62 protein-coding genes, 1 tRNA gene and 1 other RNA gene (2 of these 64 only partly in view) are annotated in these 55,404 nt (G+C 47.7%); 18 read left to right on the top strand and 46 right to left on the bottom strand.

The features are described from left to right. On the bottom strand, positions 1-193 hold the 5' portion of the coding sequence (locus tag A1sIA79_RS01495) for a MarR family winged helix-turn-helix transcriptional regulator (RefSeq protein ID WP_095674482.1). The gene continues 290 nt to the left of window position 1, outside the view; 193 of the gene's 483 nt are visible here — the first part of the coding sequence; its start codon is at positions 191-193; the stop codon falls past the left edge of the window. A 63-nt stretch (positions 194-256) separates the two neighbouring features. On the opposite strand from A1sIA79_RS01495, the gene A1sIA79_RS01490 reads away from it, so the two are divergent. Both A1sIA79_RS01490 and tgt read left to right on the top strand, forming a co-directional pair. Then, positions 257-2,221: a M13 family metallopeptidase gene (locus tag A1sIA79_RS01490; RefSeq protein ID WP_190277071.1), complete on the top strand. Its 1,965-nt coding sequence runs from the start codon at positions 257-259 to the stop codon at positions 2,219-2,221. A 31-nt stretch (positions 2,222-2,252) separates the two neighbouring features. Then, positions 2,253-3,503 carry a tRNA guanosine(34) transglycosylase Tgt gene (gene tgt / locus A1sIA79_RS01485; RefSeq protein ID WP_095674481.1) on the top strand — a complete coding sequence of 417 codons (1,251 nt, stop codon included), beginning with the start codon at positions 2,253-2,255 and terminating at the stop codon, positions 3,501-3,503. Positions 3,504-3,509: 6 nt separating this feature from the next. Here the strand turns inward: tgt and A1sIA79_RS01480 are convergent, their stop codons facing one another. Next, entirely contained in the window at positions 3,510-6,119 is a 2,610-nt protein-coding gene (locus A1sIA79_RS01480; RefSeq protein WP_150122971.1) for a helix-turn-helix transcriptional regulator, read from the bottom strand. Between the two features lie 89 nt (positions 6,120-6,208). Continuing rightward, complete coding sequence (gene gabT, locus A1sIA79_RS01475; protein ID WP_095674479.1) at positions 6,209-7,549, bottom strand: 4-aminobutyrate--2-oxoglutarate transaminase; 1,341 nt, start codon at positions 7,547-7,549, stop codon at positions 6,209-6,211. 71 nt (positions 7,550-7,620) lie between these two features. Here gabT and A1sIA79_RS01470 point away from each other — a divergent pair, with 71 nt between their 5' ends. Beyond that, positions 7,621-9,057 carry an aminotransferase class I/II-fold pyridoxal phosphate-dependent enzyme gene (locus A1sIA79_RS01470; RefSeq protein ID WP_095674478.1) on the top strand — a complete coding sequence of 479 codons (1,437 nt, stop codon included), beginning with the start codon at positions 7,621-7,623 and terminating at the stop codon, positions 9,055-9,057. On the opposite strand, the gene A1sIA79_RS01465 is transcribed toward A1sIA79_RS01470, so the two are convergent. Beyond that, positions 9,054-9,809, bottom strand: a complete 756-nt coding sequence (locus tag A1sIA79_RS01465; RefSeq protein ID WP_095674477.1) for an SDR family oxidoreductase — start codon at positions 9,807-9,809, stop codon at positions 9,054-9,056. The genes A1sIA79_RS01470 and A1sIA79_RS01465 overlap by 4 nt on opposite strands. Positions 9,810-9,843: 34 nt before the next feature. Between A1sIA79_RS01465 and A1sIA79_RS01460 the strand changes: the two genes are divergently transcribed. Then, entirely contained in the window at positions 9,844-10,320 is a 477-nt protein-coding gene (locus A1sIA79_RS01460) for a GNAT family N-acetyltransferase (protein WP_223298173.1), read from the top strand. Here A1sIA79_RS01460 and A1sIA79_RS01455 read toward each other — a convergent pair. Further along, a complete protein-coding gene (locus tag A1sIA79_RS01455; protein ID WP_095674476.1) occupies positions 10,313-10,594 on the bottom strand; it encodes a PGPGW domain-containing protein in 282 nt (93 codons plus the stop codon). The two genes, A1sIA79_RS01460 and A1sIA79_RS01455, sit on opposite strands and share 8 nt — an antisense overlap. Before the next feature lie 98 nt (positions 10,595-10,692). Between A1sIA79_RS01455 and A1sIA79_RS01450 the strand changes: the two genes are divergently transcribed. After that, the gene (locus A1sIA79_RS01450; RefSeq protein WP_095674475.1) at positions 10,693-11,715 is read left to right on the top strand and encodes a Gfo/Idh/MocA family protein; all 1,023 of its coding nucleotides are present in this window, start codon (positions 10,693-10,695) and stop codon (positions 11,713-11,715) included. Positions 11,716-11,803: 88 nt separating this feature from the next. Further along, positions 11,804-12,688, top strand: coding sequence for an amidohydrolase family protein (locus A1sIA79_RS01445; RefSeq protein ID WP_095674474.1), 885 nt, complete (start codon positions 11,804-11,806; stop codon positions 12,686-12,688). A gap of 1 nt (position 12,689) precedes the next feature. Here A1sIA79_RS01445 and A1sIA79_RS01440 read toward each other — a convergent pair whose 3' ends face one another. Beyond that, positions 12,690-13,925 carry a cytochrome P450 gene (locus A1sIA79_RS01440; protein ID WP_095674473.1) on the bottom strand — a complete coding sequence of 412 codons (1,236 nt, stop codon included), beginning with the start codon at positions 13,923-13,925 and terminating at the stop codon, positions 12,690-12,692. A 21-nt stretch (positions 13,926-13,946) separates the two neighbouring features. After that, positions 13,947-15,173 (bottom strand): cytochrome P450, encoded by a 1,227-nt coding sequence (locus A1sIA79_RS01435; RefSeq protein ID WP_190277070.1) that lies wholly within the window; start codon positions 15,171-15,173, stop codon positions 13,947-13,949. A gap of 99 nt (positions 15,174-15,272) precedes the next feature. Between A1sIA79_RS01435 and A1sIA79_RS01430 the strand changes: the two genes are divergently transcribed. From A1sIA79_RS01430 to A1sIA79_RS01420, 3 genes are all read left to right on the top strand, one after another. Next, on the top strand, positions 15,273-16,103 hold the full coding sequence (locus tag A1sIA79_RS01430; protein ID WP_095674471.1) for an EamA family transporter: 831 nt from the start codon (positions 15,273-15,275) through the stop codon (positions 16,101-16,103). A gap of 105 nt (positions 16,104-16,208) precedes the next feature. Then, the gene (locus tag A1sIA79_RS01425) at positions 16,209-16,943 is read left to right on the top strand and encodes an SDR family NAD(P)-dependent oxidoreductase (RefSeq protein WP_095674470.1); all 735 of its coding nucleotides are present in this window, start codon (positions 16,209-16,211) and stop codon (positions 16,941-16,943) included. 38 nt (positions 16,944-16,981) lie between these two features. Continuing rightward, the gene (locus A1sIA79_RS01420) at positions 16,982-17,437 is read left to right on the top strand and encodes a VOC family protein (protein ID WP_095674469.1); all 456 of its coding nucleotides are present in this window, start codon (positions 16,982-16,984) and stop codon (positions 17,435-17,437) included. A gap of 36 nt (positions 17,438-17,473) precedes the next feature. Here A1sIA79_RS01420 and A1sIA79_RS01415 read toward each other — a convergent pair whose 3' ends face one another. The 5 genes from A1sIA79_RS01415 to A1sIA79_RS01390 all read right to left on the bottom strand — a co-directional run bounded on the left by A1sIA79_RS01415 (position 17,474) and on the right by A1sIA79_RS01390 (position 20,706). Then, positions 17,474-17,770, bottom strand: coding sequence for an L-rhamnose mutarotase (locus A1sIA79_RS01415; RefSeq protein WP_223298362.1), 297 nt, complete (start codon positions 17,768-17,770; stop codon positions 17,474-17,476). 469 nt (positions 17,771-18,239) lie between these two features. Further along, positions 18,240-18,689 carry a hypothetical protein gene (locus tag A1sIA79_RS01410; RefSeq protein WP_095674467.1) on the bottom strand — a complete coding sequence of 150 codons (450 nt, stop codon included), beginning with the start codon at positions 18,687-18,689 and terminating at the stop codon, positions 18,240-18,242. Between the two features lie 8 nt (positions 18,690-18,697). Continuing rightward, positions 18,698-19,366, bottom strand: coding sequence for a hypothetical protein (locus A1sIA79_RS01405; RefSeq protein WP_095674466.1), 669 nt, complete (start codon positions 19,364-19,366; stop codon positions 18,698-18,700). Between the two features lie 558 nt (positions 19,367-19,924). Continuing rightward, positions 19,925-20,470, bottom strand: a complete 546-nt coding sequence (locus A1sIA79_RS01395) for a hypothetical protein (RefSeq protein ID WP_095674465.1) — start codon at positions 20,468-20,470, stop codon at positions 19,925-19,927. A gap of 2 nt (positions 20,471-20,472) precedes the next feature. Continuing rightward, a complete protein-coding gene (locus tag A1sIA79_RS01390) occupies positions 20,473-20,706 on the bottom strand; it encodes a helix-turn-helix transcriptional regulator (protein ID WP_095674464.1) in 234 nt (77 codons plus the stop codon). 60 nt (positions 20,707-20,766) lie between these two features. Here A1sIA79_RS01390 and A1sIA79_RS01385 point away from each other — a divergent pair, with 60 nt between their 5' ends. Next, positions 20,767-21,975: an MFS transporter gene (locus tag A1sIA79_RS01385; protein WP_095674463.1), complete on the top strand. Its 1,209-nt coding sequence runs from the start codon at positions 20,767-20,769 to the stop codon at positions 21,973-21,975. A 137-nt stretch (positions 21,976-22,112) separates the two neighbouring features. On the opposite strand, the gene A1sIA79_RS01380 is transcribed toward A1sIA79_RS01385, so the two are convergent. The 13 genes from A1sIA79_RS01380 to A1sIA79_RS01320 form a co-directional block, all read right to left on the bottom strand. After that, positions 22,113-22,754, bottom strand: a complete 642-nt coding sequence (locus A1sIA79_RS01380; RefSeq protein WP_095674462.1) for a DUF305 domain-containing protein — start codon at positions 22,752-22,754, stop codon at positions 22,113-22,115. A gap of 31 nt (positions 22,755-22,785) precedes the next feature. Next, positions 22,786-22,992 (bottom strand): heavy-metal-associated domain-containing protein, encoded by a 207-nt coding sequence (locus tag A1sIA79_RS01375; RefSeq protein WP_095674461.1) that lies wholly within the window; start codon positions 22,990-22,992, stop codon positions 22,786-22,788. Positions 22,993-23,074: 82 nt separating this feature from the next. Continuing rightward, positions 23,075-23,896, bottom strand: a complete 822-nt coding sequence (locus A1sIA79_RS01370; RefSeq protein ID WP_095674460.1) for a WD40/YVTN/BNR-like repeat-containing protein — start codon at positions 23,894-23,896, stop codon at positions 23,075-23,077. A gap of 31 nt (positions 23,897-23,927) precedes the next feature. Beyond that, entirely contained in the window at positions 23,928-25,127 is a 1,200-nt protein-coding gene (locus tag A1sIA79_RS01365; protein WP_223298361.1) for a C40 family peptidase, read from the bottom strand. Positions 25,128-25,138: 11 nt separating this feature from the next. Beyond that, positions 25,139-26,137, bottom strand: coding sequence for a C40 family peptidase (locus A1sIA79_RS01360; RefSeq protein ID WP_095674458.1), 999 nt, complete (start codon positions 26,135-26,137; stop codon positions 25,139-25,141). A gap of 16 nt (positions 26,138-26,153) precedes the next feature. Then, positions 26,154-26,696, bottom strand: a complete 543-nt coding sequence (locus A1sIA79_RS01355; protein ID WP_095674457.1) for a DUF305 domain-containing protein — start codon at positions 26,694-26,696, stop codon at positions 26,154-26,156. A gap of 70 nt (positions 26,697-26,766) precedes the next feature. Then, a complete protein-coding gene (locus tag A1sIA79_RS01350; protein ID WP_095674456.1) occupies positions 26,767-27,162 on the bottom strand; it encodes a hypothetical protein in 396 nt (131 codons plus the stop codon). A gap of 326 nt (positions 27,163-27,488) precedes the next feature. Beyond that, positions 27,489-27,854: RNase P RNA component class A (gene rnpB / locus A1sIA79_RS01345), an RNA gene on the bottom strand. Between the two features lie 23 nt (positions 27,855-27,877). Continuing rightward, complete coding sequence (locus A1sIA79_RS01340; protein WP_095674455.1) at positions 27,878-28,309, bottom strand: CBS domain-containing protein; 432 nt, start codon at positions 28,307-28,309, stop codon at positions 27,878-27,880. Positions 28,310-28,379: 70 nt separating this feature from the next. Next, complete coding sequence (locus tag A1sIA79_RS01335; protein ID WP_223298360.1) at positions 28,380-29,270, bottom strand: TerC family protein; 891 nt, start codon at positions 29,268-29,270, stop codon at positions 28,380-28,382. Then, entirely contained in the window at positions 29,267-30,349 is a 1,083-nt protein-coding gene (locus A1sIA79_RS01330) for a bifunctional RNase H/acid phosphatase (RefSeq protein ID WP_095674454.1), read from the bottom strand. Before A1sIA79_RS01330 ends, A1sIA79_RS01335 begins: the two co-directional genes overlap by 4 nt. Next, on the bottom strand, positions 30,349-31,077 hold the full coding sequence (locus A1sIA79_RS01325; RefSeq protein ID WP_095674453.1) for a zinc ribbon domain-containing protein: 729 nt from the start codon (positions 31,075-31,077) through the stop codon (positions 30,349-30,351). Before A1sIA79_RS01325 ends, A1sIA79_RS01330 begins: the two co-directional genes overlap by 1 nt. Before the next feature lie 76 nt (positions 31,078-31,153). Continuing rightward, positions 31,154-31,522 carry a copper resistance CopC family protein gene (locus A1sIA79_RS01320; RefSeq protein WP_190277069.1) on the bottom strand — a complete coding sequence of 123 codons (369 nt, stop codon included), beginning with the start codon at positions 31,520-31,522 and terminating at the stop codon, positions 31,154-31,156. A 22-nt stretch (positions 31,523-31,544) separates the two neighbouring features. Between A1sIA79_RS01320 and A1sIA79_RS01315 the strand changes: the two genes are divergently transcribed. After that, positions 31,545-32,030: a TspO/MBR family protein gene (locus A1sIA79_RS01315; RefSeq protein ID WP_095674451.1), complete on the top strand. Its 486-nt coding sequence runs from the start codon at positions 31,545-31,547 to the stop codon at positions 32,028-32,030. A gap of 66 nt (positions 32,031-32,096) precedes the next feature. Here the strand turns inward: A1sIA79_RS01315 and A1sIA79_RS01310 are convergent. From A1sIA79_RS01310 to A1sIA79_RS01300, 3 genes are all read right to left on the bottom strand, one after another. Then, positions 32,097-32,168: transfer RNA gene (locus A1sIA79_RS01310), tRNA-Val, on the bottom strand. Between the two features lie 70 nt (positions 32,169-32,238). Beyond that, positions 32,239-32,697 carry a peroxiredoxin gene (locus A1sIA79_RS01305; protein ID WP_095674450.1) on the bottom strand — a complete coding sequence of 153 codons (459 nt, stop codon included), beginning with the start codon at positions 32,695-32,697 and terminating at the stop codon, positions 32,239-32,241. A 9-nt stretch (positions 32,698-32,706) separates the two neighbouring features. Further along, positions 32,707-33,087: a DUF3052 domain-containing protein gene (locus A1sIA79_RS01300; protein ID WP_095675455.1), complete on the bottom strand. Its 381-nt coding sequence runs from the start codon at positions 33,085-33,087 to the stop codon at positions 32,707-32,709. A gap of 111 nt (positions 33,088-33,198) precedes the next feature. Between A1sIA79_RS01300 and aceE the strand changes: the two genes are divergently transcribed. Continuing rightward, positions 33,199-35,919 carry a pyruvate dehydrogenase (acetyl-transferring), homodimeric type gene (gene aceE / locus A1sIA79_RS01295; RefSeq protein WP_095674449.1) on the top strand — a complete coding sequence of 907 codons (2,721 nt, stop codon included), beginning with the start codon at positions 33,199-33,201 and terminating at the stop codon, positions 35,917-35,919. Between the two features lies 1 nt (position 35,920). On the opposite strand, the gene A1sIA79_RS01290 is transcribed toward aceE, so the two are convergent. The 3 genes from A1sIA79_RS01290 to A1sIA79_RS01280 are packed head-to-tail and all read right to left on the bottom strand — an operon-like array spanning position 35,921 to position 39,233. Then, positions 35,921-37,126, bottom strand: coding sequence for an MFS transporter (locus A1sIA79_RS01290; protein WP_095674448.1), 1,206 nt, complete (start codon positions 37,124-37,126; stop codon positions 35,921-35,923). Beyond that, positions 37,126-37,986 (bottom strand): co-chaperone YbbN, encoded by an 861-nt coding sequence (locus A1sIA79_RS01285; protein ID WP_095674447.1) that lies wholly within the window; start codon positions 37,984-37,986, stop codon positions 37,126-37,128. Before A1sIA79_RS01285 ends, A1sIA79_RS01290 begins: the two co-directional genes overlap by 1 nt. Next, positions 37,986-39,233 (bottom strand): DUF4032 domain-containing protein, encoded by a 1,248-nt coding sequence (locus A1sIA79_RS01280; RefSeq protein WP_095674446.1) that lies wholly within the window; start codon positions 39,231-39,233, stop codon positions 37,986-37,988. Before A1sIA79_RS01280 ends, A1sIA79_RS01285 begins: the two co-directional genes overlap by 1 nt. A 34-nt stretch (positions 39,234-39,267) precedes the next feature. On the opposite strand from A1sIA79_RS01280, the gene A1sIA79_RS01275 reads away from it, so the two are divergent. Next, positions 39,268-40,383, top strand: a complete 1,116-nt coding sequence (locus tag A1sIA79_RS01275; protein WP_095674445.1) for an AI-2E family transporter — start codon at positions 39,268-39,270, stop codon at positions 40,381-40,383. On the opposite strand, the gene A1sIA79_RS01270 is transcribed toward A1sIA79_RS01275, so the two are convergent. Together A1sIA79_RS01270 and A1sIA79_RS01265 are read right to left on the bottom strand one after the other, a co-directional pair. Further along, positions 40,380-41,090, bottom strand: a complete 711-nt coding sequence (locus tag A1sIA79_RS01270) for an alpha/beta hydrolase (RefSeq protein WP_095674444.1) — start codon at positions 41,088-41,090, stop codon at positions 40,380-40,382. The genes A1sIA79_RS01275 and A1sIA79_RS01270 overlap by 4 nt on opposite strands. A gap of 20 nt (positions 41,091-41,110) precedes the next feature. Further along, positions 41,111-41,428, bottom strand: coding sequence for a hypothetical protein (locus A1sIA79_RS01265; protein WP_095674443.1), 318 nt, complete (start codon positions 41,426-41,428; stop codon positions 41,111-41,113). A gap of 47 nt (positions 41,429-41,475) precedes the next feature. Here A1sIA79_RS01265 and A1sIA79_RS01260 point away from each other — a divergent pair, with 47 nt between their 5' ends. From A1sIA79_RS01260 to A1sIA79_RS01245, 4 genes are read left to right on the top strand one after another with little or no spacing between them, the layout of a single operon-like run. Further along, positions 41,476-42,330 carry an ABC transporter ATP-binding protein gene (locus A1sIA79_RS01260; protein ID WP_095674442.1) on the top strand — a complete coding sequence of 285 codons (855 nt, stop codon included), beginning with the start codon at positions 41,476-41,478 and terminating at the stop codon, positions 42,328-42,330. Continuing rightward, positions 42,323-43,114: an ABC transporter permease gene (locus tag A1sIA79_RS01255; RefSeq protein ID WP_095674441.1), complete on the top strand. Its 792-nt coding sequence runs from the start codon at positions 42,323-42,325 to the stop codon at positions 43,112-43,114. Before A1sIA79_RS01260 ends, A1sIA79_RS01255 begins: the two co-directional genes overlap by 8 nt. Further along, positions 43,057-43,824: a hypothetical protein gene (locus A1sIA79_RS01250; RefSeq protein ID WP_223298359.1), complete on the top strand. Its 768-nt coding sequence runs from the start codon at positions 43,057-43,059 to the stop codon at positions 43,822-43,824. The genes A1sIA79_RS01255 and A1sIA79_RS01250 overlap by 58 nt, the downstream gene beginning before the upstream one ends. Beyond that, on the top strand, positions 43,825-44,151 hold the full coding sequence (locus A1sIA79_RS01245) for a hypothetical protein (protein WP_095674440.1): 327 nt from the start codon (positions 43,825-43,827) through the stop codon (positions 44,149-44,151). Here A1sIA79_RS01245 and A1sIA79_RS01240 read toward each other — a convergent pair. Next, on the bottom strand, positions 44,148-44,720 hold the full coding sequence (locus tag A1sIA79_RS01240) for a cob(I)yrinic acid a,c-diamide adenosyltransferase (protein ID WP_095674439.1): 573 nt from the start codon (positions 44,718-44,720) through the stop codon (positions 44,148-44,150). The genes A1sIA79_RS01245 and A1sIA79_RS01240 overlap by 4 nt on opposite strands. A 28-nt stretch (positions 44,721-44,748) precedes the next feature. On the opposite strand from A1sIA79_RS01240, the gene murA reads away from it, so the two are divergent. Further along, positions 44,749-46,014, top strand: a complete 1,266-nt coding sequence (murA, locus tag A1sIA79_RS01235) for a UDP-N-acetylglucosamine 1-carboxyvinyltransferase (protein ID WP_095674438.1) — start codon at positions 44,749-44,751, stop codon at positions 46,012-46,014. Between the two features lie 4 nt (positions 46,015-46,018). Here the strand turns inward: murA and A1sIA79_RS01230 are convergent, their stop codons facing one another. The 12 genes from A1sIA79_RS01230 to A1sIA79_RS01175 all read right to left on the bottom strand — a co-directional run. Beyond that, positions 46,019-46,270 carry a F0F1 ATP synthase subunit epsilon gene (locus A1sIA79_RS01230; RefSeq protein WP_095674437.1) on the bottom strand — a complete coding sequence of 84 codons (252 nt, stop codon included), beginning with the start codon at positions 46,268-46,270 and terminating at the stop codon, positions 46,019-46,021. A 14-nt stretch (positions 46,271-46,284) separates the two neighbouring features. Further along, positions 46,285-47,703: a F0F1 ATP synthase subunit beta gene (gene atpD, locus A1sIA79_RS01225; RefSeq protein ID WP_095674436.1), complete on the bottom strand. Its 1,419-nt coding sequence runs from the start codon at positions 47,701-47,703 to the stop codon at positions 46,285-46,287. Beyond that, positions 47,703-48,617, bottom strand: a complete 915-nt coding sequence (locus A1sIA79_RS01220) for a F0F1 ATP synthase subunit gamma (protein ID WP_095674435.1) — start codon at positions 48,615-48,617, stop codon at positions 47,703-47,705. The genes atpD and A1sIA79_RS01220 overlap by 1 nt, the downstream gene beginning before the upstream one ends. Positions 48,618-48,620: 3 nt before the next feature. Beyond that, complete coding sequence (gene atpA, locus A1sIA79_RS01215; protein ID WP_095674434.1) at positions 48,621-50,261, bottom strand: F0F1 ATP synthase subunit alpha; 1,641 nt, start codon at positions 50,259-50,261, stop codon at positions 48,621-48,623. 17 nt (positions 50,262-50,278) lie between these two features. Then, positions 50,279-51,112, bottom strand: coding sequence for a F0F1 ATP synthase subunit delta (locus A1sIA79_RS01210; RefSeq protein WP_095674433.1), 834 nt, complete (start codon positions 51,110-51,112; stop codon positions 50,279-50,281). A gap of 6 nt (positions 51,113-51,118) precedes the next feature. Beyond that, the gene (locus A1sIA79_RS01205; protein WP_095674432.1) at positions 51,119-51,652 is read right to left on the bottom strand and encodes a F0F1 ATP synthase subunit B; all 534 of its coding nucleotides are present in this window, start codon (positions 51,650-51,652) and stop codon (positions 51,119-51,121) included. Positions 51,653-51,677: 25 nt separating this feature from the next. After that, positions 51,678-51,881: an ATP synthase F0 subunit C gene (gene atpE, locus A1sIA79_RS01200; RefSeq protein ID WP_017954667.1), complete on the bottom strand. Its 204-nt coding sequence runs from the start codon at positions 51,879-51,881 to the stop codon at positions 51,678-51,680. 41 nt (positions 51,882-51,922) lie between these two features. Then, positions 51,923-52,714: a F0F1 ATP synthase subunit A gene (gene atpB, locus A1sIA79_RS01195; protein WP_095674431.1), complete on the bottom strand. Its 792-nt coding sequence runs from the start codon at positions 52,712-52,714 to the stop codon at positions 51,923-51,925. A gap of 129 nt (positions 52,715-52,843) precedes the next feature. Then, on the bottom strand, positions 52,844-53,047 hold the full coding sequence (locus A1sIA79_RS01190) for a hypothetical protein (protein ID WP_095674430.1): 204 nt from the start codon (positions 53,045-53,047) through the stop codon (positions 52,844-52,846). Further along, complete coding sequence (locus tag A1sIA79_RS01185) at positions 53,028-53,456, bottom strand: Cg1360 family ATP-synthase-associated protein (RefSeq protein ID WP_095674429.1); 429 nt, start codon at positions 53,454-53,456, stop codon at positions 53,028-53,030. The genes A1sIA79_RS01190 and A1sIA79_RS01185 overlap by 20 nt, the downstream gene beginning before the upstream one ends. Then, a complete protein-coding gene (locus A1sIA79_RS01180) occupies positions 53,437-54,528 on the bottom strand; it encodes an MraY family glycosyltransferase (RefSeq protein WP_095674428.1) in 1,092 nt (363 codons plus the stop codon). Before A1sIA79_RS01180 ends, A1sIA79_RS01185 begins: the two co-directional genes overlap by 20 nt. A gap of 13 nt (positions 54,529-54,541) precedes the next feature. Then, positions 54,542-55,404 carry the 3' portion of a serine hydroxymethyltransferase gene (locus tag A1sIA79_RS01175; RefSeq protein WP_095674427.1) on the bottom strand. 400 nt of this gene lie beyond the right edge of the window, so the window shows 863 of its 1,263 coding nt (coding positions 401-1,263); the start codon falls outside the window, past its right edge; the stop codon is at positions 54,542-54,544.

The following is a 55,404-nucleotide window of genomic DNA, read 5'->3' as shown; positions in this document are numbered from 1 at the left end:
TCATTCGCATCCTGCGCTCCGGGGCATCACTGAGTTGGGCCAAGACTTCATAGTCGGCCATCGATAACTCATGGCTAGCAAGATCTAAATCGAGTGCTTCAAGTAACCGGCGGCTAGCGATGATGTATCGGCGCCAAGCCTTCATTTCGGCAGCATTAAGCCAGCGCGGTGTTGTAGCGTTTTGCCCTGCCATAGCGGCAATAGTACGCTCTTTAGTGACAAAGTTGAACTTTCAACTACTTTTACACACGATGAAATGGAACTCATGAGCCCGGTGAAATCTGGAATCGAAACTTCTGCCCTCGACCCACAGGTGCGTCCACAAGATGACCTCTTCCGTCACTACAACGGAAAGTGGATTACCGAGTATCAGATGCCGGATGACCGATCTAGTGATGGCATCTTTCGCAAATTACATGATGCCGCCGAGGCCCAGGTTCGACAGATCATCGAGAGCGCAACTGGCACAGGTGAGGCGCAGAAAATTGGCGACCTCTACAAATCTTTTATGGATACCGATGCCATTAAAGCCCGCGGTATCGCGCCCATCGTCGAAGATTTAGCCGCCATCGATGGCATCACCAACTTGCACGAATTTATCTCAGTCATGGCCAGACTTGAAATGCGTGGCATTGGCGGAATCTTTGGCGCAGCCATCTATCCCGATGCGATGGATTCTGATACCAATATTCTCTATCTCGGCCAGGGCGGGCTATCGCTACCCGATGAGTCTTATTACCGGGAAGATCAATTTGCTGAGATTCGAAGCGCCTTTGTGGAGCATGCGGCCAAGATGTGCGCACTTGTGGGAATTGCAGATGGCGCCACTGTGGGTGCACAAATCCTGGCACTGGAGACAAAAATAGCTAGTCATCACTGGGATCAAGTAAAAGATCGCGATGCAACTCTGACCTATAACAAATACAGCCGCGCCGAGCTAGAAAGCCTTGCCCCACACTTCTTATTCGACCTCTGGGCCGAGCACGCCAAAGTGCCAGCGAAAGCTTTTGAATCCCTGGTCGTTTGTGAACCATCCTTCTTTGAATCCGTCTCTGCCCTACTTGGTGACTTTTCTGGCGAGCGCGATTCGTGGGTGGCCTGGCTCAAACTCAATCTGGTATCGGCCAGCGCCGCATTTCTCACCGATGACATCGTGCAGCAGAACTTTGAGTTCTATGCCAAGACCCTTTCTGGCACGCCACAGATTCGCGATCGTTGGAAGCGCGCCGTCTCTGTCACTCAAGGCGCACTCGGTGAAGCCATCGGCAAGGTCTATGTCGAACAGCACTTCTCGGAAAAGGCAAAGAGTGAGATGAAGGTATTAGTTGATTATCTGCTTGAGGCTTATCGGCTAAGCATTATTGACCTGCCCTGGATGTCAGCGGCAACGAAGGAAAAGGCGCTGGAGAAGCTGACTAAGTTCACCCCCAAGATTGGTTATCCCGATAAGTGGCGCGACTACTCCACCTTAGAAATTTCTGCCAGTGATCTGATTGGCAACTTATGGCGAATCGCCGAGTTCGATCATGCCTACGCCATCGCCAAGATTGGCGCACCGGTTGATCGCGATGAATGGCATATGACCCCGCAGACTGTGAACGCTTATTACAACCCACTTGCCAATGAGATTGTCTTTCCGGCGGCAATCTTGCAGCCACCCTTCTTTGATTTAGCAGCCGACATCGCAGCTAACTACGGCGGCATTGGCGCAGTTATTGGCCACGAAATAGGCCATGGCTTTGATGATCAAGGCTCCAAATATGATGGTGATGGAAATATGGTCGATTGGTGGAGCGATGAAGATCGCAGCAAATTTGAAGAGCTCACCGCCGCACTCGTCAAACAATTCGATGCCTTATCCCCTGAAAGCACCCCCGATATCCACGTCAATGGCGCCTTTACTTTAGGTGAAAATATTGGTGATCTCGGTGGCCTGGCGATTGCATATAAGGCATGGAAATTAGCTCTGGGCGGTGCGCAAAGTCCAGTCATTGACGGACTCACTGGTGAACAACGATTCTTCTTGTCATATGCCCACTCCTGGCGCAATAAGAACCGCCCGGAAGAAGTCCGTCGCCGGATTGCAACTGACCCACACTCCCCGGATGAATTTCGTTGTAATCAGATCGTGCGCAATGTGCCCGAGTTCTATCAAGCATTCGGTGTCAGTCAGAGCGATGAACTCTGGCTGGCAGAGCACGAGCGTGTGCGAATTTGGTAGCTCTGCCACACTTACCTAATGGTGGCCCCCAATGAATAAACCCACAAACGGTTTCGCTTTTGAGATCAACCACGCCGCCGACTCTGGTTTAGCGCGCGTCGGAACAATCACCACCCCGCATGGGCAGATTCAGACCCCCGCCTTTATTCCGGTTGGCACCAAAGCAACGGTGAAAACAGTTCTGCCAGAGGCGATGGAGAACCTCGGGGCGCAAGCCCTGCTGGCAAATGCTTATCACCTCTATCTACAACCGGGCCCTGATGTTCTAGATGAGGCCGGCGGCCTTGGTTCATTTATGAATTGGGATAAGCCAACTTTTACCGATAGCGGTGGCTTTCAAGTGCTCTCACTCGGTGTGGGATTTAAAAAGGTCTTAGCGATGGATGCGCAGACTTTCCGCTCTGATCAAGTGATTGCAAAGAATAAAGAACGACTGGCCCATGTTGATGATGAGGGCGTTACCTTTAAGAGCCACCTCGATGGCTCGATGCACCGCTTTACCGCCGAAATCTCTATGCAGATTCAACATAAGTTGGGCGCCGACGTTATGTTCGCATTCGATGAGTGCACCACTTTGCATAACACTCGCCCCTATCAAGAGCTGGCCATGTCTCGCACCTATGACTGGGCTATTCGCTGCCTGGATGAACATAAGAAATTAACCGATGCCCGCACAGCAAAGCCATATCAAGCACTCTTTGGCGTCATTCAAGGGGCCCAGTATGAAGACTTGCGCAAGAAAGCGGCCGGTGATCTGGGGACCATGAGTTCATCTGGAATTGAATTCGATGGCTTTGGAATTGGTGGGGCGCTAGATAAAGATTCACTGGGCACAATTGTGAGCTGGGTGAATTCAACGCTGCCGCAGGAGAAACCGAAACATCTTCTTGGCATCGGCGCCCCGGAAGACTTATTTGTTGGAGTGGAGAACGGAATCGATACCTTTGACTGCGTGCTGGCATCGCGCATTGCCCGCACCAGTGCGGTCTATACGATGGAAGGTCGTTTTAACGTCTCTAATCAACCATTTATCCGTGACTTTAATCCGATTGATGATGAATGTGATTGCTATACCTGCACGCATTACACCCGCGCCTACCTATGCCATCTCTTTCGTGCCAAAGAGATGGTTGCTGGCACCCTGGCCACAATTCATAATGAACGATTTATCGTGCGCTTAGTTGATCAGATGCGACAGGCTCTACTTGATGGAAACTTTCAGGATATGAAAAAAGAATTTATGGGCCGTTATCAGCATAAATCGGGGCAGTCGCGCGACTAGTAGGACTTAGAGAATGTAGTTTGCTCGCGCTTTTTCCACGGCCGTTACCCGGCCATCAACGCCCATCTTTCGATAGAGATTCTTTAAATGTGTCTTCATCGTGTTGTGTGAGATGTGAAGTGTGATTGCAATAGAACTAATTGGGCGATCTGTTGATAGATGACGCAATACTTCCAATTCTCGCTTAGTCAGTGGTGCTGAAAATTCGGAAGACCCGGCACGCCGACTCTTAATCTTTTCGGCCACGCTGGCAGCTAGATCTTCTAGATACACAGTGGGACTCTCACTTGCGATTTTCAAAATTAAGTTTCCCATCTCATCTGATTGGCGCAAGAAAATCTCCTTAGCCCCCACGCGCGAGCCAATATCAAGGGCTTTCTTCATCTCAATCAGGGCCACTCGCTCTTGGTTTATTACCCCTCCAGCCATGACAAGATGTTTGACTATCTGCTCTCTCGGAGTTTTATCGGGCAGGGAACCAGCAATATCAATTGAGTTGCCCTTGTTCCCGTGGCGAGTCAGTGCCAGTTTGATGAGTTGAACTTGTGGGAGTTCAGGCACACGTTGCAAAAGTGCTGAGAGTCGATCGTAATCTTTTATCTCATAGCGCACACTGAACTCGGCTACATCAATGAGAGTTTCAATTCCTTTCGAATAGGCCAGCTCTGAAGCTTTCCGGCGCATGCCATTTATTGCTTCAACGGCGCCGCGCGCATTTGCCTGCATCGCCATAGTTTTAGCCAAACTTCCCTCTGCCATGAAATACCAATGCCACTGTTTCCATCCCTCGGCCAGGGTTTTGATTTGCTCGAACCGCTCATCTGCTTCGCGATGTCGCAAGAATTCACGTTGACATCTAGCGATGACAAAGAGTGACTCCAGTGGCCCAAAGATTCCGACATAACCCAGCTTGGTAAATTGCATACTGCAATTTTGGGCAACTTCAAACGCTCGTCGGTAGTCACCCAGTTCTAGTTGGACCATTGCGCTAATTGACATAAGCATGAGATTGTTTTGCGAAATTTTTGAAGAGTTGACTAGCGCCTTTGCTTCCTCAAAAATCCGCTCTAGCTCTGATGTCTGGCTGAGCATGAAGGCATGGGTTGCAGCCAATCTGTGGAGCGCCAGCTGCTCATCGGCACCTAACATCAGTGGGCTATTGGCCGGTTGCATCGCCAATGAAAAGTCTTGGCTAAATTCTTCAAATTTCGCCTGCGATATATTCACATAAGCCTTAGCACCGTGGGTGAGTTGGCTAATGAAACCTTCCAAATCTGTTCCTTTGGCATCGAGGTTCATCTGATCTGCCATGTTCGATACCTCTGAAAATTCCAGGTTAGCTAGCCGACCCGCTATTTCAACGGTGGCTCGTTTTAACAAGCCAAGTTCAGATGCATCGCCAGCAAAAATCGACCACCTTATTAGCTCTCGCCCTTTGCCAGTTGCCTGCAGGATGCGGGCAGCATCTGGAAAAATCTCGCCTACTTTTTCATAATCCTCAGCTAGGTATGCGTGTTCTAGCGCTAAATTCGGTTCGTTTCGATGCTCATGAAATTGCAGAAGTTTTGCATGTTTGCGCATTTTTCTAAATTTATCTGCCCGAAGTTCGGAGAGCAGAATCTCGCGAAAAATTGAGTTGAATTCAAATGTAACTTCTGGAGATCCGGTCTGGGAGAAGATGTTGCCATCCAGGGCAAATTGGTTGATCTCGTCATATGAATATTCATCTTCAAGAATAATCTGCGCTAATTCATGGCTAAATTCGCCAACAATGCTCAAGGATTGCAACTTTGTCCGCAGAGAGGCTGGGAGCCTATCAAGAACTGACAAAGCTAGGACTCGCAATGGGTTTGATTGCGAGGCCAGGACTTTTTCAAAATCAATTTCCGAACCACTGCCAGAAATCTGATGGGCAATCATCGAAACAGCTGCTGGCCACCCTTTGGCTGCATTCAGCGAAGATTTAACTCTGGGATTATTCATATCAATTGAATATTGACTTGTGAGCGCTTGAATCTCGCTCTCTGAAAATGCCAATTCACTCTTGCCCACGATTGCCAGCGGTCCGCGAGAAGCAAATGTTGCATAAACGGTTTCAATCGAATCTCGTCTAATCGTAATAAATTGCAAATTTGGTGGGAATTGTTCAATTAACTTTACGGCAATATCAACATCCCTAGCCGTGTGCTGACGTAGATTATCGATTACTAAAATGTAATCCTTATCTGTTGCAATCAACTCATTACCCCAACGGCGCACATTTTCTACCGGGCGAATTCCAGGCTCGTCATCAAACCAGCTTGCAAAACCTGGAATCACATTGCGAGTTGCTTGAATGAAAATCTGGGACATCTCCTCCAGTGAATCACTTTCGGTAAGAGTTACCCAGATAACGCGATCTCGCTGCGTATTGGCCCACTCTGCAACCAGGGAAGTTTTTCCATATCCGGCAGGGGCCAACACCACAGTTGTTTGAGGTGCAGGATGTTGTAACAAATTGAATAGGTGTTTGCGAGAAAGGTAATTAGGGGGAAGGGTGGGAATGACTGTGCGAGAGCGGGTCACCCCGGAAGTCACCTCGAATTGGGTGAGAGCCTCACCTTTCACCTTCGCCATGAGTAAAGGGTGGTGCACGCGGAGGCGATTGTGAAGAAGAAATCACCCCTTCTGGGGTGAGGTTCTGCGGTGATTAATCCACAAAGAAGCTAGAGCGAGGCAAAGCCTTCGGCTAATACCCCAAGTGCATCCTTTAATAGCTCATCTGTAATGACAACTGGCGGCAAGAAGCGAATCACGTTGCCGTAGGTGCCGGCGGTTAGGATCAGCACGCCCTTGCTCTGGCAATACTTAATCACCTTTGCCATCGCCTCCGGGTTGGGATCCTTTGTTCCAGCATGAACTAATTCAATTGCAACCATTGCGCCTCGTCCGCGGACTTCGCCAATGATTGGATATTGCGCCTTGAGTGCGTTCAGCGCAGCAAAGAGAATGTCACCGATGTGGGCTGCGCGTTTGACTAACTTCTCTTCTTCAATCATTTCAATCACGGCAAGTGCTGCGGCGCAGGCAATCGGATTTCCACCATAGGTGCCACCGAGGCCACCCACATGTGATGAATCCATGATTTCAGCGCGAGCAGTCACTGCAGCTAGTGGCAGTCCACCAGCAATTCCCTTAGCCGAAACGATCATGTCCGGCTCCATGCCTTCATGTTCAACGGCAAACATTTTGCCCGTGCGAGCAAAACCTGATTGCACTTCATCGGCAATAAATACAATCTTGTTCTCGGTTGCAAACTTCTGCAGCCCTGGCATAAATCCAACTGGTGGCACAATAAATCCACCCTCGCCAAGAACTGGCTCAATCAAAATGGCGGCAACGTTATGTGCTCCCACTTCTTTCTCAATTTTATGGATCACCATATCGAGTGCGTCTTGCGCAATGGTGTCGGGATTTCCAAGCCAGCGATAGGAATATGGCATTGGCATTCGGTAGATCTCATTGGCAAAAGGACCGAATCCATCTTTATATGGCAAGTTCTTTGCCGTAAGGGCCATGGTTAGGTTTGTGCGGCCGTGGTAAGCGTGTTCAAAGACAACAACTGCTGGGCGCTTTGTGTAGTGACGGGCAATTTTGATTGCATTTTCTACCGCTTCTGCTCCTGAGTTTTGCAAGATTGACTTCTTCGCAAATTTTCCAGGAGTTAAACGATTGAGGGCTTCGCAGACTTCGATATAGCCCAGATATGGAGCAGTGGTGAAGTTGGTGTGAGTGAATTTCTCCACTGCTTCTTGCACAGCTTTTACAACGCGAGGTGCGGCGTTTCCTACGGTGACAACACCAATACCCGCGCCGAGATCGATAATTCGGTTGCCATCGATATCTTCAATAATCGCATCGTGTGCGCGCGAAACAATGACCGGCATCGCAGTTCCTAGTCCTCCAGAAACAGCCTCTTTGCGTCGCGCCATCGCGGCAGTCGATTTTGGCCCAGGAATTTCTGTGACCAGATGACGAGTTTGTGGGAGTCGATCCTGTGATGTCATGGCCTAATTCTAAGCCCCGCATTTGCTACCCGCAGACCTCACCAGCTCTGACTAAGAGTTAGGCTTGCCACATGAGCAGCCTCAGAGATAGCGCACCGCTACTTGATGCCTACCTCGCCTACTTCGAGCGCACCAGAACTCCCTTCACCATTCCTGGACATAAGCAGAAGGCGAGCGCGCTAGATGCCGACTTAGGTGCTGTGGTGGATGCAGATACACCTTTATATGGCGGCTTGGATGAAATTAAGTTAACGAATCAGACATTGAAGATGGCTGAATCACTGGCGGCTACCTTGTGGGGCGCAGATTACGCACGCTTTTCAACAGGTGGTTCCACTCATGCAAACCAGGCCATCATCTTCGCACTAGGAAAGCCCGGCGATAAGGTCGCTGTATCTAGAACCGCCCACCGCTCAGTCTTAAGCGCACTTGTTCTTGCTGGCCTTGAGCCAATCTGGATGTCACCCGAGATTGATGGTGCAACAGGTGTTCCCACCGGAATTACAGCTGGCGAACTTGCAAAAGCTTTGAGTGAGAAACCAATTGCGGTGCTGCTTACCGAGCCAGGTTATTTAGGAACAATCTCAGATCTGCCGGCGCTGATTGAACTTTCACACAAAGTAAAGGTCCCAGTTATTTTAGATGCCGCATGGGGCGGACACTTTGGTTTTCACCCACACCTGCCACAACATGCATTTCAATTAGGTGCTGATGCCCTGATCACTAGTACACATAAAGCCCTGCCTGGTTATAGCGCCTCCGCACTCTTACTTGCCCGCACCACGTTGCTTAGCGCAGAACGTTTGGAACAAAGCTTTGAAACAACCCACACAACTTCACCAGCTGGAGCCCCACTAGCTTCCATCGATGGCGTGCGCGCACTGCTGCAAACTCGCGGGGAAGAGTTAATCGGCGCCCTGCTTAAAAATGTTCACCACTTTAAAGAGTTGGTGCAAGCAGAATTCGCCCTGCCTATCTTTCTCTATCCGCAAGATTTTCCAGCTGGCCGCTTTGATGCTTCCAAGATAGTTCTGCGCGTGCAGCAGCTGGGCGCTTCCGGAGTTGAGATTGAGCAAGATCTACAAGCTGAAGGAATTCGGGTGGAGATGGCCGATCGAGACACGATTGTCTTTCTTGGCACTATTGCCGATACCAGAGCTGACTTTGATCGATTGGCAGATGTGTTAATTCCGATTCTAAAGCGCAGCCAAGAACAACGGCGAGAGAGCGCAACGGCGCTGAGTTGGTCTGTTGTGCCACAGCGCGCAATTTCTATGCGTGATGCTTATTTTGCAGAGACCGAGTTGGTCAGCGCCCATGATGCCATCGGGTGTATTTCAGCAGATTTGATTGCGCCATATCCACCAGGAGTTGCAGTTGTTGCACCCGGTGAAATTCTTACCCAACAGATTGTTGAGGGCTTAGGGGCCTCCCGCGCTGCTGGCGTTCGCATCGCCTATGCAACTGATCCCACACTTGCCAAGTATCGAGTCGTGAAGAGAAGTTAAAGCGGTTGTCGATACACCTTATGCACTTGAGCTTGTGCCACCGGTCTAATCATTAAACAATCGACATTGAAATGACTTGGTAACATCACTGACCATCTGATTGCCTCTGCCACATCTTCAGCCACCAACGGCCTGGTGACACCTTCATAAACCTTCGCCGCCTTCTCAGCATCACCTTTAAAACGCACCGTTGAAAACTCATCTGTCTTAACCATTCCAGGAGCAATCTCTGTCACGCGAATCGGTTGACCATTAAGTTCTAGGCGAAGGGTTTCAACGAGGGAAGTTTCCGCAAACTTTGCCGCCACATAACTTCCACCATTTTCATAGACGCGATGTCCGGCAGTTGATGAAATCATCACGATATGCCCACGACCAAATGCCTGCATCAGTGGGGTCATTGCTTTGATCATCCGCACAGAACCCACAACATTGATATCAAATGTCTTCTTCCAAATTTCCGGATCGGAGTCATTGATTGGATCTGCATCAAAGGCGCCACCAGCGCAGTTGATAAGAATGGAGACTGGCTTTCCTTGCAAATGCGCAGTGAGTGAATCGATTGACTCTTGCTTAGTGACATCGAGCGTGAAAGCTTCGATGTTCTGATCTTCTGCCGCAAGGGCAGCTAATCGATCTGCACGCCTCGCGGCGGCAATCACGTGATAACCATTGCTTGCCAGTAATCGCGCTGTTGCCGCGCCTATTCCACTACTTGCTCCAGTAATGACTGCATATTCACGTGTGCTCATGGGGTAGAGAGTACCTCGCAGTTAGAATCTTCGCATGAGTGAAAAGGTAGAGAAGTCCATGCGGCCACCACTTGAAATTAGAGCTGCACTACCTACAGATAAGCAACGTTGGTTCATTCTCTGGCAGGGTTATCTCGACTTCTATCAGACTGAGCTCTCTGTCGAACAAAGTTCACTCACCTGGCAGCGAATTCTTGATCCAGAATTTAATATGAAGTGCGCTGTTGCCATTGATGATGGCCTCATCGTTGGCTTTACGACATATAGCCTGCAGAACTCAACCTGGTCTGAAAACGGGCATTGCTATCTTGAAGATCTCTTTGTGGATCCAGCTGTGCGCGGAAAAGGTGTGGGGCGCGCTCTGATTGAGTATGTGAAGAGCTATGCGATAGAAAATAACTGCTCGCGTCTTTATTGGAATACTGATGAAGATAATGCAACAGCTAGAAAGCTCTATGACACCTACACCTTAGAATCTGGAAAACGTCAGTACCGAATTGCCCTTAATTAGGCTCTGGATTTTTCGGTTTTCGCTTGAGCAACTTTCTTGGATCAACTTTCTTCCCCTGCGCTTTTACTTGATCAAGCATTCGATCAGCCCAGGCAAATTCCAGCGCCAGTATGGCAAGTCCCAGGACTAAGAAGGGGATAGTAAAAGGCCCAGGAAGCACAATCAGCAGTAAGCCTAAAACTATTAAGGTAAAGCCAATGACTGAGACAATTATTTTTCGCATCCCGGCAGGAAGTGTTCTCCAGGTGGCGAGAAATTTACTCTTCCGGCTCATGCCCCGATATTACCCGCCCAAGATGGACTTAAAGTAAAAACTCCTGACGGCTCCCTGTCGCGGTTCCCAATCCAGATAAGTAGAGATAAGTTGCCTCAATGACATCACTTCCCAAGCCGCATCTCTTTAGATCAGAGGAATCCAAACCGCTACGGTGGGGAATCTTCGGCGCTGGCTGGATCGCGGAGCAGATGATTAAGACTGCGAAGAAGAATTCACGGCAGAATTTTGTTGCAGTTGCCTCTAGAACACCAGGTAAGGCAGAGACTTTTGCAAAGACATTTGGCATCGCTGATTTTCATACCTCCTACGAAGAGCTAGCCGCCCGCCCAGATATTGATGTAATTTATATTGGCACTCTTCCCTCTAACCGACTTGAAGTTGCGCTCATTGCAATTAATGCAGGTAAACACGTATTAATTGAAAAACCAATTACGATGGACGTTAGTGAAGCAGAGCAGATTTATGCTGCTGCTAAAGCGAAGAAGGTCTTGGCAGTGGAGGCTATGTGGACTCGCTTCTTGCCACATATGGATATCGCACGACAGCTGGTGGCAGATGGCGCCATTGGTGATGTTGAATTAGTTGTTTCTAGTTTCTGCCAAGCAAACTTGGGAGTTGCCCGGCTTTACACACTCGGTGGCGGTAACCCAATCATCGATATGGGTATCTATCCCATTGCCTTCTCGCAACAATTCTTAGGTGATCCTGATGAAATTCATAGCTTTGGAAAGCTTCACCCCAATGACATTGATGAAGAAACACATACCTTTATGAGATTTAAAAATCAGGCACGCTCTAACTTCGTACTATCAGCTCGTGTCTCAGCTCCCATTAACGCTGCTATCTCTGGCCCTAAGGGCAGCATCTCATTTGGCCCACCGTGGTTTACATCAACATCGGTAACGCTACATGGCAATGGCCTACATGAACCACTTGCCACCTGGAGCGATGAATCAGGCATGGTTGAACATATTGCCCTCGTCCATCAAGTAAATGCCTTTGCTCAATATGTGGAACAGGGGCTGTTAGAGGCACCGCTCTATACGCACCGAGAGTCAGTTGCCAATATCAAGACCGCACTCACTATTGGTTCACAGATAGGTACCCGGTTTAAATAAAGGGCTCCGAGGTCTTTAATTTTGGGCGCCCACGCGGTAACTTAGAGCCAGCAGGTTCTAGTGAAAAACCATTACTGAGAGGCCCCACATGAGCACACCTATTCCAATTATTGATACTCATATTCACCTTTGGGATTTTAAACATCCAGAGCTCAAGTGGGTTTGGCTTAGTCCGGACTTTATTCATCCGATTATTGGAAATATCGATGCCATTAAGTCCGAAGCATTCGTACTCAACGATCTTTGGTCAGAGGCGCGCTTTGCAGGTATCGAAGCTTTCGTTCACGTACAAGCAGCAATTGGTTCGCCAAACCCAGTCACTGAAACTCGATGGCTGACTGAAATGGCAAAAACTGGTCCAGTGCCGATGCGAATCGTCGCCGACTGCCCACTTGGAGCACCAGAGGCTGCCCAGCAACTAGATGAACATGCCCAATCTCCGCTCTATGCCGGTATCCGAGATTTCAATGCAGAGCCCATGTTGGCAAGTGGTGAAATCAATGCCGCATATGAGGCATCACTGAAGAAACTCACAAAGCAAAATGTTGTCTTTGATCTTGACTGCGGCTGGCCGAATATGGGCGCAGCAGTAGAGCTGGCCAAGCGCCATCCAGATTTGAAGATTGTGCTTGAACATATTGGATTCCCACGTTCACGTGATGATGAATACTTTGCCAACTGGTCAAAGGCAGTACGCGAATTAGCAAAAGCTCCCAATGTGACCATGAAGATTTCTGGTATGCCGATGACGGACCCACGTTTTAGCAAGGAATCACTGCGTAAATGGGCTGAAGTCTGTTTGGAAGCATTTGGTCCAAGTCGTTGCGTGCTTGGCTCTAACTGGCCAGTGGATCGTCTCTACAGCTCATACGACATCATTATGGGCTTTACGCGCGATTACATCTCAACATTTAGCGCATCAGAGCAAGAAGCAATCTGCCGCACTAATGCAAAGCGCCTATATAACTTCTAATTCACTTCACTTGCGCGTTAGTTACCCATAGTTCCAGTGGCTTTCGCACGGCAAAAAGTTCGGCATACCGTGGCAGCGGCGCAATCACTTTGATTCGAGGCATCCGCTCAATCAACTGACGAATCGCAATGCGAGCCTCAAGGCGTGCTAACGGTGCGCCAATGCAGAAATGGATTCCGTGGCCAAAGCTGACATTTCCGGCATCTTTGCGAGTGATATCAAAGCGTTCTGGGTTACTAAATCGCAATGGGTCACGGTTTGCCGCGCCAATCATGAAATGAACGTAATCACCTTTTTTAATCTTCTGGCCATGAATCTCAATATCTTCACCTGCTATCCGAGACTGCTTTTGAATCGATGAGTCGAAACGAAGCGCTTCTTCAACGGCTGGTTCGATGAGCTCTGGATTATTACGCAACAACTCCAACTGATCTGGATTATCTGATAGCGCTCTAACCATATTACTAATCAAACCTTCAGTGGTTTCAAAGCCAGCAAAAAAGAGATTAACCGTAAGAGCGGCTAACTCTTGATCAGTGAGTTTGTCATCCTCTGGTGGAGCAGTGAGTACTCTGCTCAGTAAATTCTCTCCCGGATTTTTACGAATCTCTTGGAATAATTGCTTTAAATACTCTTGGGCTTCAAGTGCAACACTCTCCGCAAATTTCGCTTTCTCAGTCGTTACTTGTGCCGATGCAATAAAGCCAGCCAAGCCATCTGCCCAACGCTTGAGATCTTCCTGCTTCTCTATCGGCATGCCCAATAACTCACAGATAACTAGCGATGGCAATTGGAATGAAAAATCATCTACCAGATTAAAGCTCTCTTTCTTTGTTACTTCATCTAATAACCTGGAGACAAGAGCTTCGATTTTGGGCTCCATTGCGCTGATGCTGCGCGGAGTAAATGATTTGCTAATCAAGCGACGAAAGCGGGTGTGGTCAGGTGGATCCTGAAAATTCATGTAACGATTAAGTGTCCATTGTGAAACTGGATACTGCTCTCGCTCTTCTGGCGTGAAATGTGAGGCGGCGGCGGCAATTCTGCCCTTCGCAATAAGTTGCTCGCCATGCAGGCCCTCTTCAACTTCTAGAAATGGGCTAACAATCCAGGCGTTAACTTTCTTACTCCAAAATACCGGCGCAGATTCATGCATGTATTTGTAAGCAGAGTATGGATTATTAAAATAGGCTGGCGTTAAGAAGTTATTTTCCTCCCAATCCTGAGATGGCGACATAACTCCCTTTCGATTTATACGTTACTTGTTAGTTATCCATAACTGAGTTGGTTTGCGGACAGCAAGTAGTTCAGGGAAAGCTGGTTGTGGATCAAGGATTGAAATCTTGGGCATCCGCTCCAGCAATTGACGTATGGCAATTCGCGCCTCAAGCCGAGATAGAGGGGCTCCAATACAGAAATGAATGCCATGGCCAAAACTGATGTTACCGGCATCAGATCGCGTGATATCGAAAACTTCAGGGTTGGCAAATCTTGCCGGATCGTGATTTGCAGCGCCAATCATGAAATGAACATAATCGCCAGCCTTAATAGTTTCACCTAGAATTTTGACATCTTCACTCGCAACTCGAGATTGCTTCAAAATTGAGGATTCATAGCGCAAAGTTTCCTCCACCGCTGCATCCATTAGCTCAGGCTTACTGCGCAATAACGCCATCTGCTCTGGGTGATTAACCAGTGTCATCACCATATTGCCAATCAAACCTTCAGTTGTTTCAAAACCAGCAAAAAATAGTTGGATTGTCAGGCCAACAATTTCTTTATCTGTTAATCCATCCTCGGCGCCTTGTAAATTAACAATTCTGCTCAACAGTCCATCGTTCGGTTCTTTACGTACCTGTTCGAAGAAGCCCATGAGATATTCCTCGGCTTCTCGTGCTACTTCCTCAGCATGTGCTGCTTGTTCATGAGTAATTCGAGCAGAGGCGGTAAATCCGGCAACACCGTCAGACCAACGCTTGAGATCCCATTGTTTTTCAAGTGGGATTCCAAGAAGTTCGCAAATCACCATAGCTGGCAGTTGGAATGAGAACTCATCAACTAAGTTAAAAGTCTCTTTTTTCATCGCCTCATCGAGTAATTTGGAGACAATAGCCTCAATTTTAGGCTCAAGTGCGTTGATGCTACGAGGTGTAAAAGATTTACTGATCAAGCGGCGTAAACGAGTGTGTTCTGGTGGATCTTGAAACACCACCCAATTGCTCAAGTTAGTAAGTATGTGTGGCATTTTTGCTAATTCATCTGCGGTGAAATGAGAACTCGCTTTGAGCATGCGCTGTTTCTGAGTGAAAACATCTAAATGAAGCCCATCTTCTACTTCTTGAAAAGGACTCACAATCCAGGCGCGTGCTTTTTCACTCCAAAAAATTGGGCTGGACTCTAGGATTTCTCGATATATGGGATATGGATTTTGAAAATACTCAGTCGATAAAAACTTCTCATCTGCACGGCTGTGAATTGTCTGCACCAGCAACCTCCCCATCATGCCAACTTAAAGCAGCAATTTATATGCGAATGGAGATACCTTATCTCTATATTCGTAAGATAGGAAGGGTATAGTCAATGTGTGAGCTTGCTTCTCGCCATTGCAGCAGCACTCGCCTTTGCAGTTGGAATCTTTCTAACTAAGGGCGTTGCGCTAAACATCTCGATTTATAAAGCGATAGGTCCGCTATTTGTTCTCAACGCTCTTTTCGTATTTCCATTAATCCCATTTGGGCCACGATGGATTCTTTGGTCTGGATCAGTTCCTTATCTACATATTGTGGGAGCTATAGGCAGTGGCGTGGTGGCTGGAATTATCTTCAGAATGGTCTCTCGGAGTTCGGCATCTGTGATGTCTGTCGGGCAAGCTCTCACGCCGGCGGTGGTACTGCTTGCTGGACCAATTGCACTGGGAGCCAGCATTATTCCGATACAGGTTCTGCTGGTAGTTGTATTGGTGTTTGCGACAATATTTCCACTACGCAAGAGTCTGGCTGGAGTTAGTTCATTTACAGCAATTTTTCTCATGATTGTCATTGGCGTATTAAGTGGCCTTGTGACTGTGGCTGTTGTCCTTCTAGATAGGGCCGGAGTGGGCACAACTGAAACTTTTATTGTTCGCCAATTGCTCGCTGGTTTTATTTTCATGGCAATCTTCCCGCCTATAGGGCTGCATTGGCGAGATTTCCTGCAACTAGTAAGGCGATCATTTTTTATGAGCATGGGATGGCTTGCCTCTATTTATGCGATCCGCGAAGGCTCGCCCGTAGTTGCTCAGTCGGTGATGGCGACTATTCCACTGTGGGTAATTCTGATTGAGGTAATCGTTTATCGAACTCGTCCTTCACGCCCAGTGGTCTTTAGCGCCATTGCGATTGCCATCGGAATCTATGCCTTAGCCCTGACCTCCTAATGTCAACTTTCACTCTAGGAAATCTATTGCCGCCAGCCCACACCTTCCAATACTGTTTTGATTCTGCAGTTCTACCGAAGTTCGACTTTCAATTAAGGGGAAAAGATGTCTCATAAAGGAAAACTCGCGGTAGTTACCGGCGCAGCTTCTGGAATTGGTCAAGCAACTGCCATCAGGTTGCGTGATGAAGGCATGCGAGTCATTGCCGTGGATATGAATAAGGATGCGTTGGAGAAGGTCACGGGCGTTGAGCACCTTGTTGCCGATCTCTCCAAGAGCGAGGACCGCGATAAGTTAGTAGCAGCCGCACAAGGTGCACATGCCCTAGTTAATGCCGCTGGGCTTATTCGCTTGAAACCAATTCTTGAATTCACCGTTCAAGATATCCGCGATATCTACGCAGTTAACGTAGAGGCTGTCTGGGACCTGACAAGCCGCATCGGGCGCACGATGACAACAGGTGCAAGCATTGTTAACTTAAGTTCAGTCTCTGCCAAGCTGGCGACAACTCCGGAAACTGCTGTTTATGCCTCATCTAAGACGGCGGTGCTTTCGATTACTCGCTCATTCGCCTATGCATTTGGATCAAAAGGCGTGCGTGTCAATGCGATTTGCCCGGGCATTGTTGATACTCCGATGCAAGACAAAGTTTTAGAAAGACTTGCCGAAATTCGTGGAATCACCGTTGAAGACATCACGTCAAAGCGTTTAACTTCAGTGCCTCTAGGTCGGGCATCAGAGCCATATGAAACAGCTGGCTTTATCTTCTTTCTCATCTCGGATGAGGGCTCCTACTTCACAGGACAAGCTCTCAGCCAAGATGGTGGAATCGTTATGTAGTTTTCCCGCAACAAACAACCAACCGAAAGGAATGAGAGATGGGCGAAATATTGGGATTTTTTCACGGCGGAATTACTGTTAAGGATTTGCAAAAATCCCTGAAGTTTTATCACGACGGACTTGGGCTTAAGGTGAAGTTTGAAAAGCTCCTCAATGGTCCTTACTTAAGAACGGTCCTGGATCTAAAATTTGATGCGATAAACGTTGCCTTTCTTGAAGTTCCTGGTGGCGGATTTATCGAGCTACTGGATTATCAAGGTATTGAAAAACTGTCAGCGGCATCGCGTCCCTGCGATTTTGGTGGCGGGCACATTAGCTTCTACGTTTCAAAAATTGATGAAATTGCAGAAAAGATGTTCAAAATGGGATACATCGCACGTAGCGAAAGTTGCGTCGACATCACTGAAGGACCAAATGCTGGCGGACGCTCTCTATATCTGCTAGATCCAGATGGATACCCAATCGAATTGTTTATGCGTCCCGCCGACGCATAAACTCAATTTGTGACAACACCGAATCCCCGGCTTTTTTTAGTCTAGGTGCCAGACTTCTTTAAACTCAAGTAAGTTTCCCTGGTTATCGGTCAAATTAACGATGACATCTTTAAACCATTCTGCCCAGCGAGCATTTGCCTCACTCTTGCCAAGCTTTTCGAAAGCTGTCTTCACATCAGGCTCAACCTCAAAATACCCAATGACGTGAACTCCGCGACGAAAAAGACTGTAATTTTTAAAGCCGGCATCCTTAATCGCTGTTACCAATTCTGGCCAGATTTCATCATGACGCTTCTTGTACTCGGCCTCTTGACCTTCGAATATTTCAAACATAAAACACATTCTTGCCATTATTCGACTCCTAAACGAGATAGTAATGAAAACCTAGGTGGGAATTATTCAAATGTCAACAATTATTTGTGCTTTATTCCCCAGATCATGTGAACTAGATGAATGAAAAGAGCAATAATCAAGAGTGTTGAAAATAGAAAGAGCCCTCATCGCGAGCGTGAAGTTAGGACGTTACCCACCATCGAAACTGTGTGATGAAGGGGCTTGAGGATGAAATATGACTGTGGAAAAGCAAAAAGGACTTGGAATTAACCAAGTCCTAATTACTACCAAACATGCGTAGTAGGAGTATTGCACACAACTTGAGAGCTGCAATGGAAAGCAAAAGGGACCTGGTGATTAACCAAGTCCCGATTACTACCAATCCATCGTGATAAAAGTATTGCATAGATGCACGGTTACTCGCGGTAACTATTGTGTGAAGAGGAGTCGCCCTATAACCCAGAAAGATCTAGTTTGGCTTTTTGTTCCAAAGTGAACCTAGGATTAGAACTAAAAGGAGATAAAGAGCCACCCCATTTAGCGCTTCACCGGGTGGTGTTCCTGTGGTCGTTAAACTCATTTGCTGTCCGGCAACAAAACGTAAGATTGGATCAAGGATAAGAGTTAGCAAAACCAAAGGGGTTAATCCTGGATAACGGAAAAACAATACAAGCAGAAGAATGGCAAGAATGAGTTGTATTGCACCCCATTGGTGAAAAATCGCAATAATGTTGTTTCCGCCTTCAACCGATGTATCAATACCAGCGATGCTCTGAGCGCCACCATCAGCTGCGAAGAGGTGAATGCAACTGCGAGCAACCATCACGGACAGAAAGAGAGCAGCAATTAAACGAATTATGCGAAATCCCTCATAGCTTGAAGGATTTTTGGGAAATACCTTTTTGATATCAAACTTCATAGTTCCAACTATAAACCAGATCCAAGATTGCCCAGTTGAATGTTGTTTCCGGACATTCTGACAGAAAGTCCTTTACTGCTGAGTGAGACGGATTTAACTTTAAGCCCCTTAGGTGGCGTCAAACTTCTTTGGCTCCTACTTTTAATTTGATTTTGAAGATCGGCCGGCAATGATGAAGCAGGAATTTGATTGCCAAAGATTGAAACACTCTGAAGCTCAAAATAAAGCTGGCTATTTGAGTACTTTGGAATTAGGAGCGCTGTACCCATTCCACCTGCTCCCGCAGACACTTGTAAAGTGTTTCCCACAATTTGTGCATTGTTAAACTCGGATTGTTTTGTAATTGTCGATGCAGGAATAGTGGCCGTTACTTCTAAAGAGCCAACTAGGGTTGGTTTTGCTTTACTGATACTTGTTGCAGATATGTCTAGCGAAGTCTTTGTGCCGCTCTCTTTAAGAGCAAAACTCTTGATATTTATGTCTGCAGATTTAATTGAATCAGAAGTCAGATTGCTTGGTACATCTGCCCATGGAACAGAGGCGCTAATACCTGAAGCATTGGGCATCTCTCGCGCAACCTTTGAAGTGATCTGCGATGAAATGTATTGTTGAACTCCTATTACACCACCCAACATAACAAATACGGATGTTGAAATTGCAATAGTCTTAATCTTCATTCGAGGAACTTATCTGCTCGAATTCTTCAAATCGATAACCAGTGGTGTGAATACCCTGTGAATCTAGATAATGAAGAGTCGCCCTACTAAACGGGAAATTTGGAAAGGGCCTCGATCTCTCGAGGCCCTCCCATGCAAATCTGTTTCAGCTCTTTTGACCATTACCAATAGATCGAGCTGCAACAGTTAAGACTGTGGTGGAGGCGACGGGGTTCGAACCCGCTCCGCTTGTTTGGTAAACGAACAGGCTGCCGATTACAACACGCCCCCATCACGAGGGCGAAGTTAAGGCTTTACCATCTATTGAAAATCGATAATGAACGAATCTGTGGATAAAAGCTGAGTTAAGAAAGCAAAAGGGACTCGGCGATTAACCAAGTCCCAATTACTACCAAACAAGCGGATTCGAATTATTGCATAACTTCTCAGTTACTCGCAGTAACTAAGTGTAAAGAAGAGTCGCCCTATAAGCCGGAAGATTTCAAATCAGGCTCATTTCTGGCGTTTGCCCATACTTTTTCCCACAAGAAACTACAAAGAAATACTTGATCTTGGAATCTAAATATCTCGCTCACGCCAAGCCATAACCATCGATGGCATTGAGGCATAAGCAAATAAGGTAGCAATCACGAGATAACTTCCATCGTTGCCCTCTGATTGAAACATCTTTAATTCAGGCCCAAAAAAAATCAACGATAAGAGTCCTAGGACTACATAGCCCATTGCATAGTAGGCATATCGAATTGAAGTATTGCGAACCTTGATTTGGCGCTCATCTAGTAGTTCATCTGGTGCATCCGCAATAGACCTCACGCTGATACGCAAGAGCGAGTAGCCACCAAGAACAATAAAGATTACAAGCATCGCTGTCACGGAATAGACAACTACCGAAGTTCCGTCAGATAAGTTCATATTCGTTTTCAAGGTTGGCCAGTAACTCCCCATTGCCACTGCAATAAGGCCCACGAGCATCAGGGCAACAAGGACTCTGCGGTTCCGTTGTGGTCTGAGCCATCTGTACTTGGAATTTTCATCATTTAAGAGTGCCTTAACACCCTTTTCGGTAACGCCCTCAAACCAATAAATCTTGTTCTTCTTCGACATCCTTACTTTCCTTTCTTGAATGGATTAAGTGAAAAAAGATCTGATACCTCTTGATTGAGTGACTTCGCTATGCGCAAAGCTAGAACGAGTGAAGGGCTATATTCCTCACGTTCTAGGTAACCAATGGTTTGGTAGTGCACGCCAGCCCTATCGGCAAGATCCTGCCTAGATAGCCCTAAGGCAACACGTGCTTCTTCTATGCGGTTATAGACAGGCTCTTCAGGGTTGCGACTCATACTTTGTAGCATATATGCTATGTAGCATTAATGCAACAAGCAAAGGAGAAACCAAGATTGATGAAAAAGAAGATTCCGGTAGTTCTCCATCAACTTTCTAATTTCTCTTCGGGATTAGGCAATTCAATTGTCATGATCACGATTCCATGGTTGATTCTTGAAGAGACCGGTTCCCCAGCCTTTGCCGGATTAGTCGCAGCGATTTCTGCACTGCCTGGTTTGTTGATCTCACCAATTGGGGGTTGGCTCGTAGACCATATTGGTCGTCGCTCGGTGAGCATCGGGGCTGACTTACTCTCAGCTGTTGCAGTAGTTGCATTTCCAATCGTTGCTTTAACATCAGGACTTTCTAGCTCGACAATATTAGTTATCGCCGTAATCGGTGCAATCTTTGATCCCGCAGGTTACACAGCACGTAAAACGCTGTTGGCTGATGTTGCAAAGGCATCAGATATAACTCTTGATCGACTCAATGGAATCCACGAAGGCTTTATGGGAGTTGCGTGGGTTTTTGGTCCTGCTGTTGGAGCGGGTCTTATTTCAACCGTGGGTGCCGTGAATTCATTCTGGGTTGCTGGCGGCCTCTTCGTTTTTGCCGCACTGGCTATCGTTTTCTTAAGGGTTGGCAATCTCGGCAAAGACGCACGTAATTTGGCTGAAGAAATGGGAGAAAAAACAAATCGAAGTATTCGCGTGGGTTTCCAGGTTCTTTGGAATGACAAACTGCTTCGTACTTTAACTCTTTCTATTCTCATCATCGCAGCTGTTTATCTGCCGACTGAGACAGTCGTCCTATCGACCTACTTTGAAGATTTAGGTCAGCCTGCAAGTCTTGGAATTGTTATCGCAGCCCTGGCTGCAGGATATGCAGTTGGATCCTTTGGTTATGGGTGGGTAAGTGCTCGTCTAAAGCGTAAAAATCTTGTACGCACAACTTTTATCGGAGTCGCTATGAGTATTGTTCCGATGGCATTTCTACCACCATTACCAATCCTTGCCGTGGCTGGTTTTTTTCTAGGTTTATTTTGGGGACCTTTCACTCCCATGGTGAGCACACTTATTCAACAAAGAGTTCCGGCTGATCAACAAGGCAGAGTATTTGGTGTGCAGACCGCGGTTTTTTATGCGGCCCCACCACTTGGAATGGTTTTAGCTGGATTATCTGTTGAAAGTTTTGGAGTCAGCACTACATACATAATTTTGGCTGCGATTCTCTCAGTGACCGCATTCCTGGCACTTCTAACGAAGTCACTGCGTTCAGACTTTTAATTCAATTTAAAGATTAAAGAAGAGTCGCCCTATAAGCCGGAAGAATTCACTTCTGGCCTAATTTGGCGGATTGCCCATATTTTTTCTCAAATAAAGTTGCATAACACTCGAGATGAACGCCTATCAATAAACCGGCCTTATCCGATTCGTTTGAGCATCGCCTTCATCTGAATAATTTGGGCAGATTGATCCTTTACAACATTCTCACCGAAAGTCTTGATATCAGCGTTACTAGCGTCTCGAATCATTGTGGTCATATGGATTGCACCATCGTGATGTCCGATCATCCCTTTAAGCCAAAGCAAATCAAAGTTCTTTCCCGAAGCTTCCGAAAGTGCTGATAGTTCGGCATCATCGAGCATCCCACCCATTCCGTCCATTGAGTGGCCCATACCTGGGTTTACATTCGCATCATTCAGCCAAGACTGCATTTGCACTATCTCTGCTGTTTGGGCTTTGATAATTGTGTTTGCAAGTGCAAGGAGTTCTGAATCTTTTGATGTTTTAAGAGCAATGTTTGAAATATCAATCGCTTGCTGGTGATGAGGAATCATCATCTGCAAGAACATCACATCGGCACCTGTATATGTGGCAGTTCCTGAGTTGTGACGCATACCCATGGAATTGTTTCCACGCATCCCAAAGAATCCTTCGTCGCTATTCCTGCTTATTGAAAATCCTAGAATTATTCCAAGCAGAACAACGATGATTGCAACGAGCGAACCAGTCTTCTTATCAATATTTATTTGCATCTCTAACCCCTTTGATATTGCAAGCATACTCGCAGTTTCTGAGAGTTTTCTGTCAGACTTAAGGAACTATGGAATATCCTGCCGCTTGCACTGCTCGCTCGATTGAGTCCTGTGGTATTTCTGAGTCAGCGCTGATAATGGCATTCCCATTTTCGGCGCTGGCAACGACTTTGATTACACCCGGAATTGCCATAATCTCCTTGCTTACACGGCCTTCACAGTGGCCACATGTCATTCCTTTTATTCCAACAGTCTTTTCTGCCATGTATTTCTCCTTTGATTACAAAACCTAGTCTGATCGCCATCTGCTATTGAATGCACGAAACAGAAAAAGGAAATTGCTTATTTTAGGAAATTTTCCTAAAAATCTTACCCATATTTTTTGATGTATAGATATCTGAGCCCACGGTCACCAAGATCAACTGGTCACTGGCGCTAAGAATTCCAGTAGCTCCTTTAAATATATTGAGCTTATTCCAGCTGTTTCCAAGGTCCGATGACATGTAAAGAGAAGTGCCACTTAAAGCGTAAAGGCCAGAATCGCGCCATTCGACCTGTGTAAATTTGAGAGTACTTTTCAATTCTTTTGTGGATTTAAGGGCATTCCTAGTGAGGAGCAGTTTAGAGCCCTTTATCGCCACAGCAATACCTGACATATCTGGCGAAACCGCAATATCTGTAAAGCTGTTTGCTCCTAGCGAGCTCCAACTCTTTCCAGAATCTGCTGAATACATCAAGTTTCCACTCTGCGAATCAGCACCATAAAGATCAGTCCCAGCACCTTCTAGAAAGTGGAAATCTACTTTCCCGACTAGCGAAACAGATTTCCAACTTAATCCGCCATCGGTTGACTTCACGAGGCCGATAGGATTTAACGCTTTTGACCCTTGAGCAGGGTGCCCGCTTGCAAATATATCCTTACCTGAAGTTGTAAACCCCATCACATCAATTTTATCTTGCCCAACTAACTTCATATTATTTTTGCCAACGAGCTCATAGAGACCTTCGTGAGTCATTACCAGAACTTTATTGCCCACAACTTTTACATGATGAATATGTGAGACGGAATCAAGTGTCTGAGCGATAGCGCCGTTGTTTACTGTCATCAGTGCAACAATTGCAAAGCAAGAAAATCTGAACCTAAAACTTTTAATATTTTGCGTTTTCATATTAATCCATTCTCTGTTTGATGATTTTCTTCTAAACTCGGCCAGCAAATGGCATCATTCCTTGAACACTATAAATATTGGAATACTTCAGGCCTGTTGCAGTAGACCTTGCTTCCCACATCATCCCATTTCCAGCATAGATGCTCATATGATGAATTGTGCTCTGGGTGCCTTTATAAGAGTAAAAAATTAAGTCGCCCGGTTGCATTTCAGCGATTGGAACTTGTTTTGTATAGGTGTAATAGAGTCCTGAGTTAAGTCGATCCCAATTAGGCCAGCCAAGCCCTGCGTACTTGTAGGCTGCATAAACTAAACCTGAGCAATCAAAAGAATTAGGACCTTCGCTACCCCACACATATGGTTTCTTTGCCAAAACTTGTCGCTTCGCAAATTCAACCGCCTTCAGACGTTGCTCAACAGTTGTTCTCGAAGATGACGCACCGTTTGGGCCACCGCCCTTCCAAACTTTAGCCTGGTTTGGAGCTTTGGTAGCTTCATTAGATCTTGTTTCTTCAAGGATGGCGAGTTGGCGTTTTTGTTCGAGTGTTAGCCTTACTTTTTTAGCCGAGGCTAACTCCTTTTGTAGCTTGTCCTGTACGGCCTGAAGCTTGTCCACTTCCTTTTGTTGAGCATCACGGACAGAATCTGCTTCTTGCTTTGCTATCGCAACCTTCTCAGTTGCTCGCAATTGGAGCTCTTTAGCGGCTTCAGCAACTTTTCTAGCCTCTTTCGCGATGATCTCTGCAGCCTTGAATTGTTCGAGAGCAACTTTGTTCTTAGAGCCCAAATTTTCGAGAATGGAAATAGTGTCGATTACATCTTGTGGACCGTTTGCACTAAGAAATGTTTCAATATTTCCCATATTTCCTCCCGTCATATATGCAGCGACAGCTAACTTTCCAATATTTCGGTGAGTTGCTGAGACCTCAGCCTCGGCAGCTTGAACAGCTTTCGTCGCTGAATTTAATTCTTTCACAGCTACTGCTAATTCATTCTTGGCAGACAGGTACCTTTTGTTTACCGCCGCAGCAAGCGCTGCAAGTTTTCTAAGGCTTCCTTGTGCAGCTACAAGTTTTTTAGCAGCATTAGCAGCATTTTGTTTTTTCTGCAGTTCAAGTTTTTTGGCTGCTTCTATCTGTGCAAGCGTTGGTTTGTGATTAGCGCCAAATGCATCAGGCGAGATTGTAGTTAGGATACTAATTGATAGGAGGACTGAATGTAACTTCTTCACACGCAATAGCTTCATAACCTAGTAGCCCCCACGAATGGTTTTCTTCCAAACATCTTTGTCAGTGGAACTACTTCAACCTTCTTCCCAGGCCGCGGTGCTTGAACCATTTTTCCACCACCCATATAGATCGAAACATGGCTAATTGGTTTACCAAAGAAAAGTAAATCCCCAGGCTTTAATGATGAGTAAGAAATGGGCTTCCCATATTTAATTTGAATGCGTGATGAATGTGGCAGCGAAACTCCTGCCGCCTGAAATGCCCGCATCGTCAGACCTGAGCAGTCCCAACGAGTTGGGCCCGCTGCGGCCCAAACATAAATATCACCTATTTGTTGGAGGGCGAACTTGAGGGCAATTGACCCACGTGTGTTGTCACCTTTGTAAGAAGCGGCATATCCTTTCGAAGCAATCAGAATCTTATTCTCTCGATCTGTTTCTTCTCGAAGAAGACGCTCTCTATCGGCCTTTGCAAGTGAATTAAGAAGTTTTTCTGCCTTTGCTAAGGCACTCTTCGCTTGGGTTACTTGTTGATTGAGTCGTTTTTGTTCCACAAGTAGTAGCGCAGTACGATCGCCCAAAACTAACTGTGTGGCTTGAACTCTTTGTTTGGTAGCTACGTACTCACGTAACTGCTTCGAATATCCTCGACTGACACTATCTAGTACAGATACATCCATCAGATATTTCGTTGGATCGGAGGAAAAAAGCAATTCAAAGGATTTACCAAAACCACTTCCTTGATATTCAGAAATCGCAATTTTTGCTAAAACTTTACTGACTGTACTCAGCTCTTTTTTAATTACTTCCTCGCGCTGTTGCAGCACCCCTTTCTCTTTTTGAAGTGCTTTAATTTTCAAGGTTGCTTCATTCGCGGCTTCATATTTTTCTGCAGCCAGAGTCCGCAGTCGGTCAATCTCGCGCTGCACAGATGCCACCGTTGGCGCAGCCTGTGCCTGTATCGACTGCGCCATGAAAACTGCAACGAGCAGTAAGGCAAGGATTCTTTTCATGAATTGACCTAGAACCTTACTTACTCTTAGCCAATAATTTCTTCATGAGAGTGATTTCAGCTGATTGTCCAGACCGGATACCAACCGCAATCTTCTTGGCTTCACTATTCTTTGTACCGTCGAGCATAGAAACCATCTCTAAAGCGCCTTCATGGTGAGCAATCATCGATTGAAGAAACGCCGTGTCGAATTTGCCACCTTTGAGTTTTTTCAAGGTAGTCATTGAGCTCTCAGGAAGCATGCCACTCATCCCCATGTCGTGGTCCATCGTCATCGATGACTTAGTGGCAGTCAGCCAATATTTCAATTGGGCCATTTCTTTACTCTGTGCAGAGATGATCGCCTTTGCCAAATTCTTAACCTCTGGGCTAGCACTATTTTTGAGTGCCATCTTGGACATTTCTATTGCCTGTTGGTGATGAGGAGCCATGCGCTGCGCGAACATAATTTCGTTCATGCCTAAGTTCTTCAAGCTCTTGGCATGAGAACTTGCTGATGCGGGTTGGATAAAGAATGGAAGGGAAATTACGGTAAGCAGAAATACGATTTTCTTAAACATTTGGAATCCTTTTCGATGTGATTAATTGGTTTATTTAGTCAATAAAACAGTAACTTCTATCGAAGACGGATTAGATGCGGATAACTCCCAATTGTGCGCGGGATAGTGAAAGTTGTATAAATTGGTTTCGTTGCGCGCTAATTAAACGTCTACCATTTGTTAGATATTCTTTTAATTGAGAGCTTGGCGCTCTTAAATAATGGAGCTTTCGTCCGAGCAAAAGTACAACAATGAAAAGTACTGCACACCCAACATCCATTAATGCATTTGAGCTAGAAGCAAAGCTGAGCGGCTTAACTGAAGTTGTAGGAGCGACGTGATCTCCTGAATGGTTTGCTTGAATGGCTACTTGATCGCTTTGCATTGAGTGACATTGATGTGCAATCACGATGCCAGTTGAAAATACAGCCAATAAAATGGCAAGGAGCAAGCTCATTCGCTTATTGCTCTTGATTACCATAGCCATGACAATAAATTACCAGATGAGAACTTTTTTAGGTCTATTTGGAGACGGCTCGCTTACGAATTGTGATGGAAAGTACAGAAAAGTGAGCGCAGTTTTAACCTGCGCCCACCTAATTTAAAGAAGAGTCGTTCTAAGAGTTTCGGAAATTGACCGAGTAGGAACAACTTTGGGATGTTGTTTGTAGTTGAAATCTGCCCATGAAACTGCCCATATTTGCCCATCGATTCCCCATAAAAACATTCAAATCTGCGACAGGTTATGTAACAACTTGTACAAGGAAAATGCAGAAAGGTGAGCGCAGTTTTAACCTGCGCCCACCTAATTGGAAGAAGAGTCGCCCTATAAGCCGGATCCTGTAGTTCTTTCGAACCGATCACCATCCATCTAGATCTGCAATTGCTTGCAGATTCAAGCAACCTACCCGATAGCTTGCGCGAGCAACGCACTATCTTCTTGGTCTTGCTTCAGGTGGGGTTTACATAGCTACATGTATCACTACATGCACTGGTGGTCTCTTACACCGCCGTTTCACCCTTACCAATATTGCTATTGGCGGTCTACTTTCTGTTGCACTTTCCCGCGGATTGCTCCGGGTGGGCGTTACCCACCACCTTGCTCTGTGAAGTCCGGACTTTCCTCGGTCCAGTCTAGAAATTAATCTAGAGCTGCAACGCGGTGATCCGGGCGACTCTTCGTTGGCTAATGGTACGGGAGTTTAATTACCGCTTGCCACGTAATCTTTCAGGGCCTGGCGCTCGGAATCGAGTTCATTCACATGGTTTTTAACCACATCACCAATCGAAACTATCGAGATTAGGGCTCCATCGGCAGCAACAACTGGAACGTGACGTATCCGAAGCTCAGTCATCATCGTCATCAGTTCTGCAACGGTGGAATCCGCGGTGCAGGTGTGGACATCGACGGTCATGATGTCGCGAACATGCATCCCAATTAGTTGGTCGAGCTTGCCCGGCATTGCGCGGACAACATCTCGCTCCGAGACAATGCCATCGATTTTCTTGCCATCGCTAGAGACAACTAGGGCCCCGACATGGTGTGAGTTTAAAGAGCTCACCAAATCATGAATACTCGCACTAGCTGAAATAGTTTCAACGCGCTTTCCTGAGATTATGCTGCCAATCTTCATAGGCCACTCCTTAACTCTTGAGTGGCTCCATACTGCTCTCTTGCCAGAAAGAAGCAATAGGGCGGGTTGCTTAAATCTTCTCTTTTCCTGAACCGCCACGTGTGGCATAGAGGCTAGTTATCGCGGTGACCGTAAGCGTTGTGATGATGACTGCCAGACTGAGTTCGAGTGAAATCTCAGGCACGTGAACCCCGATGCTGTGTAGGGCGTGGAGGACCATCTTGACTCCGATAAAGGCCAAGATAAATGCGAGTCCACGAGATAAGTGAATCAGGCGATCCATGAGTCCTTGGAGTAAGAAGTAAAGCTGGCGCAAGCCCATCAGCGCGAAGATGTTTGCGGTGATGACTACGTAGCTGCTGGTTGTCAGACCAAGAATGGCCGGAATGGAATCGAGGGCGAAGATTAAATCTGTGATGCCAAGGGCCACAAGTGCGATGGCAAAGTTACTGAAACCTCGTTTGCGCATAAATACGACAAGCTTTGACTCTTCTTCTTCCACATTCTCTTTCTCATTTACCAACTTATAGGCGGTGAAGATCAGGAATGCGCCAAAGAAGAAGAAGACCCAGGTGAACCTGGAGACAAGTGCTACGCCAAGGAAGATAAGGATGACGCGCAAAACAATTGCAATCAGAATTCCGTAAAGCAGGACGAGCTGTTGCGACTCTTTCTTGATCTTAAGTGTGGCGAGCAGGATGATAAAGACAAAGAGGTTATCCACCGAGAGTGAGTATTCGGTGAGCCAACCAGCGATGAACTCTTTGCGATATTCAGCCGGAGCCCACTGCGGCAAGAAGTAACCAAATGCAATGGCGGCAACAACGTAAAAGAGGGTCCAACTTAAGGCTTCGCGCGGAGTTGTCTCTTTATTTCTGCGCACGATTGCCAGGATTAAATCGGCAACTATGACTGCGCCAAGTACCGCAACAGTTACTAGCCATTCTGTAGATGAAATCAACGTAGGTGCCCTCTTTCATTGACGGATCGCACAGCGCGTAGACCATCAGATGGCCAGATAGAGATAGAGGATATCGAACATGGCGCGGCATCGACGTGGAAGACCGCCTCGCTAGGTGCGCCTATGGCCAATCTCACCGCAGTCTTGATGACTCCGTTATGTGTCACAACAATTATCTTCTTACCTGGGTACTCGGCCACCAACTTCTCTAGCGCTTCTTCAATGCGCACTGTTGCTTGGTCCCATGACTCTCCCCCACCGGGTGCATAAGCAGTTGAGTTAAGCCATGCCTGATATGCATCGGGCTCTTCCTCCTTTACCTCTTCAATTGATTTTCCATCCCATGATCCAAATGAGAGTTCGAACCAGGCTTCATCAAAGATTATTTCAAGTCCGGTGGTGCGCGCAATTGCTTCAGCTGTTTGTCGCGTGCGATTTAGCGGGGATGCGATAAGAACTTCGGCACCCAACTTCACAGCCTCTTCTGCAACAAGCTCTGCTTGATCAAGTCCATCTTGCATCAGCTCTGGATCAAGTACTCCAGTTCCGGAGAATTTACGGGTTGGCGTGAGAACTGTTTCACCGTGGCGCACAAAATAGATAAATGTCGGAATCTCAGCGCTGCGCAAGCGATCAGTCAGGTAATTCTGTTGAATGACGGCGGCCGGTTTATGGGCACTGCCACCATCGAGTGCCTTGTTAGCAAGGCGATCGGCATGTGAATTATCATCGCGAGGAATCCAGGAGTAGGTAACAAGTGATGGCGTGTGAGCATCGCGGCACTGTTTAGCTAAATCACGCATATCAGCATGCTTAATCTGCCAACGGCCAGACATCTGCTCAACAACTAACTTAGAGTCCATCGCAACTTCCACCGTTGCCTCTTTATCCAATTGATGGATATGAGCAAGCCCAGCGAGCAGGCCGTTGTATTCGGCAACGTTATTAGTTGCCACCCCTATAACATCAAAGAGTTCGGCGACGATCTTGCCGTTTTCAGTAACAACTGCGCCATAGCCAGCAGGACCTGGGTTTCCCCGAGAGCCGCCATCGGCGGTTAACTTAAAGTGACGTGCCATTAGTGATCACGCACCAATATGCACCGACATTCTTCACATCTAATAACTTCATCATCAGCCAATCCGGTGATTCTTTGCAGCTCATGTGCATTAAGGGTTAAGTGGCATCCCTTGCATTGATTGCCAGCAAGTGCTGCCGCACCTATGCCACCATCTGCTCCACGGATTTTTTCATAGAGCGCCAGGAATTCAGCGCTGACTGATTGTGTGGTTGCCGCACGATCTGTGGCAATTCCTTCAAGTTCAGTGTTAATTGCAGCCATGGCATTTTCTTTACGGATATTTAAATCAGCAATGATTGCCGCGAGCTCTGCTTCCTCTGCCGTTAAAGCCGCAATGCGCTCTTTGAGTCCATCTACTCGCAACATGATTTCAAGCTCAACTTCTTCTAACTCAGATCTGCGAGCGCCTAAGGTGACTAGCTCATGTTGAGTCTGCTCAAGTTCTTTTGGGGTTCCGGTGCCGGATGCGAGTCGGGTCTCATCACGAGTAATGCGAGTAACGATCTGCTCAACATCACCTTCAGCACGTAGTAGCTCGCGCTTGACATCGCTGAGTTCGGTTTCGGCGGCAATACGTAAGTCGCGCACATTATTCGCCTTGATGGTGCTCGAAGTTATCTCCGCCAGTTCAGGCAGGGTCGCTGCCTTGTTCTTTAAGGTGGCGCTGTGAAGGTCAAAATTTTGAATATCGAGGATGCAACGCTGGTCGCTAGCGCTAGCTTTCACGGCGTTCTCCTCTAGAAAAGTGGCGGTGCAATATGTAATTCTTAGCCGAACCTTACTTTACCCAGTGCGCCAGCGGCTACTTAACGCTGAAGGAGTAGCTGCCTTTGACTGGATGACCATCTTCTGAGACCACACGGTAGGTAACCAAGTACGTGCCCTTCTTCAGGGTGCCCACGATCTTCGTCGTTGCTCGCACACCACTGACAATCGTTGGTGACTTATCAACGCGCTTTCCCCGTGAATCAGTAACTTTTAAAGCATTGATTTTCTCTTTATCTAGCCTTAACAAAGTTTCGCCAAATTCAATCCACACAGATTTAGGTGACTGCGTCAGAATGGCACTTTTCACTGGGTTTGTCCGTGCTATCTCGGCATGGGCGAATGCACCTGAGCCGAAAAATACTCCATGGGTCAAAATCAATCCTGCGACCAAAAACTTTTTCATGAGTAACCCTAACCTCTCAACCATGGATTATCCTCTTCTTGTGGACTTTAAATTGATTACAGCGGGAATTGGAATTTTGCTAGTTTTCATTTACGCCTTTGGATCGGGAATTTGGGTTTCCTCCTCTCCTGGTTGGTATTCAACACTTGAGCGGCCACCCTGGCAGCCACCTAGCTCTTTTATCGGAATTATTTGGCCCTATAACTTTATAGTTCTTGGCTTTGCTTCATACCAAGTCTCTAAATCTTTAACGCGAATAGAGAATATCTCCTGGTTGGTTTTCTTTGGCTTAAGTATCATCGCAGCACTTACTTGGGCTTATCAGTTTTATGTCCCGCACAACTTCACGCTAGCCACAATTGCCTTGGTGTTAACAACTGTTTTAACTATTCCAGTTTTATACCTAACATTTCGGGCATCGCTGATAATGGGACTTTTACTCATTCCTTACCAAATTTGGGTTGCAATCGCGGCCAGCTTGGCCTGGGGTTACTTAACTAGAAATTGAGTGAGTTGTTGGGATACAGCTCGTTATCCATATGCTGGCTATGCATTATTTGAAAACTATCAATTGTGGGCGGCGAGGGTTTCGAACCCCCGACATCCTCGGTGTAAACGAGGCGCTCTACCACTGAGCTAGCCACCCGGCTAATACTGCTTGCGAATACTACTTTAAATATACGAAAGTAGGAAAATCGTGCGTAAGAAGTGCGAGATTAGAGAGCTGCAATAGCAGTTTTGTAATCGCCATTGTTGCGAGCATCGCCTAGGCCTTGAACTACTGACCAGCGCACAATGCCTGCTTTATCAATGATAAATGTTCCACGCAGTGCGCATCCAATATCTGCATTGAAGATTCCGTAAGCCTGGGCAACTGCGCCATGTGGCCAAAAGTCAGCCAAAACTGGGAATGTGTAACCCTCTTGTGCCGCAAAGATCTTCTGAGTGTGCATGGAATCGCACGAGACGGCAAGGACTTGCACGTTATCGTTTTCAAATGCTGAAATGTCATCGCGGATGGCGCAGAGTTCACCGGTGCAAGTGCCGGTAAATGAGAATGGAATAAAGACAAGAACTACATTCTTCTTACCCTTAAATGATGAGAGGGAAACCTTGCTGCCGCTCTGATCTTTTAGCTCAAAATCTGGGGCTACATCTCCGATTGCAATTGTCATTGCGCGAATCTATCGCTTGCCCGCTTTTCGTGCCACTAGACGAGTTGCGGTCCAATCAGCAGCCACTGCTAAGGATGAAGTTTGGCTGAGTCCACATGTGGGCGCTGCATCTTGAATATCACTTGGCTCCACATGGCCAGTGCGACCAACCTTTGGAGTGAGCACCCAGATAGAACCGGTTTCAGATAGATATGCCATGGCATCCATTAATTCATCTACGAGATCGCCATCATCTTCACGAAACCATAAGAGAACGGCATCAATGACTTCATTGGTGGAACCTTCAAGAAATTTGGTTCCAGTAATTTTCATGATCTCGCTGCGGAGAGCGGCATCACAATCTGCCCCATATCCCACCTCGAGGACGAGCTCTCCTTGAGCAAACCCCATGCGCATTGCCACGGGATAAGTCCACCGAATGTGACGAATATTTACAAGGGTTTCACCTGTACTTACCCTTCTTTTTTTGTGCTTGCACCCATTTTGGGCGAGAATACGGCCATGACTGAATTCGATGGATTCCCAGATCAGATAATCGATCAACTTGTAGATACGGATCCAGGTGAAACGGCAGAATGGCAGGCCTCCTTCGACGCCGCCCTCACAGCAGCCGGACCAGTCCGAGCTCGTTATCTAATGCTCTCCCTTCTTCGCCGAGCACAAGAGAAGAACATCGGAATTTCCCAACTTCGCACCACTGATTACATCAACACAATCTCCCCAGAACACGAGCCAGAATTTCCTGGCGATGAAGTAATGGAACGTCGTATTCGCAGATTTAATCGCTGGAATGCAGCGATGGTGGTGCACCGCGCGCAGCGTCCAGGCGTTGGCGTCGGCGGACACATCTCTACCTACGCTTCCTCTGCTTCCCTCTATGAAGTTGGTTTTAACCACTTCTTCCGCGGACAAGATCACCCTGGTGGCGGAGATCAAATCTTCTTCCAAGGTCACGCCAGTCCTGGAATGTATGCACGAGCATTTCTAGAAGGTCGCTTTACTGAAAATCAACTCGATGGATTTCGCCAAGAACTCTCACATCAAGGCGGCGGACTTTCTTCCTACCCACACCCACGTTTAATGCCAGAGTTTTGGCAATTCCCAACGGTATCTATGGGTATTGGTCCGATCAATGCAATTTATCAAGCACGCTATAACCGCTACTTACATAACCGTGGCTTTAAAGATACAAGTGATCAAAATGTCTGGGCATTTCTTGGCGATGGTGAAATGGATGAGGTCGACACCATTGGCGCAATCGGTCTGGCCTCTCGCGAGAAGCTCGATAACCTTACTTTTGTTGTGAACTGTAACTTGCAGCGCCTCGATGGTCCGGTGCGCGGTAATGGCAAGATTATTCAAGAGCTGGAATCAATGTTCGGTGGCGCCGGATGGAATGTGGTCAAAGTTGTCTGGGGCCGCGAATGGGATCCACTACTGGCACAAGATCGTGAAGGCGCTCTCGTTAATTTGATGAACACCACCCTCGATGGAGATTTCCAAACATTTAAAGCCGAAAGTGGCGCATTTGTTCGCGAACACTTCTTCGGTCGCGATCCACGCACTGCCGCAATGATCGCAGGTTGGTCTGATGATCAAGTCTGGGGACTCAAACGCGGTGGCCACGACTATCGCAAACTCTTTGCCGCATACACCGCTGCGGTGCAGAAAAATGGAAAGCCAACAGTCATCCTGGCCAAGACCATTAAGGGCTGGACCCTTGGTTCGCACTTCGAAGGACGTAACTCCACTCACCAAATGAAGAAGATGACGCTGGAAGACATCATCGAGTTCCGCGATCGCTTGAATATTCCGCTGACTGACGACAAGTTAGATAAATACACACCTTCTTACTACCGCCCACCAGCTGATTCACCTGAGATGAAATATCTGGAAGAGCGTCGCCGCGAATTAGGTGGATCAATTCCACGTCGTCGCAAAGTTTCAAAGCCTTTGCCTCAGCCAGCAGATGAAGTCTATGAATCTGTGCGCCGTGGTTCAGGTCAGCAAGAGATTGCCACAACGATGGCATTTGTTCGTATGCTCAAAGACTTGGTCAAAGATCCAGGACTTGGCAGCCGCATCGTCCCGATCATCCCTGATGAGGCTCGCACATTTGGTCTTGATTCATTGTTCCCAACGCTCAAGATCTACTCCCCTCATGGTCAGCAATACATGGCGGTGGACCGCGAACTCATGCTCTCTTATAAGGAATCAACAACTGGCGTGATTTTGCACGAAGGAATTAACGAAGCCGGATCAGTTGCATCCTTTACCGCAGTCGGCTCTTCCTACTCCACACATGATGAACCAATGATTCCGATCTACATCTTCTACTCCATGTTTGGATTCCAGCGCACTGGAGATGCCTTCTGGGCCGCCTCTGACCAATTAGTGCGTGGATTCGTCATGGGTGCAACAGCTGGGCGCACAACCCTGAACGGTGAAGGCCTGCAGCATGAAGATGGACATTCGCATCTACTGGCTGCAACTAACCCAGCAGTGGTTGCATACGATCCTGCCTTTGCTTACGAAGTAGGCCATATCTTTAAAGATGGTCTGCGCCGGATGTATGGCGAGAACAGTGAAAATATTTATTACTACATGACTGTCTATAACGAGCCATACCTGCAACCAGAAGAGCCGGCAAACCTTGATCTTGAAGGTTTGCTCAAGGGAATTTATCTCTATGCACCTGCCTCAAAGCAGCGCAAGAAGAATGCTCAAATTCTGGCATCTGGTGTGGGAGTGAACTGGGCCATTAAGGCACAGAAGTTACTCGCCGAAGATTGGGGCGTTGCAGCCTCGGTCTGGTCTGTGACTTCCTGGAATGAACTTCGTCGTGATGGGCTAGAAGTAGATCGCCATAACATGCTCAATCCAAGTGATAAGAAGAGTGCCTATATCCATGACAAGCTTGCTGGAACACCAGGGCCGGTTATTGCCGTCTCTGACTTCATGCGCGCAGTGCAGGACCAGATTTCACCATGGGTACCAAATCAATTCCACTCACTTGGTACCGATGGCTTTGGTCTTTCCGATACACGCGGTGCACTTCGTCGCCACTTTAAGGTCGATGCCGAATCAATTGCGGTGGCAACACTTGCCGAGCTTGCTAAGGCAGGGGAAGTAAAAGAATCTGTTGTGCAAGAAGCTATCGATAAATACCGAATCTTTGATGTGCACGCTGCAGATGCCGGCAACACCGAAGGTTCTGGCTGAGCTAGCTCTCTCTGGCGCTCTCTTGTTTGAGAGCGCTTGTAAAGAAGATAGTTGCCAGCATCATTGCTGTTGGAATCATCATGGCAAGTGCGATTGATCCTGTGAACTGAATGGTCCAGGCAACAATCCATTTCACGGCAAAGGTAAGAACAGTATTTGTCACACCAAACTGACCCACCACCACAGCACTCGGTAACTTAGAACGACGATTTGCTGCAGCAAAAAAAGACGGTGCCACAAATGATGAGCCAAGGCCTGCCATTGCATAGCCAAGGATGAACAATGAGTAGGACCACCACGTCAGATTTGCCGGCAAATGCGTTGCCACAATAATGCAGCCACCAAAACCGATTCCGGCAAAGATAACTCCACGTTTGGCCCAAATCTGAATCGGTGCAAAATTAAGCAACCGAGCAATGAGGAGTCTGCCCACAATCATGGCGGCTGTGAAAACAATAAATGGCGCCGTACTCAGGCCCGCCGAGATATCTAGCCGCTCCTTAGGAAAGATTGTCCCCCAGTCACCGAGTGCGAATTCTAAATAAATCACACACGCCATACCAAGGCTGACTGGCCAATCAATTTCAAAAGAGGTAAAAATGTCTTTAATTGTGTAGTCATGATCAGTGCTTGTATTAGGTTCAAGCAGCACCGCTTTAAGTCGAATCACTATTGAAAGCATGATCACAGTAAGAAGAACAGAAAGGATGGTGATGTGGGTCGTAAGCGCCACCCGGCCTACTAATAGCCCGGAGAGGATTGATGTGACAAGTGATCCCGCACTCCAGTAACCGGCTCCACTGGTGATTACATTGAGTTTTCCCCGTTCAAGGAGGTGAAAGCCATGTGAATTCAGGCAGACATGAACCGCAGTAATTCCGAAACCAAATGAAACATTAAAGAATAGAAAAAGCAGAGATGAGTTCACCTGTACCAATAAAGCTAGAGATGAAAACAGTAAAAGAATTGAAGTAATCGTGACCCGAAAGGCTCCGAATTTGTGGATGATATGCCCAACGGTGAGAAGTCCAAGAAATGCACCAATTCCACCTGTGCTCACAATCGAACCGAAAGCCCCATTATCTAATTGCAGATTGGCCTTTACCTCTGGAAAGCGCGGGAGCCAGGCCATGATGCCAAAACCAAAACAAGCAAAGAGTGTGTGAAGGAGTTTCTTCTCTTTGCTGTGGTCAATTACTGATGACATCAGAAGAGCGCGTTTGCTAATTGCGCTCGAGCTTTAATGACTCGTGGATCAGCAGGATCAACTAAAGCAAATAGTTCAAGGAGGCGATCTTTGACCATCTTCTGCTCATCTGCTTCCAGAATCTGAACTAAACGAAGTAGGCGTTCAAAGCCTGGCTCAAGATATCCACTCATCACTTCCACATCAGCACACTGCATCTGAATAGAAATATCACCTGGGTTCTTCACCGCCGACTCCATGACTTGATGAGCATCAATGCCTTCGGTGCGAAGAAGTAGTTGCACTTGCGCAAGTCCGAGCTTTGCAAAATTATCGTTCGGTTTACGAGCAAGCAACTTCTTATAAGCAGCTTCGGCACTTTCATAATCTCCCTTATCAAGGGCTGCCAGCGCTTCATCTTCTTCTGGCTCCGAACTTTCTGCTGGCTCTTCACCGATTCCTTGCTTTGCGGCAATGGTGAGAATTTTGTTCATCACTTCCCGAAGTTGGGTTTCAGTCAGTACTTGCTCAAGAAAAGGGATTGCTTGGCCTGCGATAAAGACAACGCCATAGGGAATCGTGCGCGCTTGCAGGGCTTGGGCAACAGGTGCCTGGGTGTCGATATCAACTGTTGCTAGCGCCCACTTTCCGTTATCTGCCGCTTCCAGATTTGCCAGTGATCGAAGCACGGTGACAGATTCGGCAGAACGATTTGACCAACAGATGATTACTACTGGTTTCGTATTTGATAGTGGAAGTATCTCTGACTGCAGATTCTCAGTAGTGACAACTATTCCTGGCATCGCAATAGAAGTATCTGGCGCTGGTTTACCCAGTGAACTTAAATCTACTGCCTGAGAAAAATTAGGTGGCAAGCTCATTACTGAATCATGCCATCAACTCGTACCGTGACGCCAGAATCGCGGCGAAAGGGCAAAACATCAGCAATATAGGCCTTTGCTGCAAATTCCAGACCTACGTCATGTCCTGCTTTTTCACTTAAGTACCAACGGTGCTCTAGCGTCTCATGAAAAAACTGAGCAAGTTCAATTCTTCCCTCGTGCTCTGGTGGAATCAAATTAACTGTTGGTCTAAAGACTTCATCAAGCCATCGCTTGGCTGAATCAGCTACCGGTGGTTTCGGAGATTTCTCGCGGCCGCGAAAACGATCAAAGGAGGCAAGTAGTCTTTTTGCTTGTAGCTCTTCTGTTTCTAGCCCAATTAGCTCGCGTAATCGATTCTTGTGATAACCGGCGGCGACAAGTTTGGGTTGAAAGACTAAGCGTCCTGCATCTTCGCCTTCTTCCATAGAAACTGAGACTTCTTCCACTGCAAAACCGAGGTCATGTAGCTGACGCATGGCACGTTCAACTGCGTGGCGATCAGTGGGATCAAGCACTTGGCGATCTTTTAGTGCAGACCACAGCCGGTGATAACGGTTAATCAGCGCCGTACTTGCACGAATCGGGTCCATACCCGGATAGAGAACACCCGACAGTTGTAGATCTTCTAACTCTGCCGCAACGTTAAAGTGGGCAATCTCTAAATCATGTTCGCGCTGTCCAGCCGTTAAAGTTTTTTGAAACTCACCCGTTTCCGCATCGACTAGATAGGCGGCATAGGCTTCAGCATCTCTGCGAAATAAAGTATTGGAAAGTGAACAATCGCCCCACCAGAAACCAAGCAGGTGCAGGCGCACCAGCAACAGCGCCAGTGCATTGGCCATCAGCGTTACTTCTTCACCAGTAACGTTCTTATCACTGAGTACAACGCGGTAGGGCAATGAGTACGGCAAGAACCTAGTGACGAGGGCGCAGGGAAGTTCTTCACCGTTGTTATCGGTGCGACCCTCAATGACGGCAATCGATTGAACGCTAGGAGAATTCAGATGTGTAAGCTCTCGCAAAATCTTGTATTCGCGGTTTGCAAACTCTGCCACCGTCTCTTTGACGGCATAGACCTCGGATTCGGGGTCATCGGTAGAGCGCACCAAGCGCACTACGTGGCGGGAGATGCCTCGTTTTTCGGCCAGCATCGGATCTTCTGGCCATTGCTCCAGCGGCAGGTTCCACGAAAGTCCAGTGACGGCAGCAATCTCTTCACCCAGTCCCGTTATTCGAAGCGCCATGGGAGTTATTCTCTCTTACGCTTTACAATAAAGCATGGCAATTTCAGAGCGAATGAAGCGAAAAGTCAAAGATTCACCCACTTCACAAGATTTTGGTGCAGCTGGAGCGCCGGTGGACCGCGCTCATCCATTTTATTTCGGATTTGTCGCAACAGTAGGTGCCTTAAGTGCATTTGTTTTAATGCGGGCACTTGCAAGTGCAAGTCAGGTATTTGTACTAATCATCGTTGCCCTCTTCTTAGCCATGGGTCTAAACCCAGCAGTTGAGGCTATTCGCAAGCGTGGCCTCTCACGTATTTCAGCCGTTGCCATAATCTTTGTATCGGTGCTAATCGCAGTCGTTCTTTTTGGCGCACTTATTGTTCCTCCGCTTATTTCGCAAGGCACGAACCTGATTGAGATAGCGCCATCACTGCTTAGCCAATTAAAAGATAACCCAGCAATCGCAAATATCAATGAAAACTACGGGATCATCGATACCCTAGAAAAAAGATTGAGCTCGGTCACTTCCGATGGCGCGCTCTTGTTCTCTGCCTTCGGTGGAGTCGTTGGCGTTGGAAAGACTGTTCTTTCTGGCACCTTTACCGCGTTAACAATTTTGGTGCTTACGCTTTACTTCATCACATCACTTAATCAGATGACTGGGCTCGGCCTTAAACTAGTTCCGGCCAGTCGTCGCCCACGGGTGGCACTGCTCACCGATGCAATTATCGCTCGCGTGGGAGCATTTGTTGGAAGTCAGGTTTTAATCTCTTCCTTGGCTGCGATCTTTTTAACGATATTCGGAGTAATCCTGGGTCTTCCTTCGCCTGTGGCAATCGGAGTTATTATCTTTGTCTGCGGACTTGTGCCACTTATTGGACACTTCATCGGCGCTGCAATCTTTACGATACTTGCGCTGACGCAATCCATCACGATAGGTATCGCGGCCTTCGTCGGATACATCATTTACGTGCAGATTGAGAATTACATTCTCACTCCTAAAATCATGAAGCGGACCCTGAACCTGCCAGGTGCGGTAACAATCATCGCCGCCCTCATTGGTACATCACTTCTTGGGCTAGTTGGCGGGCTACTTGCAGTACCAATTGCCGCTTCCATAATCTTAATTTTGGAAGAAGTAGTTATCCCTCGCGCAGAAAAGTCTTAAATCTCAGTAGGTAGCGGTAATCGCTGCGGGGCAATGACCGCAACGATTTCACTTAAGACTCTATGCACAAATGGTTCACCTACCCATAGGTGTTTAGCGCCATCAACAGCAATCAGCTTGGTTTGCGGGATCACACTAAAACGCAGTCGTGCTTGCTCTGGCTTTAAGTAATCATCATGCTCGGGAATCAGTGCAACTACTGGTCTGCCATCAGCAGCCCAAAATTCAAGATCGCTATCCACAATCTCGAGCAAGGTGGGGCTCAGCAGTATCAAGCCCTTCACTCGCACATCACGGGCATGGCTAATTGCAATACTTGTTCCAAATGACCACCCAATAACCCATAACTCTTTGATGCCAAGAGTGTCAAAGCAGTATGCAATCATCGCTTCCACATCGTATTTTTCTGCGCCTCCATTGTCATAACTACCCGTGCTTGTCCCAGCTTCACTACTTGTTCCACGAGTGTTAAAGCGCACGACTGTAACTCCAGCCATTGTAGGTAATCGGTTAGCAGCCTTTTTATAGATGTGGCTATCCATCATTCCGCCACCCGTTGGGTTGGGGTGGCAACATAAAATTGCAGTTGTTGGATTAGAAATCGGAGTAGCAACTTCTCCTACAAGTGTTTGGCCATCAGCGGTAAGCACAGTAAATGGCGTGCGCGTTGCGGCAAGCACGGTGCTGGGGCGGATTGGCTCGGACATTGGTGTGAGTCTACTTCGACTTAGTAACGGGGCGCATTGCGCGTGCGTTCAGTGCGCGGGCCACGATTATTTCGCTTACTCCAGCAAGCGTTATGCCAATGCCTGCGATTATCTTCTTCGCCATCTAGCCAGGCAACGGTATGTGGCGTTGCCATCGGGATCAGTTGATCACAACCAGGGCAGCGATATGGTTTATTTGCAGATGAACCGGTTAATTTACGAACAGTCCATAAACCATTTTCATCTTCTTCGAAACTTTGATTGGAAGGATTAATCTCACGGTCTTCATCGTTATTCTTCGGCCGACGATTCTTCGGGTAGTTCTTACGTGGGCTCATGGCTTCATTTTCTCGCACTTTGCCCCACAAAGTGAGAAGATGACACTATGAGCAAGGTCATCAGCGTTTCCCAGCTCCATAAGAAATATGGCCAGACGCAGGCAGTCGATGGGCTTGACCTTGAAATCGAACAGGGCGAAATCTTCGCACTCCTTGGCCCTAATGGCGCTGGCAAGACCACGACGGTGGAGATACTCGAAGGATTTCGTGATCGCGATTCCGGTGATGTGAAAGTTCTCGGTTTTGACCCAGCAACTAAAGGCAGCGCCGGACAAGGATGGCGTGATCGCATCGGCATTGTTCTTCAATCAACTCAAGATGCCGGCGACTTAACTGTCTATGAGTCCGTCTCGCACTTTGCCACTTATTACAAGAATCCGAAAGATGCCCGCGAGGTAATTGAATTAGTGGGACTCACAGAGAAATCTGATGCGCTTGGTCGCACTCTTTCTGGTGGGCAGCGACGTCGCCTAGATGTCGCACTGGGAATTATTGGTAGTCCGGAACTAATCTTTTTAGATGAGCCCACTACAGGTTTTGATCCGGAAGCGCGTAGAGCATTCTGGAATTTGATTCGCACCTTGCGCGATGAAGGAGCCACCATCGTTCTTACCACTCACTACCTTGATGAAGCAGAAGCACTGGCAGATCGGGTGGCAGTCATTATCAAGGGACGGATTGTTGAAATCGCACCACCTGCAGAACTTGGCGGGCGCGCAACATCACTTGCCACTATTTCCTGGCGAGATGGTGCACAAGTGCGCAGTGAGAAGAGTGCCAACCCCACTGAACGCGTCACGGAGCTAGCGGCCCAATTTGGTGGAGAAATTCCAGAGCTGAGCATTAAGCGAGCATCACTAGAAGATATCTACCTGGAAATGATTGGTGGTCACGATGAATAAGCCCACCGCGCTCTCCATTGGTATGCAGCGAGGCAAGTTAGAGATTAAACAATTTATGCGACAGCGTGAATCAGTTGTCTTCACCATGTTATTCCCACTCATCTTGCTTGCCATCTTTGGATCAGTATTTTCTAACACGATCGCCGACGGTGTTACCTTTAGTCAATATTTTGTGGCGGGAATGATTGCATCAGGACTTGTTAATACGGGTTTTCAGCAACTAGCAATCATGATTCCGATGGAGCGCGACTTTGGAACGCTCAAGCGACTACGTGGAACTCCGATGCCAGCAAGTAGTTACTTCCTTGGAAAAGCCATCCTTGTCACTGTCAGCATGCTGGTGCAAGTAGCGCTCTTATTGGCTGCTGGCGTTGCCTTCTTTGGCGTTAACCTGCCGCAGAGCGCTGATAAATGGTTGCTCTTAGCTGCTCTACTAATTCTTGGCAGTGCATGTTCAACGGTGCTGGGAATTGCATTCTCCAATGTTCCTAAATCTGGCCGTGGAGCTTCCGCTGTCGTCTCCCCCGTTGTCATTGTTCTGCAATTCTTCAGTGGCGTCTTTTTTATCTTTACCGATCTGCCGCAGTGGATGCAGCAAGTTGCCGCAATCTTTCCACTCAAATGGATGACCCAAGGCGCCCGTTCAGTCTTCTTACCTGAATCATTTGCTACGCGTGAAGTTGCCGGCAATTGGGAAACTGGGCGCACCTTTGCCATTATTACCGCATGGCTCGTACTGGGATTAATCTGGGCAATTCGCAGTTTCAAGTGGGAGCGCGACTGAAAAAGTCAGCACTTGTACTTGCACTCTGCCTTGCCTTTTCTGCAACCAGTGCCGACGCTGCAACTAAGAAGCCAACACCAACGCCGACTGCCAAGGCAAGTGTGAAGGCTTCACCCAAAGCGACAGTGAAGCCAAAGCCAACAGCTAAGCCCACTTCTAAAGCAACTTCTAAGCCAACAGTAAAGTCGACTGCTCCAACAACTGCCAAGCCCACTGCGTCAGCTGAGCCCACTGTCTCTGCCAAACCAAAGCCAAAGCCAAAACCGAAGCCAAAACCTCGAAAGAAGATTCGCCTTACTCCATCACCAAAACCAAAGTGGCCACCGGTGGACTTTGAGTTTGAATCAGGAATCTATGCCAAGGTGCCGACAAGCAAAGAGTTGGTGAGCGTTATTTCTGCAAAGACCAATCTGGCTTCCCAAGTGAAGGCATGCAGCGAATTTGTTTGTGGCGCAGTCCAGGTTGCCGCTGAGACTGGATGTGTGTGGTGGGAAGTTAATTCTCAGGTCCTATCTAAAGAGGGCGTCATACTTGGTGACTTGCGCACAATATCAACGCCTAGCGCAGTTAAAGAGATTAAGACCATTCTCTTAATCTCACCAGAACCCATTGAAACTCTTGAATACATCAGCAATATTGAAGTGATTTGCCATCAAGATCCACGACCTGAAGGAGCATCGGCTGCTACATATACAAAGGTGGTCGAGTAAATGCTAGGCGGCGTCAACAATCAGCTCTTTTTAATGAGTCTTGCCGGATTTCCGGTTGTCTTATTCCTGATTTTCATTTTAAAGTGGACCTCGGCTAAAGGTAAGTCACTAGTCGAACGCAGCCCATCGATTGGTTCAGAAGATGAATACGGAACTCTCGTTGCGGTCGCAGAGCCAAACAATCACATTGAAGGCGAAATACTGCGTCAGAAGTTGATTGCAGTTGGAATTAAGGCAACTCTGACCCAGACTAAGCAAGGTCCTCGTTTATTTGTATTTCCGAAGGAAGAGAGCGCTGCCAGGGCGCACTTGAAAAGCTTTAACTAGCGATTTGCTCCAGGAACCCAGAGCTGATCACCAATCTCTTTGTTTGCATGACGAGCAAGAACAAAGAGTAAATCAGAGCAACGGTTGAGGTACTTAGCAGTCAGTGGATTTACTCCCCCGCCAAATGCATGGATTGCAGCCCAGGTGCAACGCTCTGCGCGACGAACCACTGTGCGAGCAACGTGAAGATGGGCCGCAGCAGATGTTCCAGAAGGTAATACAAATGAGCGCAACGCTTCAAGATCTGCGTTGTATTTATCAATCTGTTCTTCTAGATAGACAATTTGAGATTCAAGCACGCGAAGTGGTTCAAATGCAGGTGCATCAACTACTGGGGTGCAGAGGTCTGCTCCCACATCGAACATATCATTTTGGATTCGCACCAATAGCGCGCGAACATCATCGGCTAATTCATCAGTTGCGAGCACAACACCGATTGTGGAGTTTGCTTCATCAACAGTTGCATATGCTTCTAGGCGAGGGTCATTTTTTGATGTGCGGCTCATATCTCCAAGGGATGTAGTTCCGTCATCGCCTGTCTTTGTGTAAATACGCGTTAAATTAACCATGTCCCTAGCCTATAAGTAGACTTCGGATATGGCATCTTCGTCCCACGACCGCTTCCGGATCACCGGTGGCAGCCGCCTGGTCGGTGAAGTATCGGTCACAGGAGCCAAGAATTCAGTCCTTAAACTGATGGCCGCTTCGCTTTTAGCCGTTGGAAAATCGACCATCCGCAATGTTCCAGATATTGCCGATGTAGAAATCATGTCCGACCTGCTCACACGTCTTGGTTGCACCGTTATTCACACCGCCGACACCGTCACGATTGATGTTCCAGCTACTCCATTACATCGCGCAGATTATGACCTCGTGCGCAAGATGAGGGCATCAATTAACGTGCTCGGTCCACTTGTTGCTCGCGTCGGAAGAGCAGAAGTCGCACTTCCTGGCGGGGATGCAATTGGCTCACGCGGCCTTGATTTTCATGTTAAAGGTCTTGAATCACTTGGCGCCAAAGCACATGTCCAACATGGTTACATAGTTGCCGAGGCTCCGAATGGACTTTCAGGCACCTCTATAGATTTAGATTTCCCATCAGTGGGTGCAACAGAGAACCTCATGACCGCAGCCGTTCTAGCAAATGGTGTGACAACTATTGATAACGCCGCCCGCGAACCTGACCTTGTCGATCTCGGTGAATTCCTGATTGGCATGGGGGCAAAAATTGATGGTCTTGGTTCGCCAACAATTACTATCACTGGCGTTAAAGAACTCAAGCCAACTGACCACACCACCATTACAGACCGCATCATTGCTGGCACGTGGGCATTTGCCGCCGCAATGACGCAAGGTGATATCACTATTCATGGTGGTCGCGCCGATCACATGGAAGTCATGCTTGAAAAGCTCACAACAGCCGGGGCAATCATCACCTCAACTAAAGATGGATTTCGCGTGCAGATGAATCAACGACCACAAGCAATTGATGTGGCAACCCTGCCCTATCCTGGATTTGCAACAGATCTCTTGCCATTTATCATCGGAATGAACGCAATTGCAGATGGCCATTCAATAGTCACTGAAAATGTCTTTGAATCCCGCTTTATGTTCGTCAACGAACTAGTGCGATTAGGTGCTCAAATCACCGTAGATGGCCACCATGCCTCTATCGACGGGATCCCACAGCTATCTGGCGCTCCCGTTGAAGCAACGGATATTCGCGCAGGTGCAGGCCTTGTATTGGCAGCGTTGGTTTCAGAAGGTGAAACAACAGTCGATGGCGCTTTCCACATTGATCGTGGATATCCAAATTTCGCTGAGCAGTTGGTTGGGCTAGGTGCGAAAGTTACTCGCGAATAGTTCTTTAGTTAACGCTCTCAGTAAGAATCGATACGCGATCATTTGAAACAGATAAGAAGCCGCCGCTCACAGTAAATTCCTGTGTTGTTCCATCAGTGCCCTTAATGCTGACAGCTCCATCGACTAGTACGCCAAACAAAGGTGAGTGACCTGGAAGAACTCCAAGGTCTCCTTCTGTGGTGCGAGCAGAGACAAATGTTGCCTCGCCTGACCACACCTTCTGTGTTGGCGATACTAGTGCGACATTAAGAGCCATTATTTTTCCCTTACTTAGTTCTTCGCAAGTTCAGCAGCTTTGCGCTCAACATCATCGAGGCCACCGCACATGAAGAATGCTTGTTCTGGAACATGGTCGTACTTTCCATCAGCAAGTGCTTCGAATGCAGAGATTGTCTCTGTGAGTGGAACGAATGAGCCATCGAGTCCGGTAAAGACCTTTGCCACGAATGTGTTCTGTGACAAGAAGCGCTGGATGCGACGGGCACGTCCTACGAGAACGCGGTCATCTTCGGAGAGTTCATCGATACCCAAGATAGCGATGATGTCCTGTAGATCCTTATAGCGCTGCAAGATCTGCTTAATGCGGTTAGCAACACGGAAGTGGTGCTCACCGATATAGCGCGGATCAAGAATACGAGATGATGAATCGAGTGGATCCACAGCTGGGTAGATACCAAGCTCTGAAATCGGACGAGACAACACTGTGGTTGCATCTAAGTGCGCGAATGTTGTGTGTGGAGCTGGGTCAGTAATGTCATCTGCAGGAACATAAATTGCCTGCATCGATGTAATTGAGTGACCACGTGTTGAAGTGATTCGCTCCTGTAGCTGACCCATTTCATCAGCCAAAGTTGGCTGGTAGCCCACTGCAGATGGCATACGGCCGAGAAGTGTTGATACTTCAGAACCTGCCTGCGTAAAGCGGAAGATGTTATCGATGAAGAGCAGAACGTCCTGCTTCTGCACATCGCGGAAGTACTCAGCCATAGTAAGAGCAGAGAGTGCAACTCGTAGACGCGTTCCAGGTGGTTCATCCATCTGACCAAAGACCAAGGCTGTCTTATTGATAACGCCCGTCTCAGTCATTTCTAGGAACAAGTCGTTACCTTCACGAGTACGTTCACCAACACCGGCGAATACTGATACACCACCGAAGTTTTCCGCTACGCGATAAATCATTTCTTGGATAAGAACTGTCTTACCCACACCAGCGCCACCGAAGAGGCCGATCTTTCCACCCTTTACATACGGTGTGAGAAGGTCGATAACTTTGATACCAGTTTCAAACATCTCAGTCTTTGACTCGAGCTGATCAAATGCTGGTGCGTTACGGTGAATTGACCAACGCTCCTTGATATCAAGTGAGGACGTTGGAACGTCAAGTGATTCACCAAGAGTGTTGAAAACGTGGCCCTTTGTGACATCGCCAACTGGGACAGAGATTGCAGAACCAGTGTCTGTTACTTCAGCACCGCGCACCATTCCATCCGTTGGTTGCATTGAGATAGCGCGCACGAGGTTATCTCCAATGTGCTGCGCTACTTCGAGGGTCAAGGTACGAGTAGTGCCACTCATGGTGGTCTCCACGTGAAGCGCGTTAAAGATCGAAGGCATCGAATCTGCGGGGAATTCAATATCCACCACCGGTCCAATTACTCGGGCTACGCGGCCTTTACCTGTTGCTGACATTATTCGCTCCCTGCACTAGCTGAGGCCAACGCATCTGCGCCGCCGACGATTTCACTGATTTCTTGGGTAATTTCTGCTTGACGGGCAGCGTTCGCAAGTCGGGTAAGTGACTTGATGAGATCCTCAGCATTGTCAGTTGCTGATTTCATAGCGCGACGACGAGCAGCATGTTCAGAGGCTGCCGATTGCAACATCGCGTTAAAGATACGGGCTTGGATATAGCGCGGAAGAAGTGCGTTAAGAACTTCTCCGGCATTGGGTTCAAATTCATACATTGGAAGCAACCCTGTTGGAACCGCCTCTGATGACTCAATAACTTCCAACGGAATCATGCGCTTGGCAGTTGCTTCCTGGGTCAACATAGATCTGAACTGGGTAAAGATGATGTGAATTTCATCCACACCAAGATTTGTCTCAGTCGAATCTGCAAGAAAAGCATCAAGCAGCGCGTCCGCTACTTCACGAGCATTTTCATAGGTTGGGTTATCAGAAAATCCGGTCCACGTTCCAGCCATCTCGCGGTTACGGAACTTGTAGTAGTTCACAGCCTTGCGACCGACCAGGAAGTTAGAGACTTGCAGACCACGCTCACGAAGCAGGGCTGCCAGTTTTTCGCCTTCCTTAATCGCATTCGTGGAATAAGCACCAGCCATTCCACGGTCGGCCGAGATGATCAAAATCGCTGCTCGTCGTGGATTTTCGTGTGCTGTCGTCAATGGGTGATTCGTGGAAGAAAATGAAGCAACTGCAGATACCGCACGTGTGAGTTCATTTGCATACGGAGTCGATGCTGTTACACGTTGCTGCGCCTTAACGATACGAGAAGCAGAGATTAACTCCATAGCTTTCGTAATCTTTTTGGTCGCTTTAACGGAACGCATCCGTCTGCGATATATGCGAAGTTGAGCACCCATGAGTTACTTCTTCACCGCCGGTGGGACGTGCTTTGTGATTGCTTCTGCAGCTTCGCCCTCAAGCGCCTTTGCCGCAGCTTCATTCAGTGCTGGAGCCACTGATGACTTAAATTGCTTCTTGAAATCAGCAACTGCAGAAACCATCTTGGCCACAGTGTCATCTTCGAGCTGCTTAGTCTCAGAGATCACGGTAAAGATCTCTTTACGTTCGCGGCCGATGAAGTCCAGTAGTTCGCCTTCAAAGCGACGGATATCAGCAACAGCAACATCATCTAGCGCACCGGAAGTTCCGGCCCAGATTGAAACAATCTGACGCTCGAGTGAATATGGTGAGTACTGACCCTGCTTAAGTAGTTCCACCATACGTGCACCACGCTCTAGCTGAGCCTTTGATGCCGCATCAAGATCTGAACCGAAAGCAGCGAATGCTTCTAACTCACGGAACTGAGCGAGGTCAAGACGAAGACGACCAGCGATCTTCTTCATCGCCTTAGTCTGAGCTGAACCACCCACGCGAGATACTGAGATACCTACGTTAATCGCTGGGCGTACACCTGCGTTAAAGAGATCTGTTTCAAGGAAGCACTGTCCGTCAGTAATCGAAATTACGTTTGTCGGAATAAACGCGGAAACGTCATTTCCCTTAGTTTCAATGATTGGCAGGCCGGTCATGGAACCGCCACCGAGTTCATCGGAAAGCTTTGCGCAACGTTCTAGCAAACGTGAGTGTAAGTAGAAAACATCGCCTGGGTAAGCTTCGCGGCCTGGTGGGCGACGAAGGAGAAGTGAGACTGAACGATAAGCCTCAGCTTGCTTGGAAAGATCATCAAAAACAATCAGAACGTGCTCGCCTTTATACATCCAGTGCTGACCAATTGCAGAACCGGTATATGGCGCGAGGTACTTAAAGCCTGCTGGGTCTGATGCCGGAGATGCAACGATTGTTGTGTATTCCATCGCGCCAGCTTCTTCGAGTGCGCCCTTAACGGATGCAATCGTTGAACCCTTCTGACCGATAGCGACGTAGATGCATTTAACCTGCTTCTTCTTATCGCCAGTCAGCCAGTTTTCGCGCTGGTTAATAATTGTGTCGATTGCAACTGCAGTCTTTCCAGTCTGACGGTCACCAATGATGAGCTGACGCTGTCCACGACCGATTGCTGTCATCGCATCGATTGCCTTTATACCTGTGGCCATTGGCTCCTTAACAGGTTGGCGCTGTACAACAGATGGTGCCTGAAGTTCTAGCGCACGACGGGCATCAGGAGTGATCTCACCTTTGCCATCGATTGGTCGACCGAGTGGGTCAACAACGCGACCGAGGAATCCATCACCGACAGGAACAGAGAGAACTTCACCTGTACGACGTACAGAGGTTCCTTCCTCAATGCCTGCGTAATCGCCCAAGATAACAACACCGATTTCGCGCACGTCGAGGTTAAGCGCCAGACCTAACGTTCCGTTCTCGAACTGAAGTAGTTCGTTAGCCATTGTTGAAGGAAGACCTTCAACACGGGCGATTCCATCGCCTGCCTGGCTTACTGTTCCGACTTCGTCACGAGCCGCGGTGCCTGGATCGTATGACTTAACGAAGTTCGCTAAGGCATCCCGAATTTCATTCGGTTGGATCTTGAGCTCTGCCATGAGTTTCCCCTTTATTCCTATTTATTTCCAGCAAGTGCACGTCCGGCACTTGCAAGTCGATGTGAAACGCTTCCATCTACAAGTTCATCTGCAAACTTCACTGAGACTCCACCAAGAATTGATGGCTCTACCTCAATGTTGACGCGGATTGGTTGCCCAACCTGCTTTTCAATCGCCGTTGCTAGGCGTGATTTCTGTGCTTCTGTTATCTGTGTTGCTACCCGAATCACTGCAATCAAACGATTGCGACGATTTGCCAGGCCAAAGAGATAGTCAGCAAATGCTGCTTCAATACTGCGACCGCGAAGACTTGATACCAGCGCAACTGCTAACTTCACAGTTGATGCTGATGCTTTCTTGCCAAGTACTTCAGTAACAAGAGCTGACTTAGCTTGCACTGTTCCAGCCCCTACCAGCGCCTTGCGCAGCTCGAAGTTATCGACCACGAGTTCAGATGTCTCAAAGAGCTCATCTTCTACGCGATCGAGTTCATTGCTTACATTTGCAGCTGATGCTTCTGCTTCAATCGCCAGCTGCTCCAGCACATGCACTAGGTCTCCTGCAGCTGACCAACGAAGTGTTGATACATCTGTGAGTATTTCTAGCGCTGGCGCTGAGAGTGATTTTGCAAAGAGATCCTTCACGAGTGCACCCTTTGAGGCGGCATCGCGAGCAGGGTCGGCAAAGGCACGGCGAATTGAAGTGTTTTTAGCCAGAACGTCGGCGGCAAAGAAAAGTTGAGAAGAGAGCTCAGATGAAGTTGCAGCGCTTGCGCCTTTAACGGCAGCATCAAGTGCGGCGCGTGCAACCACGAGTGATTGACGGCTACTTCCTCCGAGGTGAATTCTCATTTTTCCTTACTTACTCTTCTCGAGGTCTTCGATAAAGCGATCCACGATCCGTGATTGACGGGCCTGGTCATCTAGCGCTTCCCCGACAATCTTTGATGCGAGCTCGACGGCAAGTGCGCCCACTTCATTACGAAGTGATGTCACTGCTTGCTGACGTTCTGCCTCAATAGATGCATGTGCTGCTGCTGTGATGCGAGCCGCTTCCTCTTGCGCCTTTGTGCGAAGCTCTTCGATAATCGCTGCGCCTTGAACGCGCGCCTCTTCCCGAAGTCGTGATGCTTCACCTTGCGCAGATGAAAGTTGTTCGTTGTATTGAACGAGAGCGCGCTGTGCTTCTTCCTGCGCTTTTTCGGCTCGCTCTAAACCGCCTTGAATTGCTTCGGTGCGGTCAGTAAATGCCTTTTCAAACTTTGGCACTACCGCCTTGCGAAGCACTAGGAATAGCAGGGTGAAGGCAATTGCACCAACGATTAATTCAGCGGTGTGCGGAATTAATGGGTTGAGTGGTTCTCCCCCGGCAAGCAAATTAATTGAGCGCATTAGTCTTCCTAATCCTTCTTAGTTTTTAGAGAACGAATGCGAGTACGAGACCGAAGAGTGCGAGTGCTTCAGCAAGTGCGAATCCGAGGAACGCGATTGGCTGGAGAACGCTACGTGCTTCTGGCTGACGAGCTACGCCGTTGATATAAGCGGCGAAGATCATTCCTGTTGCAATTGCTGGACCAATTGCTGATAGGCCAAAACCGACCAGGTTGAGTGTGCCTGTCATTTTTTCTTACCTTTCGTTTGGTTATTCATTAGGTGGTGCGTTTAGTGCTCGTCGGCAAGGGCGCCGGCGATGTAGAGAGCTGTAAGCAGGGTGAAGATATATGCCTGAAGGCATTGCACCATAAATTCGAAGAATGTAAGGGCAATACCGAATGCAAATGAGAATGGGCTAAACAACTTCATGATCAGATGTGAATCATGCAACATGTAGTCACCACCCATAATGAATACGAGCAAGAGCAAGTGGCCCGCGAACATATTTGCAAAGAGACGAAGTGAGAGCGTCAATGGACGCACGAGGAAGAATGTGGCAATTTCAATCGGTGTCAGCAAGATGTAAACCGGCTTAGGAACACCTGGCATAAAGGCAATCTCTTTCAGGTATGCGCCCAGACCCTTTTTGCGAATACCAACGTAGTGAAAGACTCCGAATGAGAAGATCGCAAGCACGTATGGGAAGGCAACGTGAGACATTGCTGGGAATTGCAAGAATGGAACGATTCCAAAGATGTTGTTGGTGAGTACAAAGGTAAAGAGGGTGAATAGGTATGGCACAAAGCGCATGAATTCATGGCCGATAACATCGCGAGCAAGATCATTACGGACAAAGGCGTAGATGCTTTCACCAGCAAATTGCAGCTTCGAAGGAACTACTGCCGCTTTGCGGGCAGAGAGAATGAAGAAAACTGAAACGAGAATTACGGAGAGAAAAACAAGTAGAACGGGCTTAGTCAGCCAAGGAATTGATTCAGTAAGTGGAGGAAGGTTGAAGTCGTTAGTGCTTGGTGGGACGAATCCATCACCAGCTGCGTATAAGTTAACAAACGCGCGCACACACACTCCTTGAAACTCTAAAAGGGTTGTAAATCAGTCGCTGGGGAAGCGGTAAAGCAGGCTTACCTTATGGGCAAAACCGGCTCCCTGTGAAATCCAAATCCTGGGGATTTATATGCTTCGGCTCACTTACTCGCGGCCGAATCGCAGCCAGATGAGGTAAAGCGCCCCTCCGGCTCCCACCAGAAGACCCACAAGGGTCAGGTAATTGGTCTCAAGAAAATGGTCTGCCGCCCAGCCAGCTCCCCCCCAGAAAAGAAGCCCTGATATGAGATAGCCGAAGATCGACCATAGGGCGTTCTCATCGCGGCGGTTAGCTGGTTCGTTGGTCATGGGGTAATGGTAGATGAGTTTTCAACTTCAAATAACTGGCGATTTCTCCGCCTAGCCAGGCGAAGGTCAGGGCGATAGCAGTGACGCCAAAGCTGGTTCGGTCGATACTGGAACGATCAGTGTAGGTAGTCAGCGCCCATAAAAAAGCTCCGAGAAGTAAGAACTTGGCAAAGTAGGAGAACATCGCCAGTGCCATGGTGCTCATGGGATCAAGATTGCGTGAAATTTTGGAAACGAAGATATGCACTAAGAAATAAATCAGCACGACTGCTTGCGCAAGGAGTGCTCCATAAAATCCAGAAAGTCCTTGAATGAAAGAGAAAATCACAATTGCAATCAGACCAACTATGAGCGTTGGAACGAGAGCACCTCGGAGTAGCTGCGCTTCATTACTTTTTTGCTTGCTCATATTTACGCCCTCCACTTCTTGTGAAGTAAATCGCGAATGCCAGCATGAGGCCAGCAACGAGTGCTGAGACCCAGAGCGGTTCAAATGCTGAAACCACAACAGGAAGTGCAATAGTCGCGGTCCACACATACATAATCAGCGCAGTGCGCAAATGTGAATTTCCAGCACGCAATAATCGGTGATGAATATGCTCTTTATCTGAACTAAATGGAGATTGACCCGCACGTAATCTGCGGATGATGGCCGAAAATAGGTCAATAAGTGGAATAGCAAGGACTGCAAAGGGAAGAGCGAGTGGAAGCAGTGTGGGCCCTAACTTCTCCGCAGAGATTGCATTGGGATCAATCTGTCCGGTTAATGTGATTGCAGAGGCGGCAAGTAATAAGCCAAGGAACATCGAGCCGGAATCGCCCATAAAAATCTTGGCTGGATGGGCATTGTGTGGCAGAAATCCAATACAGACACCAATAATGACTGCGGTAATCAGAGATGGTGCACCTGCGCGATTAAAGCCATAGACAACGGCGAGCAGGTAGGCAAAGGCAAAGAAAGCGGCCCCTGAAATTGCCACGATGCCAGCTGCCAAACCATCTAGCCCATCAATAAAGTTCACTGCATTAATTGTTACCAGGACTATCAAGACAGTCACTAATTGACCAATGCTGGGTGGCAAGGTGATGACGCCATTAATAGGTAACCACAAAACTTGAATACCGAAGAGAAGCAATATTCCTGCAGCAAGTGCTTGGCCTGCTAATTTGGTGAGGGCATCGAGTTCAAAACGATCATCAACTAATCCAATTGCAACCAATAGCGTGGCGGCAAGAAATATTCCAACTGTTTCACGACCGAAAGATTTTCCAACAAGTGATAAATGATTGACTATGGCAAAGGTGAGCGCCATGGCTATCCACATCGCAAGGCCGCCCCAACGTGGAGTTGGAGTTGTGTGAATATCGCGAGTACGAATATGAGCAACGGCGCCGACCTTAATTGCCAAGGTGCGCACAAATGGAGTGATTACATAGCACAGCGCTGCCGCTAAGAGCAGAGTTACTAAGTACTCACGCATTGCAGTGGGTTACTTACGCCTCGTAGATAGGAAAACGTGCGGTAAGAGCGTGGACTTCAGATTTAATCGCAGCATGTGCCGATGCATCATCTGTCTTAATGGCGCGAGCAATCAGAGATGCGATTGTCTTCATCTCCCCTGTTCCCATTCCCTGCGTTGTAGTTGCTGGTGTTCCCACGCGAATACCTGATGTGACTGATGGTGCTTCTGGATCATAAGGAATTGAGTTCTTATTAAGAACTATGCCGGCTGCGCCACAACGCTCGTCAGCTACTTTTCCATTAACTCCGGTGGAGCGAATATCAATGAGCGCCAAGTGGGTCTGGGTTCCACCAGAAACTGCGCGCATGCCTTCTGCTTCAAGGGCGGCGGCCAATGATTGTGCGTTGACGATGACATCTTTTGCATACTTTTGATAGGCCGGAGTTGCACACTCTGCAAGTGCGATCGCTTTGCCTGCAACTGCCGACATGATCGGACCACCCTGCATGCCAGGAAAGACTGCCTTATCAATCGCCGCTGCGTGCTCTGCCTTGGATAAAATCATTCCACCACGTGGGCCGCGCAGTACTTTGTGAGTAGTAAATGAAACTACATCTGCATATGGCACAGGTGAAGGAATCGCTTTACCGGCAACGAGTCCAATGAAGTGAGCAGCATCTACCCACATGATTGCCCCAACTTCATCACAAATCGCGCGCACCTTCTCGAAGTCAATTAATGATGGATAGGCAGTTGCTCCAGAACAGATCATCTTCGGCTTGTTGGCAATCGCTAAGTCGCGCAGTTCGTCGTAATCAATAAGTTCATTGTCTTGACGCACGCCGTAAGAAACGATGTTGAACCATTTACCGGAAAAGTTAACTTTGGATCCGT

Source organism: Candidatus Planktophila versatilis (assembly GCF_002288105.1).
GTDB classification, from domain to species: Bacteria; Actinomycetota; Actinomycetes; order Nanopelagicales; family Nanopelagicaceae; genus Planktophila; species Planktophila versatilis.
This window is presented reverse-complemented; position numbering and strand designations above follow the sequence as displayed.

Coding starts and splice junctions, on each gene's coding strand:
- A1sIA79_RS01305 (WP_095674450.1), bottom strand. CDS start 32,697: ATGACAATTGCAATCGGAGATGTAGCCCCAGATTTTGAGCTAAAAGAT.
- A1sIA79_RS01260 (WP_095674442.1), top strand. CDS start 41,476: ATGAGCAAGGTCATCAGCGTTTCCCAGCTCCATAAGAAATATGGCCAG.
- A1sIA79_RS01315 (WP_095674451.1), top strand. CDS start 31,545: ATGGATTATCCTCTTCTTGTGGACTTTAAATTGATTACAGCGGGAATT.
- A1sIA79_RS01390 (WP_095674464.1), bottom strand. CDS start 20,706: ATGAGTCGCAACCCTGAAGAGCCTGTCTATAACCGCATAGAAGAAGCA.
- A1sIA79_RS01380 (WP_095674462.1), bottom strand. CDS start 22,754: ATGCTTGCAATATCAAAGGGGTTAGAGATGCAAATAAATATTGATAAG.
- tgt (WP_095674481.1), top strand. CDS start 2,253: ATGAATAAACCCACAAACGGTTTCGCTTTTGAGATCAACCACGCCGCC.
- A1sIA79_RS01360 (WP_095674458.1), bottom strand. CDS start 26,137: ATGAAAAGAATCCTTGCCTTACTGCTCGTTGCAGTTTTCATGGCGCAG.
- A1sIA79_RS01185 (WP_095674429.1), bottom strand. CDS start 53,456: ATGAGCAAGCAAAAAAGTAATGAAGCGCAGCTACTCCGAGGTGCTCTC.
- gabT (WP_095674479.1), bottom strand. CDS start 7,549: ATGACATCACAGGATCGACTCCCACAAACTCGTCATCTGGTCACAGAA.
- A1sIA79_RS01300 (WP_095675455.1), bottom strand. CDS start 33,087: ATGGGGTTTGCTCAAGGAGAGCTCGTCCTCGAGGTGGGATATGGGGCA.
- A1sIA79_RS01490 (WP_190277071.1), top strand. CDS start 257: ATGGAACTCATGAGCCCGGTGAAATCTGGAATCGAAACTTCTGCCCTC.
- A1sIA79_RS01240 (WP_095674439.1), bottom strand. CDS start 44,720: ATGGTTAATTTAACGCGTATTTACACAAAGACAGGCGATGACGGAACT.
- A1sIA79_RS01285 (WP_095674447.1), bottom strand. CDS start 37,986: ATGAGCTTGCCACCTAATTTTTCTCAGGCAGTAGATTTAAGTTCACTG.
- A1sIA79_RS01330 (WP_095674454.1), bottom strand. CDS start 30,349: ATGGCACGTCACTTTAAGTTAACCGCCGATGGCGGCTCTCGGGGAAAC.
- A1sIA79_RS01205 (WP_095674432.1), bottom strand. CDS start 51,652: ATGCGCTCAATTAATTTGCTTGCCGGGGGAGAACCACTCAACCCATTA.
- atpA (WP_095674434.1), bottom strand. CDS start 50,261: ATGGCAGAGCTCAAGATCCAACCGAATGAAATTCGGGATGCCTTAGCG.
- atpD (WP_095674436.1), bottom strand. CDS start 47,703: ATGTCAGCAACAGGTAAAGGCCGCGTAGCCCGAGTAATTGGACCGGTG.
- A1sIA79_RS01440 (WP_095674473.1), bottom strand. CDS start 13,925: ATGTCGCCATCTCAGGATTGGGAGGAAAATAACTTCTTAACGCCAGCC.
- A1sIA79_RS01445 (WP_095674474.1), top strand. CDS start 11,804: ATGAGCACACCTATTCCAATTATTGATACTCATATTCACCTTTGGGAT.
- A1sIA79_RS01375 (WP_095674461.1), bottom strand. CDS start 22,992: ATGGCAGAAAAGACTGTTGGAATAAAAGGAATGACATGTGGCCACTGT.
- A1sIA79_RS01420 (WP_095674469.1), top strand. CDS start 16,982: ATGGGCGAAATATTGGGATTTTTTCACGGCGGAATTACTGTTAAGGAT.
- A1sIA79_RS01480 (WP_150122971.1), bottom strand. CDS start 6,119: ATGGCGAAGGTGAAAGGTGAGGCTCTCACCCAATTCGAGGTGACTTCC.
- A1sIA79_RS01180 (WP_095674428.1), bottom strand. CDS start 54,528: ATGCGTGAGTACTTAGTAACTCTGCTCTTAGCGGCAGCGCTGTGCTAT.
- A1sIA79_RS01340 (WP_095674455.1), bottom strand. CDS start 28,309: ATGAAGATTGGCAGCATAATCTCAGGAAAGCGCGTTGAAACTATTTCA.
- A1sIA79_RS01350 (WP_095674456.1), bottom strand. CDS start 27,162: ATGGCTATGGTAATCAAGAGCAATAAGCGAATGAGCTTGCTCCTTGCC.
- murA (WP_095674438.1), top strand. CDS start 44,749: ATGGCATCTTCGTCCCACGACCGCTTCCGGATCACCGGTGGCAGCCGC.
- A1sIA79_RS01230 (WP_095674437.1), bottom strand. CDS start 46,270: ATGGCTCTTAATGTCGCACTAGTATCGCCAACACAGAAGGTGTGGTCA.
- A1sIA79_RS01470 (WP_095674478.1), top strand. CDS start 7,621: ATGAGCAGCCTCAGAGATAGCGCACCGCTACTTGATGCCTACCTCGCC.
- A1sIA79_RS01290 (WP_095674448.1), bottom strand. CDS start 37,126: ATGTCATCAGTAATTGACCACAGCAAAGAGAAGAAACTCCTTCACACA.
- A1sIA79_RS01460 (WP_223298173.1), top strand. CDS start 9,844: ATGAGTGAAAAGGTAGAGAAGTCCATGCGGCCACCACTTGAAATTAGA.
- A1sIA79_RS01450 (WP_095674475.1), top strand. CDS start 10,693: ATGACATCACTTCCCAAGCCGCATCTCTTTAGATCAGAGGAATCCAAA.
- A1sIA79_RS01455 (WP_095674476.1), bottom strand. CDS start 10,594: ATGAGCCGGAAGAGTAAATTTCTCGCCACCTGGAGAACACTTCCTGCC.
- A1sIA79_RS01245 (WP_095674440.1), top strand. CDS start 43,825: ATGCTAGGCGGCGTCAACAATCAGCTCTTTTTAATGAGTCTTGCCGGA.
- A1sIA79_RS01220 (WP_095674435.1), bottom strand. CDS start 48,617: ATGGGTGCTCAACTTCGCATATATCGCAGACGGATGCGTTCCGTTAAA.
- A1sIA79_RS01270 (WP_095674444.1), bottom strand. CDS start 41,090: ATGTCCGAGCCAATCCGCCCCAGCACCGTGCTTGCCGCAACGCGCACG.
- A1sIA79_RS01355 (WP_095674457.1), bottom strand. CDS start 26,696: ATGTTTAAGAAAATCGTATTTCTGCTTACCGTAATTTCCCTTCCATTC.
- A1sIA79_RS01370 (WP_095674460.1), bottom strand. CDS start 23,896: ATGAAAACGCAAAATATTAAAAGTTTTAGGTTCAGATTTTCTTGCTTT.
- atpE (WP_017954667.1), bottom strand. CDS start 51,881: ATGACAGGCACACTCAACCTGGTCGGTTTTGGCCTATCAGCAATTGGT.
- A1sIA79_RS01320 (WP_190277069.1), bottom strand. CDS start 31,522: ATGAAAAAGTTTTTGGTCGCAGGATTGATTTTGACCCATGGAGTATTT.
- A1sIA79_RS01395 (WP_095674465.1), bottom strand. CDS start 20,470: ATGTCGAAGAAGAACAAGATTTATTGGTTTGAGGGCGTTACCGAAAAG.
- A1sIA79_RS01410 (WP_095674467.1), bottom strand. CDS start 18,689: ATGAAGTTTGATATCAAAAAGGTATTTCCCAAAAATCCTTCAAGCTAT.
- aceE (WP_095674449.1), top strand. CDS start 33,199: ATGACTGAATTCGATGGATTCCCAGATCAGATAATCGATCAACTTGTA.
- A1sIA79_RS01385 (WP_095674463.1), top strand. CDS start 20,767: ATGAAAAAGAAGATTCCGGTAGTTCTCCATCAACTTTCTAATTTCTCT.
- A1sIA79_RS01275 (WP_095674445.1), top strand. CDS start 39,268: ATGGCAATTTCAGAGCGAATGAAGCGAAAAGTCAAAGATTCACCCACT.
- A1sIA79_RS01210 (WP_095674433.1), bottom strand. CDS start 51,112: ATGAGAATTCACCTCGGAGGAAGTAGCCGTCAATCACTCGTGGTTGCA.
- A1sIA79_RS01250 (WP_223298359.1), top strand. CDS start 43,057: ATGGCTCGTACTGGGATTAATCTGGGCAATTCGCAGTTTCAAGTGGGA.
- A1sIA79_RS01405 (WP_095674466.1), bottom strand. CDS start 19,366: ATGAAGATTAAGACTATTGCAATTTCAACATCCGTATTTGTTATGTTG.
- A1sIA79_RS01265 (WP_095674443.1), bottom strand. CDS start 41,428: ATGAGCCCACGTAAGAACTACCCGAAGAATCGTCGGCCGAAGAATAAC.
- A1sIA79_RS01415 (WP_223298362.1), bottom strand. CDS start 17,770: ATGTTTGAAATATTCGAAGGTCAAGAGGCCGAGTACAAGAAGCGTCAT.
- A1sIA79_RS01280 (WP_095674446.1), bottom strand. CDS start 39,233: ATGGCGCTTCGAATAACGGGACTGGGTGAAGAGATTGCTGCCGTCACT.
- A1sIA79_RS01255 (WP_095674441.1), top strand. CDS start 42,323: ATGAATAAGCCCACCGCGCTCTCCATTGGTATGCAGCGAGGCAAGTTA.
- A1sIA79_RS01425 (WP_095674470.1), top strand. CDS start 16,209: ATGTCTCATAAAGGAAAACTCGCGGTAGTTACCGGCGCAGCTTCTGGA.
- A1sIA79_RS01465 (WP_095674477.1), bottom strand. CDS start 9,809: ATGAGCACACGTGAATATGCAGTCATTACTGGAGCAAGTAGTGGAATA.
- A1sIA79_RS01190 (WP_095674430.1), bottom strand. CDS start 53,047: ATGACCAACGAACCAGCTAACCGCCGCGATGAGAACGCCCTATGGTCG.